Genomic DNA, 57,671 nt, shown 5'->3' with positions numbered 1-57,671 from the left:
TATACACGGAGGCGGTCGTCGACATTAAGGGCATTCCCGAATGCAATGTTTTGGAACAGCAGGGGGAGCAGCTCGTCTTCGGCGGAGCCATCACGTTGGCGCAAATCGAGGAGTCGGGAATGTTTCCTTTGCTGGCCAAGGCCTGCCACCACATCGCCGACCACACGTCGCGCTGCAAAATTACGCTTGGCGGCAACATTTGCGGCAATATCATGTACCGGGAAGCTGTCCTGCCAGCCCTCCTGACGGACAGCGAGGTCGTCATCGCCGGAGAAGACGGCCTGCGGCAGGTTTCGATTCACGAGGTATTTGACCAACAGCTGCAGGTAAAGAAGGGGGAGTTTCTCGTTCAGCTCATCACAGAGAAAAGATTTGCCGATCAGCCTTTTTTCTGCGAAAAGAAGACCAAGCTGGACAAGATCGACTATCCCTTGCTTACGCTGGCCGCACTCAAAGTGGATGACCAGATCAGGGTTGCGCTGAGCGGGGTGTGCGCTTTTCCGTTTCGCCAAGCGGCGATCGAGCGGTACTTGAACCACAGGGAGAGTCCCGCGGCCGAACGGGTCGACAACGCGTTGCGCCAGCTGCCTGCACCTGTTTTGGACGATCTTCTCGGTTCGTCCGGGTATCGCAGGTTCGTGCTGCGTAATACACTATTTGATGCATTGGAAGCGTTGGAAGGAGCGGAGACATGAGCGAAAAAGCTTCGTTTCGGATCCATGTGAACGGGGAAGGACGGGACGTCCTGGTCCGCTCAGCGGATACCCTGCTCTATACTCTGCGCGATCAGCTCGGACTGACCGGGGCAAAACCGGGATGTGAAAACGGCGATTGCGGCGCCTGTACCGTCCTGGTCGACGGCTGGCCGACGAAGTCATGCATGATGCTGGCTGTCGAAGCGGATGGGCGGAGCATAACCACGATCGAGGGATTAACAGACAGCCCGGTTCAGAAGGCGTTCCTGGAGCATTGGGGATTTCAGTGCGGCTACTGCACCTCCGGATTTATTATGAACGGACATGCGCTGACCGAGATCCATCCCGATGCGAGCGACCCGCTGGTAGAAAATTGGCTTCAATCAAATATCTGCCGCTGTACGGGCTACCAGGAAATCAAAGAGGCGATCAAGTCGGTGCTGGCGAAAACCGAATCTTGAAAAATGATCAAACGGGAAATGCCGCAGCATTGGAAAGAGGGGAAGGGGAAACCTCCCCTTTTGCAGAAGTTAAGGGGGAGATGAATGAACTTGGAGGTTGGTTGCTATTTCTACATTGCTCTTGTGGGACATTGACGGGACCTTGATCAGCGGCAGGGGAGCGGGCAGGAGAGCGATGAACAAGGCTTTTCTGCAGCTTTACGGCGTGAGCGAAGCGTTCGACCTGGTCGAGGACATGGCGGGCGGATTGGATTATGCCTTTATCGAAGCGGTATTTGCCCAGCATCAGGCAAAAGAGCCCCGGATCGATACATTCCTGGAGGCATACTTTCAGGCGCTGGAGGATGAAGTGGCAGAAGGGCGAACAGAGCTGCTGCCGGGCGTGCTGGACATTCTCGAAAGAGGCGTCCGGGAGCGGTCGGTTTTCCATGCGCTGGGAACCGGCAACGTCGAGGGTGGCGCGCGGATAAAGCTCCAGGTGTTTGACCTCAACCGGTTTTTCCCGGTTGGCGGGTTTTGCGAGGCGGAGGCGGAGCGTCATCTTGTACTGCAAAAAGGCGTTCGGCTGGCGGAGGAATACTACCGGGTCGCCTTCGCGCCAAGAGATGTCATCGTCATCGGGGATACCACCAGGGATATCGATGCTGCCAGGCGGATGGGCGCCCGCGTGATTGCCGTTGCGACTGGAGGCAGCAGTGCCGAAGAGCTGCTCAAGGCCGAGCCTGATTTGCTGCTGCGCGATTTACGTGATGCGGATGCATTCTTTTCTTTTGTTCAGGGATGATATCAAGGCGAATACAAACAGAAGTCACAAAAACAGCAACAAACCAATATTGAAACAAAAATTCAAATTGAAAATTTTGTCTGAAAATAATAGAATAGAATGGAAAAAGCCGACTTTATTGTGTGATTTGACAGAAAACGGCTGGCTGGGAAACGATAACGCGAGGCGAAGCGTATGGCAAACGATATCAATGCGAGGGTTGAAACCCGATTGGCGTCAGATCGCCACCGGGCCATCATCGATTTGTTGGAAGAACGCGGGACGCTCAGGGTCGCGGACTTAAGCAAGCGATTTCAAGTGACAGAAGAGACGATCCGCAGGGATTTGGAACGATTGGAAGGCGAAGGGGCGCTGCTTCGGGTACATGGCGGTGCCGTGCGCAACCGCAAGGAGGGACTGGAAATCCCTGCTCTGCAGCGGGAGGCTTTGAACAGGGAAGAAAAGCGGGCGATCGGTGTGACCGCAGCTTCCCTGGTCGAGGACGGAGAAATTATCGCACTGGATGCCAGCACGACCTGCCTGCAGCTGGCGAAGCATCTGCCTGATCTGCATCTGACGGTCCTGACCAATTCGATCGCGGTCGTCCTGGAACTGGCCAGCCGGGAGAATGTCAACGTGATCCTGGCCGGGGGGTACTTTCGCCGGGAGTCACTTTCCCTGTTGGGTGTTCCTACGGAGAACATGATCGAGGGGTACCACGTGGACAAGTATTTTTTCTCCTGCCACGGATTTGACTTGAGAAGAGGCGTCAGTGAAGCGGACGAATTGCAGGCACAGGTGAAAAAAAGATTCATCTCGATTTCCGAACAACTGATTTTACTGGCGGACAGCAGCAAGTACAACCGCAAATCCCTGGTTCGCCTGACTGGATTGGAAAAGGTGGACAAACTGGTCACAGATAACAAGCTGCCTGTCAACTGTATAAAAGAAGTGAAACAAAAAGGGGTCAATATCCTGGTGGCGGAGTAATGGCTGACCTCAAAAAAACAAGCCGGAATGCGATTAAATGCATTCCGGCTTGTTTTTTGGCAATCTTTTTGTTTCTTTATTTGGTTTTATTTTTGTTTAAGAAGAATTAATGTTGAAAACAAAATAGATGGAATTTATAATATATTCAGAATAATGATTGAAAGCGTTTTACCCTGGGGTAACGATAAGCGGGGTTGGCATTGATATTGGCACCGAATCAGCCAGAGGAAAGGAGCAAGGAGTGTGACGCTGATAGGACCGTCGCTGATGTGCGCCGATCTCGGCAGACTGAAAGAAACGGTGGAGGCGTTGGAGCAGGCGGGAGTTGACTTTTATCACTTCGACATCATGGATGGAAGCTTCGTCCCGAATTTTACGATGGGGCCGGACATGGTGAAAGCGCTGCGACCGTACACGAACAAGCCGTTCGATGTCCACCTGATGGCAGACGAACCGGAGAGGCACATCGACCTGTTCGCGGCGGCCGGAGCCGATCTGATCAGTGTCCACGCGGAAGCGAAGGGGCATCTGCAGCGAACCCTGCAGCGCATTCGCAGTCACGGACTGAGGGCCGGCGTGGCGCTTAATCCTTCCACACCGCTCTGCGTGCTCGACTACGTCCTGGACGTGACGGATTACGTCTGTGTCATGTCCGTGAATCCGGGCTTTGCCGGACAGACGTTTATTCCCAGTATCTATGGGAAGATCGCGCGGTTGAAACGGATCATCGAAGAGAGCGGAGAAGAGATTCTCATCCAGGTAGACGGAAACGTCAGCTTCGAAACGATCCCCCGAGTGCTTCAAAACGGTGCAGCGATGCTGGTCTGCGGCACGTCCAGCCTGTTTCGGCCGGGGGTGGAGGTGGGGTCCGCCGTAAGTGAGCTGCGTCGTTTCATACGTACGGGGGCAAGCCTGCAGACGTAGGCACACGCTCCTGACTGGAGGTCTTCTATCATGAAAATCGCTGTAGTTGGCAGTATCAATACGGATATCGTCGCATTGGCCGACCAGTACCCGGGGCGCGGGGACAAGATGGTTGGCCGATCCGTGGAGATTTTATCGGGAGGGATGGGAGCCAATCAGGCGACGACATGCGCCAAACTGGGGAAAGAGGCGGTGTTGATCGGCTGCGTCGGGAGTGATGTGTTTGGCGACAGATTGATCGATACCCTGCAGCGAAACGGCGTAGACGTCAGCCGGATCAAGCGGGCTGGCCACATTCACACGGGCGTCGCCCTGATCACGATCGATGAGACGGCGGAAAACACCATCCTGGTCATCAAGGGGGCAAACGATGCGCTGGCGGCAGAGGATATCGCCAAGTGCGCCGCAGAGATTGAACGAAGCCATGTGATGCTGGTCCAGATGGAAGTCCCCGAAGAAGCGGTGATTCAGGCCATGGCCAAGGCCCGCGCGTCCGGAGTTTACGTGATTCTCGATCCTGCCCCGGCAGAAGGGGTGACCGTCAGGACGCTGGATTTGGCTGATGTAGTCATTCCGAACAGGCAGGAAGCCAGACACCTGACCGGGATCGACGCGGTAGATGCCGATTCGGCCCTGGCCGCAGCCAGGTATTTTGCCGGTATGGGCGTCAAGCAATCGATCATCAAAATGGGCGAGCGAGGGTCGCTGGTCTATGTCGACGGAGTCTGGGAACACGTCCAGGCAGTCCCGATCACCCCGGTCGACACCTCGGGAGCAGGCGATGTCTACGCCGGAGCGCTCGCCTGTGCTTTGGCGGACGGCCAGGACCTGTTTGCCGCCGCCCGCTTTGCCACGATTGCCGCGGCGCTGAAGGTGGGGCGGATGGGAGCGCAAGCGGGGATTCCTACGCTGCAGGAAGTGAATGATTTCTGCCGCGAGCGGCGGCTGACGCATTACATGCTGGAGAATCACTCGGCCTAGGGACAGGCAGAAGGGGGTGGTAACATGTCGGAGCATTTGCTCAAGATGCGCCGCATCAGCAAGACATTTCCCGGAGTGAAGGCATTGGATGACGTTCAACTGACGGTAAGCCGGGGCGAGGTCCACGCGCTCATCGGGGAAAACGGGGCGGGAAAATCGACGCTGATGAAAATTCTCGCCGGTGTGGAACAGCCGGATCCGGGGGCCGAATTTACCTTTGACGGGGCCCCTGCCAACATCCGCCGGCCGCTGGATGCCGCCCTGAAAGGGATTTCGATCATCTACCAGGATCTCAGCCTCTTTCCCAATCTGTCGGTGGCCGAGAACATCGTCATGGGGCTTAGCAGTACGGGAAGCTGGTGGCAGAGGATGGATTGGCGAGGTGCCCGGGAGGCGGCGCAGCGAGCCCTGCGGGAGCTGGGCGTAGAACTGGATGTGACGGTTCCCATCGCCCGGTTGAGCATCGCCCGGCAGCAGCTAGTCGCGATTGCCAGGGCGCTCGCCTTCGACTCCAAGCTGATCGTCATGGATGAACCTACTTCCTCACTGTCATCCGCTGAAGTGGAGCTGTTGTTTCGCGTCATCGCCGACCTGAAGCAAAAAGGGATTGCCATCATTTTCATCAGCCACAAGCTGAAGGAGCTATTCGCTGTCGCCGATCGCTTCACTGTGCTGCGGGACGGCAAATACGTAGGCACGTACCCCAAACACCAGATCGACGAGGAACAGCTGATTTCGCTGATGGTAGGGCGCAAATTGGAACAGGTAAAGCGGGACAGACAGGGCTCCGGCGAACCGCTCTTAACCGTAAAAGGGATGAGCAAACAGGGGAATTTCAAGGATGTCTCGTTCACCCTGCACGCCGGTGAGATACTGGGGATCACCGGACTTGTCGGTTCGGGACGCACAGAGCTGGCACAGGCCATCTTCGGGCTGGGCCAGCCGGATCAGGGGGAAGTTTTCATCCGCGGCGCGAGGACGGTCATCCGCACTTCGGAGGATGCGGTGCGGCACGGCATTGCCTATGTCCCGGAAAGCCGACAGCTGCAGGGGCTCGTTCTGCGGCAGTCGGTCGTCAACAACATCTCCCTTGCCATCCTCGACAAACTGACAAACAAGTGGGCGCTCATGGTGCGCAAAAAGGAGATCGGCCTGGCGAATGAGTACATCGACAAACTGGACATCCGTCCGCAGCTGCCGCAGATGCTGGTCGAACAGCTCTCCGGGGGCAATCAGCAGAAAGTGGTGATCGCCAAATGGCTCGCTGCCGACCCGAAAATACTGCTGATCGACGAGCCGACCAACGGCATTGATATCGGCGCGAAGACGGAAATCCACAGACTGCTGCGCCAGCTGGCACAGGCGGGGATGGGCATCGTGATGATCTCGTCTGAACTGCCGGAAATCTTGTCGGTCAGCGACCGCATTGCCGTCATGCGGCACGGCAGGATCGTCGGGGAGCTGTCGGCGGAGTCGGCCACCCAGGAAGCGATCATGAACCTGGCTGTGTTAGGCAGTCATGCGGCGGGGAGCGAATGCCCGGAAAGACCTGCCGCGGCAGGGGAGGAGGTGTAGAAGTGGGCAAGCTTTTCAGGCAAAAAGAGTTTGGGATCGCAGTCGTCCTCCTGCTGCTGTGTGGCGTGATTTCCCTGATCAACCCTGTATTTTTAAGCTTTGACAACGTGATCGATGTCATCAAGGGTAACGCTGTACTGGGCATCCTGGCGATCGGAATGACGCTTGTGATCATCACCGGCGGGATCGACGTGTCGGTCGCGGCCGTGACGAGCGCCGTTGCCGTCATCCTGGGGCACGTGATGCTCGGCCTCCCGGACGGCTTTCTCTCGCTGATGCTGCTGTTTCTTTTGGCCCCGCTGTGCGGAATCGCGCTGGGACTGTTAAACGGTCTGCTCGTCGCCAAGATAAAGATTCCCCCGATTGTCGTGACCCTGGGGACGATGAGCATCATTAACGGTTCCATCCTGTTTTTTACCAATGGGGTGTACCTGAACAGCACCAATTTTCCCAAGGTCTTTATCAGCTTTGCAGACAGCAGACTGTTCGGCGTCTCCATCCTGATCTACATCCTGTTCGCCGTCGCGCTCTTGACGTGGTTCATTTTAAAGCACACCGTCGCGGGCCGCTTCGTCTACGCCATCGGCGGAAACCGTACGGCGGCGGGCAGAGTGGGCATCAACCTCGACCGGATTCAGCTGTTCGTGTACGGGTACATGGGTTTTTTGGCGGGCGTAGCGGCGATTGCCCAGACCGCCTACACCAAAGCTGTCGATCCGAACGGGCTGCTCGGATTTGAACTGACCGTGATTGCCGCCGTCGTCATCGGCGGGGCCAACATCCTGGGCGGCAGCGGCTCGGTCGCAGGCTCGCTGCTCGGGGCGCTGCTGCTTGGCGTGATGCAGAACGGACTGATTCTGCTGCATATCGATACCTATTGGCAGAAAGTCGTCGTCGGCCTGGTGATTCTGGCGGCTGTCTCCTACGACCACCTGCAGCGCAAGCGGGCGGAAGAGAAGCTGATGAAAGTGGAGGTAGAAGGGGAGGGGGTGCAGTGGTGAGAAGCTTTTCCAAGGAAGCCGTGTTGGGGATGATTTTCGCGGTGCTGTTTGCCTTGATGGCGCTGTGCGCGCCAGGCTTTCTCGATGCCTACAACCTGGGCAACATGATGTTCCAACTGCCTGAGCTGGGCATTTTGGCGCTTGCCATGATGGTCGTCATCATCTCGGCGGGCATTGACCTCTCTCTGACCTTTACGGCTGCGCTGTCCGGTGTCGTGATCGCCCTCTTGCTGTCCAAGGGGAGCCCGATACTCGTCGCCGTACTGGCAGGCGTGGCGGCAGCAGCCCTGTGCGGGTTGCTGAACGGTTTTTTTGTGGCGGTAATCGGCGTTTCGCCGATATTGGTGACGCTGGGCTCGATGGTGCTGTTTGAAGGGTTGATCCTCGGCATCACCAAAGGGAATGCCATCTCGGGGTTTCCCGACGCCTTCGCCGTGATCGGGAACGGATCGATCGCTTCCGTCCCGGTTCCGATCTTGAACTTCTTTGCGATCGCGCTTTGCACCTCGATTCTGCTCAACAAGACGAAATGGGGCCGCTGCGTCTTCATGGTCGGCAGCAACCCGCTGGCAACGCTGTTCTCCGGGATCAATACCCGGCGCGTGCTGCTGCGAGTCTATCTGTTTTCTGCCCTGTTGGCATCTGTCGCGTCGATCATCATGATCTCCAGGTACAATTCCGCCAAAGTGGATTTGGGGTCGTCCTACCTGCTGCAAAGCGTCGCCGCTGCCGTGCTGGGCGGCACCGAGATCGCCGGGGGATACGGGAAAGTGATGGGCACCGTCTTTGCCGTCGGCGTCTTTCAGGTGTTGTCCAACGGCCTCAACCTGCTGGGCGTGCCGAGGACCGTCGTCGACATGATGATGGGACTCATCCTCATCCTCGTTCTCGTCCTCAACTTCCTGTCCGCAAAAGCGCGGCAGAAGCGCGTGGCGGAGCGGGGGGTGATCTGACGACAGGGACTTTAGCCGCTCAAGGACAGCAAAAGGGGGAGTGCTTGGGGGAGACAAGGTCGGTGAATCCAACGCTTAGCTGAAAAAGAAAACAGTAAGGGGGAAAAATGCATGAATAAGAAATGGTCCGGATTGCTATCGCTGATCTTATCGATCGGGATGTTGGCCGCCTGCGGCGCCAATGCGCCATCCAGCGCCCCGTCCGGCACTTCTTCCGGCTCTTCGTCCGGCGCTCCCGCTAAGCAGCCGGCAGCCCAGCCGGAAGCGCCCAAGGGGAATGCCAAGCTGAAAATCGCCGTCGTCCCGAAGCTGATCGGCATTCCCTACTTTAACGCGTCGGAGAGGGGAGCGAAAAAAGCGGGTGAAGAGCTCGGCGTGGATGTGATTTATACCGGACCTACCCAAGCGGATGCGGCTCAACAGGTGAAAGTGATCGAAGATTTGATCGCCCAAAAGGTGGATGTGATCGCCGTGGCTCCCAACGACCCGGCATCGTTGACCCCTGTTTTGAAGAAGGCCAAGGAACAGGGAATCCGCGTGATCGATTGGGATACGCCGGCAGACCAGTCGCTCGTCGAGTACTCTGTCCACCAGATTGACGACGAGGTGTACGGACGGCATGTCACCGACCTGCTCGTCGAAAAAATGGGAACCGACTCGGCGCAAATCGCGGTTCTCACCGGCGGGCTGTCGGCAGCCAACCTGAACACCTGGATCGACTGGGCGACAAAGCAGGCACAGGAAAAATACCCGAACTTGAAGTTTGTCGGCGACAAGATCGCTTCCGATGAAAAACAGCAGGTAGCGTACCAGAAGACGCTGGATCTGATCAAAGCCAACCCCGACGTAAAGGGGATCATGGCCTTCTCTACTCCAGCCCCGCTCGGAGCGGCACAGGCGGTGCAGGAAAAAGGCCTGCAGGATAAAATTGCCGTCGTCGGCACGGCCCTGCCGACCGATTCGAAGCCTTTTCTCGATGACGGTTCGCTCGATGTAGCGACGCTGTGGGACCCGGAAAAACTAGGGTATCTGGCCGTTGCAGTGGCAAAGGACCTGGTTGAGGGCAAGAAGCTCACCGATGGGCAGGATGTGCCGGGCGTAGGCAAAATCCAGGTGAAATCCGACGGGAAGACCATTATCATGGGCCCTCCCACCGACTTCACCAAGGAAAACGCCGGAGATTACAAATTTTAGCAAATCTGTCGCCAGGTCATGGTCCGGAAAATTGAAGCAGGGTTCATCCCCTGAGGGGATACCTTGCTTCCTTTTTGCCGCAAGAGGAATCCGTTTTTTGCCAAAAATTTTGACAGGAGGCGCATATGGTGGTCAAAAATCTCTGGGATCCAGCCGAAGCGAAGCGAAGATCCGGCGGTTTGGACGAATTGGTCTACCGTTCCAACCTGCTGGGCGCGGACCGTTCGGTAGCCAATTGGGGCGGCGGCAATACCTCATTGAAAACCGTGGAAACCGACTTTCGCGGCCGTGAAATCGAGGTCATGTGGGTGAAAGGAAGCGGATCGGACTTGGCGACCATGCAGGCACAACAGTTTACCGGTTTGCGCCTGAACGATATTCGCTCGCTGATCGAGCGCGAAGAGATGTCTGACGATGAGATGGTGGAATACTTGCGCCACTGCATGATCGACAGCCGTCATCCGCGCCCGTCCATCGAGACGCTGCTGCACGCCTTCTTGCCGTTTGCCCACGTCGACCATACCCATCCTGACGCGATTATCAGCCTGTGCTGCGCCGACAACGGCCGGCAGGTGGCCGAGAGGATATACGGCCGGCGCTTTGTCTGGGTTCCCTATGTCCGCCCCGGCTTCACCCTGTCCAAGCTGATCGCGAAAGCAGTGGAAAACAGCCCGCTTGCCGAACTGGTGCTGATGGAAAAGCACGGTTTGGTCACCTGGGGCGATACAGCGGAAGCGTGCTACGCCAAGACGATCGCGGTCATCCGGGAGGCGGAGGAGTACCTTGACTCCCGAACGGAAGAGGCGGAAGTGTTTGGCGGCGCTAGCCATCAAGCCCTCCCGCCCGCAGAGCGCAGGGAACTGCTCGCCGAGGTGATGCCGGTGATTCGCGGGATTTTGGGCAAAGAGCGAAACATGCTGCTCACCTGTGACGATTCCGAGGAGGTGCTGGCGTTTGTCAACAGCCGTGATGCGCAGCGGCTCTCACAGATAGGGGCGGCCTGCCCGGATCATCTGGTGCACACCAAACGCGTTCCTTTGTTCGTGGAGTGGGACCCGGCAGGCCGGGACGCCGGTCTGCTCAAGCAAGCCTTGCGAGCGGGGATCGCCCGCTTTGAGCAGGAATACCGGAGCTACTTCGAGCGAAACCGAGACCAGCAGGACAAGATGGGAGACCCGGCACCGCGGGTCATGCTGATTCCCGGGATCGGGATGGTCAATTCGGGGAAATCCCTCCAAATGGCCAAGGTAAGCGGCCAATTGTACCACCGCGCCATCGCCGTCATGCGGGGGGCTTCTGCGATCGGACAATTTGTCTCCCTGAGCGAACAAGAGGCTTACGCCGTAGAATACTGGCCGTTGGAGCTGTACAAGTTGAGCCTGGCTCCGCCGGAGGCCGAGTTTTCCCGCAAGGTCGGCTTCGTTACCGGCGGGGCTGGCGGAATCGGCAGCGCCACCTGCAAACGGCTGGCAGCAGAGGGACTTCATGTGGTCGTCGCGGACCTGAACCTGGAAGGTGCCGAGGAGGTTTCCAGGGAAATCAACCAGGCGTACGGGGAGGGCAGGGCGCTGGCGCTGAAGCTGGATGTCACCCGGGAACAAGAGGTCAAGGAGGCGATTCGCCAGGCGGTCTTGACATACGGCGGCATCGACATTCTGGTCAACAACGCCGGATTGGCGACGTCCAGCCCGTTTGAGGAGACGACGCTGGACGAATGGGAAGTGAACATGAACGTGCTCGGGACGGGGTACTTCCTCGTTGCCCGTGAGGCCTACAAAGTGATGAAACAGCAGGAAACCGGAGGAAGCATGGTCTTTGTCGGCTCAAAAAAATTCGCTTTACGCGGGAAAAAACGCGGCCGCCTACAGCGCCGCCAAGGCGGCCGAGGTTCATCTGGCCCGGTGCATCGCAGCAGAGGGGGGAGCCGCCGGGATTCGCGTCAACGTCGTCCTGCCCGACGCCGTCCTGCAGGGCTCGGCGATCTGGAATTCCGAATGGCGCAACGAACGGGCGGCGGCTTACGGCATTTCGCCGGATCAATTGGAAGAGCACTACCGCAACCGGACGACGCTGGGAGTGAACGTCTATCCGCAGGATATAGCCGAAGCGATCGCGTTTTTGGCTTCGTCCAGGGCAAAGAAGACGACCGGCTGCATGATTACGGTTGACGGCGGGATCCCGGCGGCATTTACCCGGTGAGCCGCCAGCAGGCAGAGGAAGGGAGGAGAATTCATGAGTGACCGCGCCTACCTGCTGTTTGCACAGCAACAGCAGGATCGGGGAATCGATGTTGAACAGGTAAAGGCCAAAATAAAAGCACTCAAGCTGGAGACGCCGTCCTGGGGATACGCTGATTCCGGCACGAGATTCAAGGTGTTTGCGCAGCCGGGCGTCCCCCGGGACCCCTATGAAAAACTGGCCGATGCCGCCGAAGTGCATCGGGTGACAGGCGCCTGCCCGTCAGTGGCGATTCACATCCCTTGGGACAAGGTGGAGGATTACGCCAGGCTGAAACAGCACGCCGAGGATTTGGGTATCGCGATCGGAGCGGTCAACCCCAACCTGTTTCAGGAAGACGATTATATCTTCGGCAGTGTCTGCAGCGTCGACCCCCGCGTTCGCAGAAAAGCGCTTGCGCATCTGCTGGAGTGCGTGGAGATCGCCAAAACGGTTGGCTCCGGGGTCATCAGCATTTGGCTGGCCGATGGAACCAATTACCCCGGACAGGCGGATTTGCGAAAGCGTAAGCACTGGCTGATGCAGGCATTGGCCGAGACCTGCCAAGCGATGCCGCCCGACATGCGCATGATGATCGAGTACAAATTTTACGAACCTGCCTTTTACCACACCGACCTGACCGATTGGGGCATGGCGTTCAACGCGGCCGTAAAGCTGGGGGAACAGGCCCAGGTGCTGGTAGACACAGGCCATCATCCGCAGGGGACGAATGTGGAGCACATCGTCGCTTATCTCCTGGATGAACAAAAACTGGGCGGATTTCACTTTAACAGCCGAAAGTACGGAGATGACGACCTGATCGCCGGGGCGATCAATCCGTACGAGCTGTTTCTGATCTTTCACCAAATCATCGCCGCGTCGGCCGACGAAAACCCCGGCGTTCGGCGCACGGCAGAGCGGATCGCCTACATGATCGATCAGAGCTACGCGATTGAACCGAAGATTCCGGCGATGATCCGCTCCGTTCTGAATGTGCAGACCCAGTATGCCAAGGCGCTGCTGGTCAACCTGGAGGAGCTTGGGCGGGCCCAGGAGGCCCAGGACGTCCTCGCCGCAGAAAATATCGTCCGGGAAGCGTTCGAGTGCGACGTCCGTCCCTTGCTTCGCGTCGTGCGGGAGGAAATGGGGCTGCCCGCCGATCCGATGAAAGCGTATTTGGAGAGCGGCTATGCCGATCAAATTCTTAGCCGCGGCAAAGGTGGGGCGGGCTGGTGAATGTACTCGCGTTTGACTTGGGCGCAAGCAGCGGCAGAGCGGTTGCCGGGCGAGTGGATGGCAACAGGCTGGCGTTTTGGGAGATTCACCGATTTGAAAATAGCCCGGTGCGGGTAGGGGAGCGGCTGTACTGGGATGTCCTGCGATTGTTTCATGAAATGAAACAGGGGTTGCTAAAAGCCCGCCAGACAGGCTTTTCAGAATTGCACAGCGTGGGCATCGACACCTGGGGAGTCGATTTTGGCCTGATCGGCGCACACGGGGAGCTGTTGGGCAATCCCTACCACTACCGCGACAGCCTGATCGACGGCAAACTGGAAGAGGTCTGCGCCATCCTGCCAAAGCGGGAGATTTTTGCGCGGACCGGAATCCAGTTTATGCCGATCAACAGTCTCTATCGGCTGTATGCGCTGAAGCAGTCGGGCTCCCCGCTGCTCGAGCAGGCAGCGAGCTTTTTGATGATGCCCGACCTCTTGCGGTATTTCCTGACGGGAGAAAAGAAGAGCGAATGGACCAATGCTTCCACGACCCAACTGTACAATCCGCTGACCCGTTCATGGGACGAATACATGTTGCAAAGCTTGGGCCTGCCTGCAGAAATGTTCGCTGATGCTGTCGAGCCCGGGCAGGTCGTCGGCGTGCTGCAGCCCTCCCTGTGTACCGAGCTGGAGTGTCCGTCGCTGCCCGTGGTCGCCGTAGGTGAGCACGATACCGCTTCGGCTGTGGCGGCGATCCCCGCGCTCACCCCGGACTTTGCCTATTTGAGCTGCGGCACCTGGTCGCTGCTGGGGACGGAAGTGCCGCAGCCGGTGCTCAACGATCAGGCGTTGGAGTGGAATTTTACCAACGAAGGCGGCGTCAACCGGACGTTTCGGCTGCTTAAAAACATCATGGGGCTGTGGCTGTTCGAAGAGTGCCGGCGCTGCTGGGCGGTCGGCGGGACCCGTCTGCGCTACGACGAGATGGTCGCGTTGGCTCATGGCGCCAAGCCGTTTCAGCGCTTTATCGAACCGGACGATCCGATGTTTTTGCATCCGGCTCATATGCCAAAGCAGATTCAGCAGTACTGCCGGGACACCGGGCAGTCTGTTCCCGAATCGGCGGGCGAGATCCTGCGCTGTGTGCTGGAGAGTCTGGCGATGAAGTACCGCCTCGTCCTGGAGCGCACAGAGATGCTAAGCGGGAAGCGATTCTCCGGCCTGCACCTGGTCGGCGGCGGAGTAAATAACGCCTTGTTGTGCCAATGCACCGCCAATGCCATCGGCCGTCCAGTCTGGGCCGGCCCCGCCGAAGCGACCGCGCTGGGCAACCTCGCCGTCCAACTGATCGCCCACGGCCAAATCCGCGACATCCGCGAGGCCAGAGCGCTCCTGAGCGAATCGCTGGCGATCAAGAGCTATGAACCACAGGAAGCGGCGCTGTGGAACGAAGCATACGGATTGTTTCGGCAGGTGACAGCGTGTCATTAAAAGAAAAGCTTCGAGAAACAGAAAAAAATGGAGCGAGCAGAGGCCTTGGCGACGCCCACCCAGTCGGAACGGAAAAAACGGCACACGCTTGTCGACCAAATTCTACGTTGATTTGCTTCCAGTCATTTTTGGTCGACGTGCCGTTTTTTGCAGTGGAGACGGACAGTTCAGCTTCCCAGTAGGCGTGCCGCGAACGGAGCGAGCCCATTTTTTTTCGGTTTCCATGACCAATGTTCCCCAAAGAAAAAGCAGGGGGCTTTTCCCCCTGCGTATTACCCGCTGCTCGTTTCCAATAATAAACAACGGCTATCCTCGCCAAGCCTGGGGATGATCTTCCTCCACGTACGCAGCCGCCTTCGCGTTTGCTTCCACCTGCGCCGGATTTTTGCAACCCGGGATGACCGTCGTCACTGCCGGATGCCGCAAGCACCAGGCCAATGCCCACTGCGCCATGTCTATCCCCGGCGGCACTTCGTTTTGCTTGATCTGCTCCACTTCCTTCAGCATCTGTTCCACCTGCTCCCGGTCGTGGTTATGCCGTACATCATTTGCCGCAAAGACGGAGCCTGGCTTGTATTTGCCGCTCAGATAGCCGCTCGCCAAAGGCACGCGGGCCAATACGCCCAAATCCTGCTCTTGGCAGGAGGGGAATACCTCCGCTTCCGGTTTTCGATCCAGGCGGTTGTACACCACTTGAATCGTACTGGCCTTCACCTTTGACGCCGACCCGGTCTGATGCATGCTGGCTTGCTTGTTCAAAGAGAGGCCCAGGTAGCGAATTTTGCCTGCCTGCACCTGCTTGTCGAGATAGGTCCAGAGGTCGTCGTTGTCAAATGCCTGATCCGGGCCGGAATGGAATTGATACAGGTCGATGTAATCCGTTTGCAGCGCGCGCAGCGAGTCTTCCAGCTGCTTTTGCACGTCCTGTGCCCCGTACTTGTCAGTCCGTTTAAATTTGTCGTGAAACTGGTGGCCGAATTTGGTGGCGACGACCCAGTCTTCCCGGCGGTCTTTTTTGAGGAAGTTCCCGATCAACTGCTCCGACAGGTGATCCCCGTAGCATTCCGCCGTATCGATCAGGTTGATTCCCAGTTCCTTTGCCCGGTGCAAGACCCGGTCTGCCTCCTCCTGGGAAAAATCCATGCCCCATTCGCCGCCAAATTGCCAGGTGCCCAGTCCGATCACCGAAACTTTCATTTCCGTTTTGCCTAATCTGCGATATTTCATGCAAGATTCCTCCGTTCTTTTTTTGGGTTACTCTATTCACGACCATCTTGATTTATGGTCGCCGACCACGGATTTGGTCAAGGTGATAAAGGCGGAAACGGCAGGAGAAACCTGCTTATGTGCCGGAAGAGCCAATCCTACCGTGCGAAAACACTCTTCCTTTAACCGCGCTCTGCTTAGACCATCGTGATGTCCATGCGCCACTAATTCCGGAATGATGCTGATGCCCAGGTTTTTTTGCACCATTGCGATTATCGCCTGATTGTCTGCAATTTCACAATAAACCTTTGGCTTCAGATGATGTCTTGCAAACAGCTGCTTGATCAAATCGTCACATCCGCCTTTTGGCATAATGAACGGGTAGGATGCGATGTCCCGAACACTAATCTGTTTTTTCGTTCGCAAGGGGTGGTTTCCCGGCAGGATCACTTGCAAATAATCCTCAAACAACGGGATGAAGTCGAGGTTCCCGGCATCGTCTGAAGTCAGAAAACCAATGTCGATGATATTTGATGATACCATTTGCTTGAGTTCCATGTAACCACCTTCATGGAATTCAACATGGATCCCAGGGTACGCAGCGTGAAACTTTTCCAAGACGGAAGGCAGCAAGTACGCTGAAACACTGGGAAATGTCCCAATTCGCAGTGTACCGACTTCCAAACCATTCAAACGGCCGGCCTCTTGTTTCATTTCTTCTGCCAGATTCAGTATTTGCCTTGCATAATCAATCATGACTTCACCTTCGGAAGTGAGTGAAATGCCAGAACGCCCCCTATGTAAAAGCGTCAGGTTCAGTTCGGCTTCCAGACCTTTGATGGCATGGCTGACAGCAGATTGGGACAGGCCTAGCTTGTCTCCGGCTTTCGTAAAGCTTCCCGAATCGACAACCGCCCGAAAAATCTCATATTGCAGCAATGTGATAGCCACCAACTCCAATTATGAATTATTTTCATGGTAATAATTATGAACATTCATTTGATTAATGTAAAGAACCGGAATATGATGAAAGAAAAAAGCAGGGAGGATCTGTATGAAAACCTTGCATTACACGTTGGTCGACGTATTTACCGCCGCGCCCTTTGGCGGCAATCAACTGGCCGTTTTTCAAGAAGATGCAGCTTTGGAAACAGAGACCATGCAAAAAATAGCCAGGGAACTAAACCTTTCGGAAACAGTCTTTATCCGACCGGCAATTGATCCGAAAAAGACAAAGCGTTTTCGAATCTTCACGCCAAAGGTTGAACTGCCGATGGCCGGACATCCCACCATCGGGGCAGCATACGTTTTGGCCGAAAAAGGCTTTTTGGGAACGAAAGAAGGTGCGAACGAATGGATCATAGAGGAGGGGGTAGGGGATATCCCTGTAACCGTTTATAAGGAACATGCTCAAATCTCCAAAGTGGAAATGAAACAGCCGCTTCCTGTTTTCGGCGAGAAGTACAGGGAGACTGAGCTCGCAGCGAACTTGCTGTCTCTATCCGCCGAAGACCTGGATCCTGCCCTTCCGATTCAGACAGTGTCCTCTGGAGTGCCGTTTTTGTTTATCCCAGTCCGCTCACTTGCGGCCATTCAAAACATACAATTCCGTATGGATATTTGGGAGAAGTATTTTAGCGGCAATCCAGATACAAAACATATTTTTACGTTTACGAGGGAAACCGAAGAGGCCCAATCTACCGTTCACAGCAGGATGTTTGCGCCTGCAATGGGGATTCCGGAAGATCCGGCAACCGGGGCAGCAAGCGGTCCGTTAGGGGCATATTTAGTCGAGCATGCTGTTATACAGCCGATTGATAACGGGGTGCATCTCATGAGAAGCGAACAGGGAATTGAAATGGGAAGACCCAGTTATATTGATATCACGATCGTCAAGGAAGGGGACGCATACAAGGAAGTAAAGATCGGGGGGAGTTGCGTCATCATCGGTTCCGGGGAACTTTATCTGGATGAACCGCATCAAGCTTTCCCGGCTTGAAACGTCTTGATTCCGCTGCAGAACCGGGAAATTTGTTCGGATCAAAAGTTCTCACCAGGCTTGCTGCTTTTCATAATCAACGTAGCAGGAACGAGCTTTGCTTTCTCCGCAAAATACCATGCGTTTGCCTAGTTTTCACTCGAATCACCGGAGAGAGAGACTTCTTCGATCACTTTTTCTATCTGAAAGCCCGCACCTATCAGCTCATTTACGTATGTACTCAGTTTGTACTGATGCATAACGGCCGGTGCGGGCCATTTTTCGTTCGTGAAGCCATGTACTGCAGCGAATGGCCGCTGCCGCAGCCGATGTCCAAGACTTTCTTGTTCTCTACATCACCCAGCAGCCGAAGTTCTTCTTCACCAGGTGCAAACGGACCGTAATCAGGGAGCGGCGTTCTGCCGAAGAAACGATGTGCCTCTTGATTCCAGGTCTGTTTATTTACCTGCAGAAATTGATGTTCCTGTGCGGGATTCATCCTGCTCACCCTTTCATTTGATCAGACAAGAACTTATATTTGCTGCCGACAGGTTTCATTCCTGCTGAACCATAAAGTCTGGCCTTAGTATTTTCGGAATTTTTTCTCATTGACAGAGAAAAATAACCTGACTATAATTCATACTAAACATATAGGAATTATTGTTTATAACCATCCCGCAGGCGTCTCAATCTGTGAACTGAGGTACGAAATTTTCGTTACAAAGGAGCGTGTTTACCCATGGCCGAGCAAAAAAAATGGAAGTGGGCAGATGATCCCAATCTGAACAAAATGGAGTTGACCAAGCTGGAAAAAGACGGGTTGGACGTGATCGAGACGATTGTCAATACCTACTCGAAAGAAGGGTATGCCTCGATTGAGCCATCCGATTTCGACCGGTTTAAATGGGCGGGCATCTACCAGCAGCGCCCGAAAGACGGCCACTTCATGATGCGCGTCCGCATTCCCGGCGGCATCCTGACCAGCCGGCAGGCGCGGACGCTGGCGGGGATCGCTAAAGACTACGGCCGCGATCTGGTGGATGTGACGACGCGGCAAGCGGTGCAGTTTCACTGGCTGACGGTAGAATCATTGGCCGACATCTTTTCGCGGCTGTCGGAAGTGGGGCTGTCCTCGTTTGAGGCTTGCGGGGACTGTCCGCGGACCATCGTGGGCAATCCGCTGGCCGGGATTGACCCGCATGAAGTGCTGGATACGCGCCCGATCATAAAGGAATTGGAGCAGTTTTTCCTGCTGAACCGGGACTTTTCCAATCTGCCGCGCAAGTACAAGATGTCGATCTCAGCCAATGTCTACAATGCGGCCCATGCCCAGATCAACGACCTGGCCTTTACTCCGGCCAAGAAGACGATCGGCGGAGAAGAAGTGGTCGGCTTTCACGTCTGGGTCGGCGGAGGCCTGTCAGCCAAACCGTATCTGGCACAGCAGCTGGACGTCTTCTGCCGCCCGGAAGAGGTGGTAAAGGTAGCGGCTGGCGTAACCACGTTGTTCCGCGATTTTGGCTACCGGCAAAAACGGACACACGCCCGCCTGAAGTTCCTCGTCGCCGATTGGGGCGCGGAGAAGTTTCGCGAGGAGCTGGTGAAGCTGACCGGCCCGCTGGAGACGCGGGGGGAAGACTTGCTTAAGGGGTGGAATGCCGGATATTTTTACGGCCTTCACGAACAGCGGCAAAAAGGCTTCTACTACGCCGGCCTGTCCGTTCCCGTAGGGCGGATGGATGCGGACGAACTGTCCGAATTGGCCCGGTTGGCGGACGAGTACGGAGACGGGACAATCGGCACCTGCAACTCGCAAAACGTGTTGATCCGCCATATTCCCGAGGAAAAGCTGGAGGCCTTCCGCGCCGAACCGCTCATCGCAACCCGCTTCAAACTCGCTCCCCAGACGTTTGTCGGCTACGCCGTCTCCTGCACAGGGATCGAGTACTGCAATCTGGCTGTCGTCGAGACAAAGGAGCGGATGCGCTCGTTGGCGGAGTACCTCGACCAGACGGTGGCGCTCGACACGCCGCTGCGGATTCACATGGTAGGCTGCCCCAATTCGTGCGGACAGCGGCAGATTGCCGATATTGGCTTGCAGGGGGCTTTAGTCAAAACGCCAAACGGCATGGTTGACGCCTTTGACATTTACGTCGGGGGCACGCTGGAAGAGGCGCGGTTCAATCAAAAGCTGAAAGCGCGGATCACCGCTGACGAACTGGGACCGTTCCTGGCGCAGCTGATCGCGATCTACAAAGAAGAGCGGCAGGCCGGCGAACCGTACTGGCGCTACGTGGAGCGCGTCGGCCTGGAGGCTATACAGCGGCAGGTGGATTCGATCCTGCAAACAGCTTGAGGAACGCATACAGAGGGAGGAAAACATGGGGGAACAACAAACAGAGACGTACCTGTACAAGCTGGAGGCTGTGTTGGAACAGGAGCGGCTGCTGACGGTCGTGGTCGTGGCGTCATCCGACGAAAGAGCATTCAGTTCGGCGGAAAACAACATCCTGCGCCACACGGTCGCTCCGGCGGCGATCAAACAGCTCAGTCTGGTGGAAAAGAAACCGCTGGGCCGGCAAGGAGTCGGATATGTGATTGAAACTTCCCAATTTTAACAGCCGAGGAGGGGGAACATGAGTATCCGTTATGAATCGGCAACGGACGAACACCTCGCTGCTGTCAACGCAGAGTTGTCGGCCAAAGACACGCTGGGCGTGATCAAGTGGGCATACGCCGCATTTGGCGATGAGCTGGTCTACGCCTGCAGCTTTGGAGCAGAAGGGATCGTGTTATTGGACCACATCAGTCAGGTGAAATCGGATGCGCGAGTGTTTTTTCTGGACACGCATCTCCACTTTGCCGAAACCTACGAACTGATCAAGCGTGTACGCGAACGGTACCCCGCCCTGCGCATCACCATGATTCAGCCAGAGCTGACGCTGGCCGATCAAGCAGCCGCGTACGGGGAGCAGCTGTGGCAGCGCCAGCCCGACCTTTGCTGCCAGCTGCGCAAAGTGAACCCTTTGGCCGGCGTGCTGGAAGGCGCTCGGGCCTGGATGTCCGGTCTGCGGCGGGAGCAGTCGCCGACGCGTGCCGATGTACAGTTCGTCAACCGGGACGAGAAGTTCCGCTCGTTGAAAATCTGTCCGCTGATCCACTGGACGTGGCAGGAGATCTGGGATTACCTGCACGCTTTCGGGCTGCCCTACAATCCCCTGCACGACCGTGGCTATCCCAGCATCGGTTGCCAGCCCTGCACCCGAGCGGTTCAGACAGGAGAGGACGCGAGGGCCGGACGGTGGGCGTTCAGCGGCAAAACGGAATGCGGCCTGCATCTGCCGCCCGCGTCAACGAAATAGTAGAAAGGACGAATCTCGATGAGCACAAGCCAACCACACGGCGGTACATTGATCAACCGCTTCGATCCATCTGCCGATCTGTCACGGGCATCGCGGCAAGTGGAGCTGGATGCGTTCGCGCTCTCTGACTTGGAGTTGATCGCCATCGGAGCGTACAGCCCGATCAGCGGTTTTATGGACCGGGCCGATTACGACTCGGTCGTGGAGCAGATGCGGCTTGCCGGCGGGCAGGTGTGGAGCCTTCCGATTACCCTGCCGGTGTCGGAAGAAGCTGCCGCCGAACTAGCCATAGGGGATCAGGTCAGGCTGTCGCATCAAGGGAAGGTGTACGGTCTGCTGCAGATCACCGATATCTATCGGCCGGACAAGTCGCGTGAAGCCCGGCAGGTATATGGTACGGACGACATCAATCACCCGGGAGTAAAAAAGCTGCTGGAACGCCCCGGTGTATACCTTGGCGGACCGGTTACCCTGCTGAAGCGGCCGGACAAGGGAGCGTTTGCTTCGCACTATTTCGATCCGGCCGAGACCAGGCGGCTGTTTTCCGAGCGGGGCTGGAAGACGGTGGTCGGCTTTCAGACGCGCAATCCGGTACACCGCGCCCACGAGTACATTCAAAAGGCGGCATTGGAAATCGTCGACGGACTCTTTCTCAATCCGCTCGTCGGTGAGACCAAAGCGGACGATATCCCGGCCGCCGTCCGCATGGAGAGCTATCAGGTTCTGCTGCGCCACTACTACCCGGCCAGCCGCGTACAGCTTGCCGTTTTTCCCGCCGCCATGCGCTACGCCGGTCCCCGGGAAGCGATCTTCCACGCCTTGGTGCGAAAAAACTACGGCTGCACCCACTTTATCGTCGGCCGCGACCACGCCGGTGTGGGCAGCTACTACGGCACGTACGATGCTCAGCACATCTTCCGCCGCTTCAGTCCTGACGAACTGGGAATTACGCCGCTGTTCTTTGAGAACAGTTTCTACTGCCGGAGCTGTGGAAACATGGCCTCGAGCAAGACCTGTCCGCATGACACAGCGCACCACGTCGCCCTGTCCGGGACAAAAGTAAGGGAGATGCTGTCAAGAGGGGAAGCGCCCCCGCCGGAATTCAGCCGACCGGAGGTAGCCCAGGTACTGATTGCCGGGCTGCAAGCCTTGCCCCGATGACAGCGGAGAGGAGAGAATCAGATGACCAGTAAAACCGTACCTCATCTCGTCTGGCATCCCGCCGCCGTCACCAAGCATGACCGGCAGCGGCTTTACGGCCACAAGAGCTGCGTCTTGTGGTTTACCGGGCTCTCGGGTGCGGGAAAATCCACCCTGGCCAACGCCGTCGAACAGCAGCTGCACGAACGCGGCCTGCACAGCTATGTGCTGGACGGCGACAACATCCGGCAGGGGTTAAACCGCGGGCTTGGCTTTACCCCGGAAGACCGCAAAGAAAACATCAGGCGGATCGCCGAGGTGGCCAAACTGTTTGTCGACGCCGGCGTCATTACGCTGACGGCATTCATTTCGCCTTATCGCGAAGACCGCGAGCTTGCCCGCGGCTTGCTCGAACCAGGCGAGTTTGTAGAGATTTACGTCCGCTGCCCGCTAGAGGAGTGCGAGCGGCGCGATCCCAAAGGGCTGTACAAGAAGGCGAGGAGCGGGGAGATCGGCGAATTCACCGGCATCACCTCACCGTACGAGGAGCCGGCAGCCCCAGAGCTGGTAATCGAAAGCGGAGCGATGTCCGTTGAAGAGTCGGTTCGCCTTATCCTGGCGTATTTGACACAGCGAGGCGTGATTCCCGAACAGGACTAGCGCAGAGAAAACAGTCCAAAACCCGCAGGCTGGGTTTTGGACTGAAATTTTGTAATTTACTGCTAGTCTTTCCATTTTTGACCGATGGGAGTCACGATTCCGTCCATGCTGATCCGGTTTTTCTTGTAATGATAGGCTTCAAGACCTTGCTCGCCCATGGCGTCGGCCCACTTGTGCAGGGCGTCCCGCTCCACCGTATAAGAAAAGAACGGCACGCTCATTTCGCATGAAGTCTTGACTTCATGGATGTCCGCCAAGATTCTGCCGCGCGACCGAAAGCGGATCGAAGTGTTTGATCCATTCGTCCCGTTCAGGCGGCGCCGGCAGTATGACCCGGCCCCTGCCGTACAGGCGGAGCATCTGACCGCGCAGATGCTCTCTTCAATCTACTGTCCGAATGAGGCATTCACGGTTGTTTGCTCCATTTCAGCAAATGATTTGCGGCCAATGAAATGAGATTCGATTCAAAAAGACGAGGCTGACTGTGGCTGACTATCTGAAGGAAGTGATCACAAAATTGATCAAACCGATTAATATGAACAGGCCAAGAAAAATGACCAAGCCATAGCCTAAGTATAACAGCCTGTTAGGAGCGTTTTTCATTGTTTTCCCCCTTGTCATGGACATTCACAGCTTCCCGATCAAATCGGGCCGATTTGCCAACAGGTAATCAACCCCCAGCCGGGTCAGTTTGATCCCGGTGCGGCCCCTGCTGGTGGCAATATACCCGCTCTCCTCAAGAAGAGCCAAGCGCTTGCGAATCTGCTGCTCGCTGAGAGGCCTTCGCCAATGTGCACTTTTCTCTGCCAGCTTTTTTCTGCCGATGGGCTGCCCTGCATCGTTTGCGTGAAAAGCAGCCTCCAGGATAAACAGTGCTTCCTCGCGATCGGCGGGAAGCTCCTCGGCAATTGGCTGCACTTCCCTGTTTTCCCGCGATTTGCGCTGAAAGAAGCTCTCGTTGGGGATATCGTCGATGGTGATGACGTTGCCGTCGCAGACTGCAAGCATGTAGTCGATGGTGTTTTTCAATTCCCGCACATTGCCGTACCACTGATAGCACATGAGCTGTTCCAGGACATCCGGCTTGATCTCGATCTGGCTGCGGCCGCTCTGAAACATAAAGTGGCGAATGAGCGGATGGATGTCCTCTTTGCGGGTTCTCAGCTCCGGCAGGCGGATGTAGAGGATTTTCAGGCGATGGTACAGGTCTTCGCGAAAAGTGCCCGCCTCGATCATTTTCAGCAGATCCTTGTTGGTGGCTGCGATCACCCGTACGTCTACGGGGATGATCTTGTTGCCGCCGACCCGCATGATCTCTTTTTCCTGCAGCACCCGCAGCAGCCTGGCCTGCAGCTTCAAGCTGATATCGCCGATTTCGTCAAGAAAGATCGTCCCGCCGCTGGCCTGTTCAAATAGCCCGATTTTTCCGCCTTTTTTCGCCCCGGTAAAAGCCCCTTCTTCGTATCCGAACAGTTCGCTCTCGACCAGATCTTCCGGCAGAGCGCTGAAGTTTACGGCGAGAAACGGCCCTTCCTGCCGCAGGGAAGCGTTGTGAATCGCGCTCGCGTACAATTCCTTTCCCGTTCCGCTTTCCCCTTCGATCAGCACGGTCAGATTGGTTTTGGCGATCTTCCTGGCGATTTCCTTGGTTTTTTCGATGCTGCTGCTGACGCCCTTGATATCCTGAAAGGTAAATTTGGCGATGTATCCCTTTTTCAACAGCTCGCGGCGATAGGATTTTTCCAACTCGATCGTTTCATGCGCATTCTGAAAGGTAGCGACGATGGTATCCTCTGTCTTGAGGTGGAAGCGATGGACGAGCACATCTCCGGAGTGAAGCGAAAACCACCCGGTCTCTTCCTCCGAGTCGGTCAAAATGAACGATGCCAACTCGGCATTCCGCAAAACGTCCTGCAGGTTTCGGCCGACGGTTTTTCCCGAGGAGAGGCCCAGCATGTTCGTCAGGTTCTCGTTGCATACCGTGATCATCGCCTTGCTGTTGACGGCCAGAATCCCGTCGTTCACCCCGTCAAGCACGTGCTTCAAATGCCTGTTTAGCTGGTCGGATTGGCGGCTGGTGATCGACAATTTCTTGCTCAGGTCGATGATCTTGCGGATGTACTTGTCCGAGACGATATCCCCCTTTTGTTTCAGCAGGTCAAGCTCCTGCAGGATCGTCATGACCGTCGTGATATCGATCAATCGCGGGCCGATGTTCACCACTTCTTTGACAAAGGGAGGAACCAAATCCACCTCTCCCGGCGTTATCGCGAACTCCACCTCGGGGATGTTTTTCTTCCCCGGGTAACAGGGGATGTACTCGATGTGATTAATGCCCAGCTGCAGCAGCGTTTCGACCGATTCGTAGACGGTGTCAGGACCGTCGTTGACGTAGAGTGCTTTGGTTTTGGACGCAAGAAACAGCAGCTTGTCGATATGTTCAAAATTCACGGTGCGCTTGGCTACCAGCACTTTGCAGCCCACGCCGATGTAGGGAGCAGTCTCCTCCGTGATCTCGGGTGAGGACAGGATGATCAATTTGTTTGAAAAGACACCGGAAATGTTCTCCTCAAGCGATTCGTGATGAATGCGGACAAAATCTCCGATCACTTCTTCCAGCTGTTTGACCAGGGTTTTTCTCGTTTCCTTCGTCCCGGTGAGGAGGATAATCTCTTTTACAGGCATGTGGGAAAATGTCCTTTCTTTTTATGGTTTTTAATGGTTGTTTTTGCGTGGTCTTTTTTACACGATTATAACCATTAAACCGTCATTTTAATAGGAAAATTCGGAATAAATAGACTTGTTTTGGGTCATTTCTGCCCGGCCTGGCCCGCTGCCCCATTGGCACAAGGATTGCTACTGCTTAATCGTGCAAGCTCGTTTACAAAAAAAATCATCAGGGGGTCGATGCAATTTGTTGGCAAAGTGGAAGAGACTGCGGTTAGGACTTGGTATCATGCTGGCGGCCGGACTGTTCGCCGGGTGTTCGCCGGCACCGACTGAAACCAAAACGGAGCCGGCCAATACCGGCGCGGCACCGGCGGCGGAGGGCAGCCAGACAAAGCAAAGCGCGGAGCCGAAAACGATCACCGTCGCAGTGGAAGCGGAACCGGTCTCGCTGGACCCGCAAAACGTGACGGACGGCAACTCGCTCACGGTACAGCGGCCGATGTTCGAAGGGCTGATGACGTTCAATGATCAGATGAAGCCGGTCCCGCTGCTCGCGACCGAGTACAAGTTTAACGACAATGCGACAGAAGTGACGTTTACCCTGCGCGAAGGGGTCACGTTTCACGACGGTTCGCCGTTTAACGCAGATGTGGTAAAAGCGAATCTGGACTTCGTCCGCGACGAGAAGAACGGGCTGGCCCGCAATAATTATTTCTCCTTTATCAAAGAGGTTATCGTCAAAGACCCGACCCATGTCACGATCGTCTCTGCCGAACCCAACTCGGCGATGGTATCGTACCTGGCTCATCCATCCGCCGCATTCAAATCTCTCGAGTCGTTGAACAAAAAGAAGGCCGATCCCGGCTTCAACCTGGACCGCAATCCTGTCGGCACCGGGCCGTTCAAGTTTGCCGAATGGAAGGACAACCAGTACGTCAAAGTCGTCCCGTATGAGAACTACTGGGATCAGGCGCATAAAGCCAAGGTGGAGAGCATCGTCTACAAGCCGGTGATTGAAGCGGGCACGCGAATTAACATGCTGAAGGCCGGGGAAGCGGACGTCATCTCCAAACTGCCGACACAGAGCGCCAAAGAGATCAGCCAGGACAGCAGCTTCAACCTCTTTACAGCGCCGTCGCTGAATGTGTACTACGTCGGCATGAATCTGAAGCTGAAAAAGTACCAGGACAAGCGGGTCAGGCAGGCGATGAATTACGCCATCAACAAGGACGACTTGATCGCTGGAGTGGTAGACGGCTACGCCCAGGTGGCCGACTCCGCGATTGCACCCCATACCTTCGGCTACAGCCAGCAAAAAGTCTACGAGTACAACCCGGAGCAAGCCAAACAGCTGCTGGCGGAAGCGGGCTACAAAGACGGCTTTGACGCGGTGCTCTGGACGAGAAACTCAAGCGAATTCATCGCGATTGCGGAAAATGTGACAATCCAGCTTGAAAAAATTGGTATAAAAGCGAAGGTGCAGCCGTATGAGAGCGGCACGCTGTTCGACATGCTGGACCATGAAAAAGGGACAGATCTCTGGATTGGCCGCTGGTCACCGGGTACAGGGGAAGCGGACTATGGGCTGCGTCCCAACTTCCACACCGCCAGCTTCGCGCCGAGCTTCAACAACTCCGGGTTCTACAGCAACAAAGAAGTAGATAAGCTGCTGGACGACGCACTGGTCACGCCCAACCAGGAAGAGGCACTGAAAAAATACGCGCAGGCCCAACAGATCATCTATGAGGATGCACCATGGGTATTCCTGCACGTCCCGGACAACGTCGTGGCCAAATCCAAGGACGTTACGGGCGTAACCGTGCTGCCAAGCGACACTGTGCTCGTCAACGATGCGGAAAAGAACTAACGGATAAAAGAGCCGGCAGGGGTTGCTCCCCAGAGCAGCCCCGTTGGCTCACGTTTACACGAGAAGAGGTGGACGGGTTGTTCAGCTTCATTGTCAGACGGGTCGCCGGAATGATTCCGCTCTTGATTGTCGTTTCGATCATCTCCTTTCTATTTGTTCACCTGACGCCGGGAGATCCGATCCGCGTGCTGTACGGGACGGAGATCAGTCCGGCTGCATACGAAATGCTGAAGCAAAAAGAGGGGTTGAATGATCCCCTGTACGTGCAGTATGGCCGTTACATCAAAAAGATCGTGACACAGGGCGACTTTGGCATCTCCTATCGGACGAAGTCAAACGTATCAGAGGAGATCGTGAGGCGGCTTTGCTATACCCTCGTTCTCACGCTGGCCAGCATGCTGTGGGCCGTGGTGATCGGACTTGCCGTAGGCATCATCTCGGCGACGAAGCGCAATACCATTTGGGACAGGCTGGGCATGGTCACGACGATCACGGCGCTGAGTATCCCCGAGTTCTGGTTTGGCCTGATGCTGATGCAGATCTTTGCCGTACAGCTCGGATGGCTGCCGACCAGCGGCAGCGGAGGGCTGGAGCATCTCATCCTGCCTTCCTTGACTTTGGGGCTGGGAGTGGCTGCGATTGTCGCGCGATTTACCAGGTCGAGCGTCCTTGATGTGCTTCGCGAGGACTACGTGCGGACGGCCCGGGCCAAAGGGCAGAGGGGCTGGGTCATCGTGATGACACACGTCCTGCGCAGCGCGCTCATCCCGGTGGTGACGATGACCGGACTGCAATTCGGCATTTTGCTGGGCGGTGCGGTTGTGGTCGAGCAGGTGTTTGCCTGGCCGGGGTTGGGGTCGTACCTGATCGACTCGATCCTGACCCGCGATTACCCGGTCATCCAGGCGCTCATCCTGCTGTTTTCCGTCCAGTTTTTGGTCGTGAATCTGCTGGTCGATGTCAGCTACGGCCTGTTGAATCCGCAAATTCGCTACGAGTAAGAAGGAGAACCATTATGATGAATCAGCAAAAATCGCCATCTCCTTTTCGGGTCTTTTTACAGAAGTTTTTAAGGCAGCGGTTTGCCGTCATCTCCTTGGGTCTCATCCTCTGCATCATCGCTGTGGCACTGCTCGCTCCCTGGCTTGCTCCCTATGATCCCTATCGGCCGGTGACGGACCAATACGCGGCCAAAGGAATTGAAGCAGGGCGGCTGACCAGTGCGAGCGTGAAGGTGGAAGCGGTGATGAGCGACGGGACGATAAAACGCGCAAAGGAGCTCGGCCATCTTACCCTTGACAGCGCTGACAGACAGATCGCTTCCGCGAGAAAAGCGGGGGAGAATGTCATTGTCAACGCGAATGGAGACGGTTCGACTGCGATCCTCCTCTCAGCTGGCGAGGCAGCGTCCCGCTTTAAGGTGATCGTCTCGGGGGAGGACAACGGTCAGGCGTACGTCTCCCAACTGATTGCCGACGTTCAGCAGCATTCGCTGGAGCTTGGCGCCGAACAAACAGCAAAGGTGAAAGCTGTTTTAACTGACGGCACCGAACTGGCCGGCATGAACGAAATCGCCGCCTATGTCGAGAAGAACGCAGCCATGCCGGCGATAAAACCGGCGGCCAATGACGGTTTTGGAAATACAAGAGTGACAGATGACAGCCATGGTTTGACCTTTACTTCCTTAGAGCCAGATGTGGTGCAGGTGGGCAGTGATGGCGCAATCAAAGCCGTCGGAGCAGGAGAAACGGCAGTAAAGGTGTCTTTGGACGGCGTTTCCACGCTCATCCCGCTTGCGGTCAACCAGCCGCTGTCCAAGCCGATCGTGACCAGATTGGTGCCGGAGGAGCTGGCGATAGACCTGATCAATAGGTACAAGCACCAACCGCCTTCCGGCATGCACCTGTTTGGTACGGATCATCAGAACCGGGATATCTTCAGCCGCGTCCTGGTCGGAACGAGGGAGACGCTGTTGATCGGATTTGTCTCCGTGTCGATCGGGGCTGCCATCGGAACGTTTCTCGGCTTGCTGGCCGGTTACTATGGCCGTTGGCTGGATGCGCTGATTATGAGATGCACGGATGTGCTGCTGGCGTTTCCCGGGATTTTGCTGGCGATCGCCGTCATCGCTCTACTCGGGCCGGGCATCGTCAACATCATTTTTGCCGTCGCGGTGTTTACTGTTCCCATCTTCATCCGGATCGTCCGGGGAAGCACGCTCTCTGTAAAACAAATGACCTATGTGGAGGCAGCCAAGTCGATTGGCGTAAAGGATCGGGTGATCCTCATGCGCCACATCTTTCCCGGAACGTTATCGATCGTCATGGTATACCTGACCATGCGGATCGGCACAGCGATCCTGATCGGGGCTTCGCTCAGCTTCCTGGGACTCGGCGGCGACATTACCGCACCGGAGTGGGGAGCCATGCTGAGCGCAGCCAAGGACAACAGCCGCAATTTGTTTCATCCCACCTTTTTTCCCGGCCTTGCCATCGTCGTGACCGTGCTCAGTTTCAATCTGCTGGGCGACGGACTGCGGGATGCGCTGGACCCCAAATTAAAGGATTAGGTGGTGTGAATCGTGGCGGAAATCGTATTGGATGTAAAAAATCTCAAAGTGAATTTTCGCAATGAAGGCAAGGAATATACGGTCGTCAATAACATTTCCTTCCATATCCGTAAAGGAGAGACGCTCGGGCTGGTCGGCGAATCGGGCTGCGGAAAAAGCATCACGTCCCTGTCCATCATGGGACTCGTTCCGTCGCCGCCGGGCAGGATCGTCGAAGGGGAAATTCGCTACAACGGCGCCAATCTGCTGGCACTAAAAGAGAAAGATTGGAATAAAATCCGCGGCAACGAGATTTCGATGATTTTTCAGGAGCCGATGACCTCCCTCACGCCTGTCTTTACGATCGGGAGGCAGTTGGACGAAGTGATTCGCCTGCACACCAACCTGTCAAAAAAACAGGCGAAAGCGAGATCGATTGAAATGCTGAAGCGGGTCGGGATCTCCAGAGCCGAACAGATATATGCCAGCTATCCGCACGAATTGTCGGGAGGGATGCGGCAGCGGGTGATGATCGCCATCGGTCTGGCCTGCGATCCCGGGCTGCTCATCGCCGACGAGCCGACGACAGCGCTCGATGTGACGATTCAGGCGCAGATCCTGGATCTAATGAAAAGCTTGAAAGCGAAGACGCAGACAGCCATCCTGTTTATCACTCACGACCTGGGTGTGGTAGCGGAGATGTGCGACCGGGTGATGGTCATGTACGCGGGGGAGATCGTCGAGGAAGCGGACGTCGACGCGCTGTTCCACAATCCAAAGCATCCCTATACACGCGGATTGCTGCAATCCATCCCCAAGATCGAAGAAAAAAGACGCCGGCTGTACTCGATATCCGGCCAGGTGCCTGCGCCGGGATCGATTGCTCGAGGCTGCCGGTTTCGGGATAGATGCCCTTCTGTCATGGAGCGCTGCGCCAAAGAAGCACCAGAGCTCTTTTCCATCGAAGAAAAACACGCCTGCCGCTGCTGGCTGCACGCAGAGTAATGGGAGGAGAGTCATGGCAAAACCACTGTTGGAAGTACATAATCTGAAGGTGCATTTTCCGGTGAAAAGCAGCCTGTTTCGCCGCAGCAGGTCATTCGTCAAAGCAGTGGACGATGTTTCCTTTGAGATCTTTCGCGGGGAAACGCTGGGGCTGGTCGGCGAATCGGGCTGCGGAAAGTCTACGACGGGAAGAGCCATTCTGCACCTGCTTAAACCGACTTCCGGCCAGGTCATCTTCGCCGGAGCAGACTTGGCGGCGCTGTCTGGAGAAGAACTGCGGAAAAAGCGCAAAGATTTGCAAATGGTCTTTCAGGATCCCTTCGCCTCGCTAAACCCCCGCCTGACCGTTGAGCAGATTCTGTCCGAGCCGTTGCAGGCGCATCACGTGGGGGACCCGGACGAACGGCGGCAGAGGATCGCCGAGATCATGGAAGTCTGCGGCCTCAGCAGCAGCTGCCTGAAGCGGTATGCCCATGAATTTTCCGGCGGGCAGAGGCAGCGCATCTGCATTGCCAGGGCGTTGATTCTCAAGCCGCAGCTCATCGTGGCCGACGAACCTGTATCGGCCCTGGACGTCTCCATTCAATCGCAAATCCTCAATTTGCTCCAGGACCTGCAAGAGGAGTTTGGGCTTACCTACTTATTCATCTCTCATGATTTGGGAGTGGTTAAACATCTGTGCAGCCGGGTAGGGGTGATGTACCTCGGCCGGCTGGCGGAAATCGGTTCGGCGGAGAAGATTTACGCGAGGCCTCTCCATCCCTATACAGAGACCCTGCTCTCGGCGATCCCGGTCTGTGATCCGCGGGTCAAAAAGGAAAGAATCATCCTGCGCGGGGATGTTCCCTCTCCCGTTGATCCGCCGCAGGGCTGCGCTTTTGTCACGCGCTGCCCGAAAGCGCTCGACATCTGCAGAACCGAGAGGCCAGCGCTGCAAAAAGCGGCAGAAGACCATTACGCAGCATGTCATCTCTTGCGATAAGGAGTAGATATCCATGGCCGAAACCATCGTAGTAGCAAAGCGCGGAGAGCATATTGAGAGCAGACACACGGGCAGCATTGCCGTCGTGGACGAGAAAGGAAACCTGTTGTACGGGGTCGGCGACGTCCAAAGATTGACGTTTAGCCGCTCGTCGCTAAAACCGGTTCAGGCGATCCCTTTGATCCAATCCGGCGCGGCGGAACGTTACCTGTTCAACGAGAAAGAGATCGCGGTGTGCTGTGCTTCCCACAACGGCGAAGAGCAGCATACGCAAGTGGTGGAGTCGATCCTGTTCCGGCTTGGACTCGGGGCAGAGCATCTGCAGTGCGGCACACATCCGCCGTACAGCCATGAGAGCTACGCCGCCCTGTTGAAAAGGGGAGGGGAACCGACGCCGCTGCACAACAACTGTTCCGGAAAGCACGCGGGAATGCTGGCGCTGGCCCTTCATCTGCAAAGCGATGCAGCTCTGTACCATCACGCGGACCATCCGGTACAGCGGAAGGTAGCAGAGGCTGTGAGCGAACTGTCTGGAGTGGCTGCAGAAGAGCTGGAGACGGCGATCGACGGCTGCGGGGTACCCACATTTGCCCTGCCTTTGGACAAGCTGGCCTACCTGTACGCCCGGCTCTCCAATCCTGCAAGCCTGGGGCACTCGACGAGACAGGCGGTCAAAAGAATCACCCAAGCAATGGTGCGGTACCCGGAAATGGTCAGCGGTACCAATGAGTTTTGCACAGATGTCATGCGAACGTGCGGGGGGAAGGTCCTGGCCAAAGGCGGAGCAGAAGGCGTCTATTGTCTGGGATTGCTTGATAGAGGCATCGGGATCGCGATCAAGGTAGAGGACGGGGCACCGCGTGCTTCCTATCCTGCTGCCGCTGAGGCGCTCAGACAACTGGGAGTGCTGACCCCACAGGAGGAAGAGATGCTGAGTGCATATCGCCTTCCTAAGATTACAAACAGAAGGGGAGAGACCGTCGGCAGGCTCGAGCCGGTCTTTCAATTGAAAGGAGTGAAGTGTCCGGAGATGTAAGGGAACGCGAAAAAACAACGACAAGATGAGAGGGGGAATCTATCAAATGAAAAACAAGCTGCGATCGATTTTTTCTTCCTGTTTGACCGCTTTGCTGCTCGTTTCGATGTTGACTGCCGACATGTCGTCCGCTGCCGCGGAAGATGAGATAGCCGATGCATCTGTCAAGGGGAGCCTCGTCATCATCGGCGGGGGGTTGGAGACTGGCAACGCCGAGATTTACAATAAAATGATCGAATTGGCCGGCGGCAAGGAGGATGCGGTCATCGGCATTTTTCCGACAGCGAGCGCATCCATGTCTTCATCGCGGAGCATGAAGCAGGATTTTGAGGATTACGGCGTGCCGGCAGAGAATGTCCGGATCATCGAAATTACCGAGAAAAACTACAAGGATCAAGTGAATAACGACGAGATCGTCAAGGCCATATCCGAATGTACGGCACTTTACTTCGTAGGCGGCGACCAGTCGCGGGTTACCAAAGCGTTCTACAATGCGGACGGCTCCAACTCCAAAGCGCTTGACGCCGTCTGGGACGTGTACAGGGAGGGCGGGCTGATTGCAGGCTCTTCCGCGGGCGCCGCGATCATGTCTGATCCGATGATCCTGAATGCCACCTCGCTGGAAGCGCTGCAAAAAGGCGTCACATATGACGAGCAAAAGCCCGGTCTCTGGGTGACGAAGGGACTCGGTTTCTTTGAGGCGGGGATTACCGACCAGCACTTCAGCAAGCGGGGGAGGCTCGGCCGTCTGGTCGTCGCATTGGTCCACGAAAAAATCAATTACGGGTTCGGGATTGACGAAAACTCGGCAATGGTCGTCAGCGGCAATGAGATTGAGGTCATCGGAGCCAGCGGGATGTTTTTGGTCGACGCGTCAAAGGCTGAATACACCAAGAAAGGAGCCTATCTCGGTATAGACGTATCCTACCTGGAAAAAGGCGACAAGTACAATTTTGCCACGAAGGAGTTTACGGTCCACTCCTCGAAGACGCTGATCCGGCCTGGACAGGAATACTACGAGGGCAATGAGCTGAATACCAACATCTTTGGAAGTGACGCTGCCAAGACCGCTCTTTTGGACGATCTGATGGACAATACGGCCAGGGAGGCACGGGGCCTGACTTTTGCCCTTGACCAGAAGAACGGCAAAGGCAGCGGCTTCACCGTCGTGTTCAGCAAGACCGCACAGACGAAAGGGTACTACGACAGCGATGAGTACGCTTCGACCGCGTTGCATGTCAACATGGATATCATCCCGATCGAAGTGCAGGTAAAAGAACTGGAGCACTTGCCCAAAAAATAATCCGCCGGCAATCATCAAAAAAGCTCCCGCGTCATGATGGGGTACAGCGTGACGCGGGAGCTTTTTCTCTCTACGGTATGGGAATGGAATCCATCCACGGCGCGGCGCACAGCGTAATCAGCGCGGCGAGGATCATCGAGATGCTGGAGATGGTCCCTGCGACTTGACTGATCTCAAATGCTTTCGACGTCCCGGCCCCGTGTGCGCTCGTGCCGAGAAGCACACCGCGGGCAACTTCGCTGTGAATGCCAAGCAGGCGGATGAGCCAGGGGCCGATAAATGCGCCAGCCAGCCCGGTGATGATCACAAACACGGCGGTAAGCGTGGGAACTCCGCCGATTCGCTCCGATACCCCCATCGCGATTGGTGTCGTTACCGAGTGGGGGATCAGGCTGTGGATCATCTGCGGATTTACGTGCAGCCAGCCGCCCAGCAGCGCGGTCGAGAACACCGCGGCGACAGAGCCGGACAGCACCCCGGCGGCGATTTCGACAGCGTGCCTTTTTAAGACAGCGGAGTACTTGTACAGCGGGATGGCAAACGCCACCGTCGCCGGCTGGAGCAGATAACTCAGTAGTTCGGTGCCCGCATGGTACTCTTGATAGGAAAGATGAGTCCAGCTCAAAATCGCGACCAACAGGATCGGTGTGACCAAGAGGGGCGACAGGTACACTTTCGGTCTGCGGGCGTAACACCACTTCGCGCCGTAGTAAATGATGATCGTCAGAAAAAAACTGATGAGGCCGGTTATCATGTCCGTCCCTTCTCCTTTCGCTTGGCGATATACTGTACACTCAGGCCGGCGCAGGCCATGACGACAGCCGTACTCAGAATGACAGCCAACAAGAGGTGCTCCCCATCCGCCTTGAGTACATGGGTAAATTGGATGACGCCGACGGCTGGGGGAATAAAAAACAGCAGCAGTTCCGACAACAGCCAACTGCCGCCCGTCTCGAGCCACTCCAGCTTGATCATTTTTGCCTGCAGCAGCAGGTAGACGGCGATCATACCCAGGATGCTGCCGGGTATAGGAAGGTGAAAAATGCGGACCAGCCCGTTCATCGCCATCGTGATGACAATCAACAGGCTGATCTGCCAGATTCTTTTTATCACAGTGGACACAGTTTTCTCTCCTCTCTAGGTAAAGTGTACGCCAACTGTGATCATAGGTAAAATACATATATGGAATCATCTCGATTCATTTTATCTATCGGTTTGGAGGCTGAAGCGTCATGGATATACGTCATCTGCAGTATTTTCTCGAGGTTGCCCGCAGCAAGAGCTTTACCAAGGCGGCACAGGCTTTGCACATCACGCAGCCGACGATCAGCAAAATGATCAAAAGCATCGAAGCGGAGCTGGGGGTTGTCCTGTTTGACCGGTCGGGCAAACAAGTGGAGCTGACGGATGCCGGTCAGGTGATTTTTTCCCAGGCCCAGCCCATCGTCTCGGCGTTTGAGCATTTGTCAGCGGAGCTGGGCGACCTGATGAACCTGAAGCGGGGCCACCTGCGCATCGGACTGCCGCCGATGGTAGGTGCCAGCTTTTTTCCCCGGGTGATTGGAAGCTTTCACGAGAAGTACCCGGACGTGACGATTCAACTCGTCGAGGACGGGGCGAAAAAGGTAGAGGCTGACGTGGAAAACGGGACGCTCGATTTGGGCGTCGTCGTTCTGCCGACAAAGAGCGAGATCTTCCACCATTTCTCCTTTGTCAACGAAAAGCTGAGACTGCTTGTCCACCCGTCCCACCCGCTGGCCGGCCGGTCGCAGGTTGCTCTGCCGGAGCTGTCGGGGGAGTCGTTTATCTTGTTCCGGGAGGACTTCGCCCTGCACGACCGGATCCTCGCCGAATGCATTCGCGCCGGCTTCGGGCCCCGTGTCGTCTACGAGAGCTCGCAGTGGGACTTCATCAGCGAGATGGTGGCGGCCAATCTGGGCATTGCGCTCTTGCCGGAGACGATCTGCCGGGAGTTGGACGAGGCCCGCGTCTGCACGCTTCGCCTGGTCGACCCGGAAATCCCCTGGCATCTGGCGGTGATCTGGCACAAAGACCGCTACTTGTCCTTTGCGGCACGGGAATGGCTCCGCTTCACCCGGGACTTGCTCTCGCGAAAAAGGGGGGCAAGGGCTAAGGAGTAACGGTCGGCTCCAGCACCGTCAGGGTATTGGTGAACGTGTTCAGGTTTACCCTGGCGCCGATCGGGATCGCCGCCTTGTACAGCCCGTGTGCAGTGGCCACGTTCGTCATCAGCGGCTTGCCCAGCGGGACGAGTACTTCATTGATCAAATCATCGTAAGACGTTCGGTAGGATACTTCGCAGTTGGTGCATTCCCCCATGACAATGCCCAGGCAATCGTCCAATTTTCCCGCCAGCCACAGGTGCTCCAGCATGCGGTAGACGTGATTGGAAGGCTCGTGGGTCTCTTCGAGCAGCAGAATGGTTCCTCTGGTGTCGATCTCATACGGTGTTCCCAAGGTGTCGACAAAGGAGGTAAGGTTGCCGCCGACGATGGGGCCGGTGACGTTTCCCGGCACTTTGCTGATCTGCGGCATTCCCGGCGGGTTCTGAATGGGCCGGGGGGCGGTAACCGTAGAGGTGGCGGCAAAGAACTGGTCGAAGTTGTAGGCGGGAGTGGTTGGCCGAAAGTCGATCAGCATCAGGCTTTGAAAGGTGATCAGCCCGCTGAACTGGGCCAGTACGTTCAACAGCACCGTAATGTCGCTGTAGCCGGTTACGATCTTGGGGTTTTCCCGAATCACGCGATAGTCCAGGTAGGGCAGGATATCGGCTACTCCGACTCCGCCGCGGGAGGGGAGAATCATCTTCACGTCCTTGTTTGCAAACATGTTCATCAGGTCGTAGGCCCGTTGTTCTTTCGTGGCGGAGACAAGCCCGAGGTTGCCAAAGACGTATTGACCGAATACGACCTCAAATCCCATGTCCCGCAGCGTGTTGACCCGCGCCGCGATCGTATCGGCTGAAAGCGGGCTGCCGAGTGTGACGATGCCGATGGTATCTCCCTGCCGCAGGATAGGTGGCGCGATCGCCATGACATTTTCCTCCTGACATTGGCATTTCGTTAGACTATGTATATGGCACGAGCGGAAACCGGGTACGCGTTTGCCCCGCCCATCTATGTTAAAATGGCGGATGTACACACAATACAGTCAGGGGGATCAACATGCGCAGCTATCAAGTGATTCTATTCGACCTGGACGGCACGCTGTCGGACCCGAAGATCGGCATTACCAAATCAGTGCAGTACGCCTTGAAAAAGCTGGGGATTGACGAGCCTGATCTGGACAAGCTGGAGCCGTTTATTGGGCCGCCGCTGCAGGATTCCTTTCCCGAGTGGTACGGGCTTGACGCGGAGGAGACGGACCGGGCCGTCCGGTACTACAGAGAGTACTTCAAGGAGAAGGGGATGTACGAAAACGTCCTGTTTCCGGAGATTCCCGGGCTGCTGCAGGAGTTGAAGCGATCCGGTCGGCAGCTGGTGGTGGCCACCTCAAAGCCGACGCCGTTTGCCGAGGAGATTTTACGCTATTTTCAGATTGACGGGTACTTTGATCTGGTGGCCGGCAGCAATCTGGACGGCACCCGGCTCGCGAAGACAGAGGTGATCGAGTACGCACTGGATCAGTATTCCGATAGGGAAAAACGCGACTTCGTCATGATCGGCGACAGAAAGTACGACGTGATCGGGGCAAACAAAACGGGGATCGACTCGATCGCCGTCACGTATGGATATGGTTCGAGGGAAGAACTGCTCCGGGAAAATCCGACGTATCTTGTGTCAGACATCCAAGGCATCAGGGAAATCATACTGGCCTGAGTTGGCGAGGCTCGCCCATCCTGGGCAAAGGCAGTTAGGAGATTTGTCCAGTCTTTTTGTATAATAAAAGTAATACAGAAAAAGCGAGGTCTCGCATATGCTCCATGAAGCAGAGAAAGCATTGCAGCGGTACTACGGCTATCAGACCTTTCGGGAAGGGCAGAAACCTGTGATCACCAGCATCCTGCGCGGAAAAGACACGCTTGCCGTCATGCCGACGGGCGGCGGCAAGTCGATTTGCTACCAGATCCCCGCCCTGCTGCTGCCAGGCGTTACCCTGGTCATCTCTCCGCTGATTTCGCTGATGAAAGATCAAGTAGATGCCCTGCACAGCGTCGGCATCCCGGCAACCTACATCAACAGTTCGCTGGACTCTCGGGAGGCGGCCGAGCGGATTTCCCGGGCAAGAAAAGGGGCGTTCAAGCTGATCTACGTGGCTCCGGAGCGCCTGGAGACGGACAGCTTTTGCTCACTCGCGGATCATCTGCCGATTTCCCTGGTCGCCGTAGACGAAGCCCACTGCGTCTCCCAGTGGGGTCATGATTTTCGCCCCAGCTATCTGGCAATCGCCGCTTTTATGGAAAAACTTCTGGCCCGACCGATCATGGCGGCATTTACGGCGACGGCGACTCCCGAGGTGCAGGCCGACATTCTGGAGCGGCTGGCGCTATCAGCCCCGGAAGTGTTTGTCACGGGGTTTTATCGGGAAAATCTCGCGTTTTCAGTGGTGAAAAGCGGGAATAAGTCTGGGTTTGTCTTGAAGTACCTCAGCGCCCATCCGGAGCAGGCGGGCATCATTTACGCCGCGACCCGGAAGGAAGTGGACAACCTGTATGCGTTTCTGCGCAAGAATGGGTACGCTGCCGGCAAATACCATGCCGGCATGAGCGACGCGGAGCGGACTGCCAGCCAGGAGGCGTTCCTCTTTGACGAAATCCGGCTGATCGTTGCGACCAACGCATTTGGCATGGGAATCGACAAATCCAATGTGCGCTTCGTCATCCACTACAATCTGCCGAAAAATATGGAAGCGTATTTTCAGGAGGCGGGCCGCGCCGGCCGGGACGGCGAACCGAGCGAGTGCATCCTGCTCTTCGCGCCGCAGGACGTGCAGATCCAGAAGTACCTGATCGAGCAATCGGTGGAGGCGGCAGACCGCAAGCCGCTGGAATACGAAAAACTGCAGAGCATGGTGGGCTACTGCCATACGACCCGCTGTCTGCAGCAGTACATGCTGCAGTATTTTGGCGAACAGGACTTGCTGGAGTGCGGCGTTTGCAGCAATTGCAGTAGCGAGGCGGTGCTGACGGACATGACGACGATTGCCCAGAAGATCTTCTCCTGCATCCGGCGGATGAACGAGCGCTTTGGCGTGAAGCTGGTGGCCCAGGTGCTGAAAGGAGCCAACACCCAGAAGGTGCGCCAGTTCAAGTTTGAGCAGTTGTCGACATACGGGATTATGGCAGAGTACACGGAGGACCAGATCAGCGGGTTCATCCATCTGCTGATCGCCGAAGAGTACATTCGGATGACGGACAGTCAGTATCCGGTGCTCTCCCTGCTGCCGAAGGCTTTTCCAGTGCTTAGCGGCGAGGAGCGGGTCTACCAGCGCGTGTGGATGAGGCAGCTCCGGCAAAGCGGTGACGACGCGCTGTTTGAACAGCTTCGCCAGCTTCGCCGCGAGCTTGCCCAGCGTGACAAGGTTCCGCCTTACATCATCTTCGCAGACAGCGCCTTGCGGGAGATGAGCCAAAGCTGCCCAATGAGCGAAGCGGAATTTTTGCAGGTAAAAGGGGTAGGCGAACAAAAGGCGAAAAAATACGGCCCCCCGTTTTTGGCGGCGATCCGTCAATATGTGGCAGAGCACGGATCGTCCCGCGCTGCCGGCGAGCCGGAGCAGACAGAGGCTGCAGGCGAAGCGAAAAAGGTTCCCAGTCATCTGCTGACGCTGCAAATGTATCAAGCGGGAAAAACGCTGAAAGAGATCGCCGCCGAAAGAAAGCTGGGGCTTGTGACGATTCAGGATCATCTCCTCCGCTGCGGCCGGGAAGGGCATGACGTGGACTGGGGTGCGTTTATCCCCGCAGCCCACGAAGCGGCGATTCTGGCCGCCGTTCGTGAACTTGGTTCTGAAAAGCTCAGGCCGATCAAGGAGCAGCTGCCGGAGGAAGTCGATTACATGGCGATCAAAGCGGTGATTGCCAAGTACGCGGGTGCGCCGGAGCGGACTTAGAGCTTGCAGGTAGTCCTGGGCCAGGACGGCAGGGTGACCGAAGCCGGAAAATTGGTCGTTCCCCTGCAAAAACCGTGAGTTGAACCTCCTACCCGGCTGTGGCAGGGAGGCTTTTCCTCACGTCTTTCTCTTTGTGAGAGTTTCAGCAGGGGGAGAAGGCCGTCAAACTCTCCCCGCCAGCAGGATGTGATACGGAATCGCCTCCCGAACCCGGCCTTTCTGTCCCACCGTGGTAGATGCCATGCACAGGGAATTCCAGATCGCTTCTTCCACGGCTTCCGCCGTCATCTCGAACAGGCGGGACATCCATTCCCCGTCCTCTCTGAGGAAGGCGTAGGGGAGGGTGTCTTGATGCGGCTCGGGGCGGTGGGGAATGCGGTGCGCCGTAGAGAAGGCGATGACGATGTCGCCGCTGCCGTGGGCCGCGTAAGACCCGGTACGGGACAGACCGAAGGCGGCCCGTTTGGCGATTCGCCCGAGCTGTCTCTCGCTCAGCGGAGCGTCTGTCGCGAGAATGATCATGATCGACCCATCCGGGGTTTTTTCCTTATCGGGATCAGGCGATGAAACAGGCAGCACTCCGCCGCCGGGCAGGCGCAAATCCGCCTTCTTGCCAAAATTGCTCAGCACCAGCGCCCCGATGGTGTACTGCCGCTGTCCGAAGGCGGCGATTCTCGAGCTGGTTCCAATCCCGCCCTTATACCCCAAACAGGACATCCCGGTACCCGCCCCGACGCAGCCCTCTTCCACCACGCCGGACTTCGCGGATTGAATCGCTTGGCGGGCGTGTCCCGGTCTTACATGCAGCCCGCGTATATCGTTGAGGTATCCGTCGTTGCATTCTCCCACGATGACATTCACGGTTCCCGTCGTGTCGCCAATTTCAAGATTTTGGTCGAGGAGGTAGCGAATCGTGCCTTCCAGAACGGCAGGGACGGATAGGGTATTGGTCAAGAGGATCGGACTTTCGATCGTGCCCAGCTCTTGCAGCTGGATGGTTCCAACCGTTTTGCCAAATCCGTTGATCACATGGCAGCTTCCCAGCACCTTTTCCCGGAAGAGGTTGTCCGGATGCGGGAGGATGGCTGTCACGCCGGTGCGAATGGCGCGATCTTCTGCGATTTGTTCGGACAGGGTGACATGTCCGACCATGACGCCGGGAATGTCCGTGATCGCATTGTATTTGCCTGTTTCATACCTTCCAATTGAAAGGCCAAGGTCGCGAAGCCGTACTCTGTTCATTGTCAACATCACCAGATCCTTTTCAATGTACGCCATTTTTCAACTGCAGCTTTTGCAAAAACACTTCGCCTTTTCTTGATATGGTGGTTCCCGAACGACCCTGACGGACGTTTAACAGCGCTAGTTCATTGAGGACTTCCAACCGCAGCCTGAGCTGCTGTTCCGATAAAATCACTTTTTTTTCTTTCAGCAGCTTCCTCACCATGTTGCGGCCATAAGACTCGTGCTGCTTTTTGCCCTGGACAAAAACCTCGAGAATCGCCAAGCTTTCTTCCAAAAAACCGTGTTCTTCAATTCGCTTGATCAGCTCGTTTTGTTCGTGCTCGTCCATCTCTTGCTGCAACGGGAGATCAGTAGTGTTCTGCAGTCTTCCTTTAATATAGAACGGCAAAAAGTCAGCATTAATTACTTTTTCTTCTAAACAAGCCATGTAGGAGACGGCGTTAAACAATTCCCTTACATTTCCCGGCCAGGGGTAGCGCTTCAAAAGCTGAATCACCTCTGAGGGTATGACCAGATCAGCCCGCTGCAAAGAGGATTGCAGATACGTATTGATCAGAGGCTCAAAATCCTCCATCCGCTTTGACAAGGAGGGGACTTCACAGGTTAATGCGGCCAGATAGTAGAATAAATCCTTACGAAATTTGCTTTCGTCCATCTGCGCGGAGAGATCGATATTGCTGGTGGTGATGATTCGCACATGTACCGGGACCGGTGTATGCCCGCCTGTCCTGATGATTTGTCCTTCCACAAGAGCCTGCAGCAGGCGGCCCTGCAAGGAAACGGGCAGTTCGTCAATTTCCTCAATACACAGCGTACCGCCATTCGCCAGTTCAAACAGGCCGGGGGAGATTCGCCCCTCCTGTTCGATCCCGAACAATTCCCTCTCCAGCACGTCCACAGGTCTTGCTGCACAGTTGATGTTGAGGTACGGGCCCGCTTTGACAGGAGAGTCGTTGTGGATCGCCTGGGCCAGCATGCGTTTGCCCGTTCCGGTTTCACCAAAGATATGGACGGGTTTATGTGTTTTTGCCAGCTTTTTGGCAATCCGCAGTACATCTTTCATGGCCTGGCTGTGTGCTATCACGTCTTCAAAATAGTATTTTGCGGTTTTCCCGTCCGTATGCTCTGCCCGCTTGCCGAACGTCGAGTCAATCTTGAAGGTTGTACTCTCATTGGACAAGGCAACAAGCGATTTCATATAGCGATTGACCATCACAAATAATTCGTAACCCAAACCCAAAGCCTCTAAAATTTCGCAAATCGTTTCAAATGAAAGGATGCGGTAGCCGATGTCGATCACTTTCATCGGTCCCTCGGGCACAAGCTGCCGTTCTCCCGGGGTAACCACAAAGTCGATCTGCTCCGGAATCGGCGAGCCTGGATCATACGCGTAATAGTTATGCTCAAATACGATCTCCCGCAGCGCCGCAACGGTTTCATCGGTGTGCAGTTTGGTGTCGTTTACGACCAAAATATTCTTTCCTTTCCCGCTGGCCAACAGTTCCCGCATGTTTACGAAGTTGAGCCCGCGCTTGGCAACGATACACGCAACTCCTTGCGGCAGGAAAGGACGGATCAGCGGCAGCAGAAAAGAGGAGGGCACAAGGACGGTTTCTCCTTCAGCAATCGTTTCTTTCGCCAGATGTTTGACCGAAATCGGACGGATCCTGACTTGATCTCCGGCTATCTCTGCCAGTTGCTTTGAGATGATTGACAAGAATTCGTCTTGTATGGAAATGATTGTTAAGATCTTTTCACTCAAAGTTTTTTCACTCCTATGCAAACCGACCATGAATCATCCATACAAATGACAGGCTGTGAAATGACCAGGCTCGCTCTCCTTCAACTCGGGAACCGTAGTTTTGCAAATGTCCATGCACGACTTGCACCGGGGATGAAACGAACATCCTTGCGGGGGATTGGACGGGCTGGGAATATCGCCTTCCAGGATAATCCGCTCTTTGCGTATCCGCGGATCGGCTACGGGAACGGCGGACAATAATGCCTGCGTATACGGGTGCAGCGGTTTGTCATACAAATCGTCTTTTTCCGCGATTTCGACGATTCGGCCCAGGTACATTACGCCTACGCGATCACTGATATGCTCGACGACGCTCAAATCATGGGAAATGAAGAGATACGCCAACCCCAATTCTTTTTGCAAATCCTGCATCAGGTTGAGCACCTGCGACTGAATCGAAACATCCAATGCGGAAACGGGTTCATCAGCGACAATCAATTTCGGATGCAACGCGAGAGCTCTGGCAATCCCGATGCGCTGCCGCTGGCCGCCGCTGAATTCATGGGCATAGCGGTTCGCATGGTAGGAAGACAGGCCGACCAGTTCCAAAAGTTCCTGAACGCGTTTGTCCCGCTCTTTTCCCGTTGCCGTGCGATGGACCACCAACGGCTCCGCGATGATTTCGCCTACTGTCATCCGCGGATTGAGCGAGGCGTAAGGGTCTTGAAAAACCATCTGCAGTTCTTTTCTGAGTTCGCGCAATTGATGATCGGGTAATCTGCTGATGTCCTTCCCATTAAATCTAATTTCCCCTTCAGTGGGAGCCAATAACCTCATAATTATACGTCCGGTAGTCGATTTTCCACAACCACTCTCTCCCACCAAACCCAGTGTTTCCCCCTTAAAAATAGAGAAGGAGACTCCGTCGACAGCGCGGACATACGATTTTTTCCGACCAAACAATCCTTTGTTTACGGGAAAGTACTTCTTCAGATTCTTTGCTTCTATCAGCTGTTCTGCCATGCTTCAGGCCTCCTTTGCCAAGTCGTTCTGATACAGGAAACAGCGGCAGCGATGACCGCTGGCGATTTGCAGCAAATCAGGCTCTTGTTCCCGGCATACATCCATCGCATGCGAGCACCGCGGAGCGAATTTGCAGCCGCTCGGCATATTGCCAGGGGTGGGCACATTGCCGGGAATCGACTGCAGCCGCTCTGTTTTCCGGCGCAGCTTTGGAATGGAGTGAAGCAGTCCTTGCGTATAGGGATGTTTGGGATTTTCAAAGATATCAAAAACATCGGCTTCCTCTACCACTTTCCCTGCATACATGACCACGACGCGATCGCACATTTCGGCGACAACTCCCAAATCGTGGGTGATCAGCATGATGGCTGTCCCTCTTTCTTCCTTGAGCTTTCGCATCAAATCGAGAATCTGCGCTTGAATCGTCACGTCAAGCGCGGTTGTCGGCTCATCGGCGATCAGCAGCTTGGGCTCGCAAGACATGGCCATCGCAATCATAATCCGCTGTCTCATGCCGCCGGACAGCTGGTGCGGATACTCGTCCACGATCTCTTCGGCACGCGGGATACCTACCAGCTTCAGCATCTGAATCACGCGTTCGCGGGCTTTTTTCTTGTCGTATTTCAGGTGAAGCCGCACTGCTTCTCCGATCTGGTCGCCGATTTTGTACACCGGGTTCAGGGAGGTCATCGGCTCCTGAAAAATCATGGCGATTTCGTTCCCGCGAATCTCCCGCATCTTGCTTTCCGGAAGCGAGAGCAGATCCATTCCCGCGAAGCGAATCGATCCGTCGACCACTCTGCCGGGGGTATGGGCAAGCAGGCGCATAACGGAAAGCGAAGTGACGCTTTTACCGCAGCCGGATTCGCCTACGATCCCCAGTGTCTCTCCTTCGCGTATAAACAGATCGACGCCGTTTACGGCAGGGACCCGGCCGCTGTCGGTGAAGAAGTACGTTTTCAGATTTTCGATTTCCAATAGCTTGTTGTCCATAACACCGCTCCTTTGGCTATTCGTCTTTCATTTTGGGATCGAGGGCGTCCCGCAAACCGTCACCCAGCAGATTGAAAGCGAGCACGGTCAAGAAAATGGCAAATCCAGGAAAGAAGGTGACATGCGGGGCTGTGTTTAAAAAGTCCCTCCCTGAACTGAGCATCGCCCCCCATTCCGGCGACGGCGGCTGTGCGCCCAAACCGAGAAAGCTAAGGCTGGCGGCTGTCAAAATCGAAGTGCCGATCCGCATGGTAAAATAGACGATAATGCTCGACAGCGTTCCCGGGAAGATGTGTTTGAAAATGATCCGCCGAGGGGAGGCGCCGATCGAGCGGGCGGCCTCTACATACATCGTCGCCTTGAGGGAGAGGGTGCTGCTGCGGACAATCCTGGCAAAAATCGGAATGCTGAAAATGGCCACGGCAATGATCACATTTTCCAATCCCGGCCCTAAAATCGCAATAATCCCGATGGCGAGCAGGATTCCCGGGAACGCAAACAAGACGTCGCAGAATCTCATGATGACACTGTCCACCCACTTGCCATAGAACCCGCTGATTAATCCGAGGAACGTCCCCCCGATCGCTCCCACGAGAACAGAGGTTAACCCGACAAACAAGGAGATCCGCGTTCCTTCGATAATCCGGCTGAAAATATCCCGTCCGTATGCGTCAGTTCCCGCCAGATGTTTCAAAGTGGGGGGACTCAATATATTGTCGTAGTCCGGCTCAATGGCGGAATAGGGGGTAATGTAAGGTCCGATCAGACTGATAATGAACAGCAAAATGATAAAGCAGCCGGCAACCACGGCCAATCGCTGTTTTTTAAATTTCCGCCAAAACTCTGAAAACGGGGTGCGTGCTTTTTCCGCATCTTGCGGAACGACGCGTCCATCAGGTTGTACAACTACACTGTTGTTTGCCAACGCCTTTTCCCCCTTGCGTTATTCGTATCGAATTTGTGGATTCATCACCGCGTACAAGATGTCCACAATCAAGTTGATCAAAATGAATTCCAGCGCAAAAAGCAGCAGCTCTGCCTGGATCACCGGATAGTCGCGGAACGACACAGAATCGATCAATAACCGTCCCAATCCCGGCCAACTGAACACGGTCTCTACGACGATGGAACCGCCCAATAAGAATCCGAACTGCAAACCCGTCATGGTGATGACGGGAATCATCGCGTTTTTCAGGGCGTGCTTCCAGACGACGATATTTTCTTTCAGTCCTTTTGCCCTGCCTGTACGGATATAGTCTTCCTTTAAAATATCCATCAGGGAGGAGCGGGCAAACCGGGCGATCACAGCAGCCACTCCCGCGCCCAAGGTCAGCGAGGGCAGCACATATCCTTTCCACGTGTCATTGCCCCCGGTGGGGAAGAGCCCCAGCTTGACCGAAAATAATTGGATCAGCATCAAGCCGAGCCAGAAGGAAGGCAGCGAGATGCCCGATACCGCTCCAAACATTCCGGCATAATCCTGCCACTTGTTTCGCTTTGTCGCTGAGATCACGCCGATCAGCAGTCCAAAAATGATTGCCCAGGCCATGCTCCACACCGTCAACCAAAAGGTAGGCATAAATCTTGCCGCAATTTCATCAAATACAGGCCGATTGGTTTTCATCGAAGTTCCCAAGTCGCCTTGTAACAGTTTCCCGACGAAGGCGATGTACTGTACTGCGAGCGGTTTGTCCAAACCGAGCTGTTCGCGCACCAGCTCCACATCCTGTTGGCTGGCATCAGGACCGGCCACCAGACGCGCGGGGTCTCCGGGGATTAAATGAACGAACAAAAAGACAAAGATGGAAACGATCAGTAAAATCGGGACAACACCTAGCAATCGTCTCATCAAATACGTAAACATAACCCGCCTCCTGTCTGCCAAGATGAGCAGAGCGCTAATCGTCATTAGCGCTCTGTCTCCATTTTTTACCTTTTGATTTCTGCGTTCGTTACATTCAGCGCACCATCCGGCTGCAGGTAAACGCCCTCCAGATAGTTCTTTTTACCCGAGATCGTATCTTCGACGACGAGGCCCACCCATGGCGCGTCGTCCCAAATGCGCTTCTGAATGTCAGCATAAGCCTGCTTGCGCTTTTCCGGATCTACCGTTTGCAGAGCTGCCTGAATCAGTTTATCCACCTCGGGATTCTGATAGTAGGCCGTGTTGTAGGACTTCGGTGGAATCGATTCTCCGGCCAATAATGGGCGAATGCCCCAGTCTGCATCTCCGGTGGAAGAGGACCAGCCGCCATAGTAGAGCTCTACTCCGGCATCCTGCGGATTTTGCACGGACCAGATCTTATCGCTTAGCGTGCCGGCTTCCATCGGCAGCACATTCACCTTAATCCCTACTTGTCCCAATTGCTGCTGCAGGAATTCCATCGCTTTCATCGCATCGGAGTTGTTGGCTCCCCAGATGTTTGTTTCAAAGCCATTTTCATAACCTGCTTCTTTTAACAGCTGCTTCGCCTTCTCCGGATTGTACTCGTACGGAGTTTGCTGGGAGTAGAACGCCAGCTTCGGCGGGATGATCGAATCCAGCACGCTGCCGTAACCGCGGTAGACGACCTTTAAGAAAGCTTCTTTGTTAATCGCGTAGTTAATCGCCTGACGAACACGGACATCGTCAAACGGTTTCTTCATGGTGTTCATCGACATGTAGCGGATCACGATGGAAGGGTTGTTCTCCACAACGATGCCGTTTTTTCCGTTGATCGACTCCGCCTGTTCGGTCGGAAGCGGATAGATGAAATCGGCTTCGCCGGTCTGCAGCATCGCTACGCGGGCTCCGTTTTCCGGCACCGGCTTGAACGTGATGCCATCCACCTTTGGCAGGCCCGGCTGCCAGTAGTCCGGATTCTTCTCGACCGTCAGGTGATCGCTCGGGTCCCACTCGACAAATTTGAACGGACCCGTTCCGTCGGGATGTTTGGACACTTCTTTCCCGTATTTCTGCAAAGCTTGCGGACTGATGATCCTCGCTGCCGGGTGGGCGAAGTTGTTCAGCATGGCGCCAAATGGTTCCTTCAACGTCACCCTGAAGGTGTATTCGTCTACCGCCTCTGTCTTGTCGACGAGGGCAAACAGGCTGTGCCGTTTCAATTTGTTGTCCGGATTGGCCAATCTGTCGATGTTTACCTTGACGGCTTCCGCATTAAACGGGGTTCCGTCGTGAAACTTGACGCCCTTGCGCAGTTTGAAGGTGAATACTTTCGCGTCAGGACTTGCTTCATAGCTCTCGGCGAGAACAGGGATCATCTTCATATCCTTGTCAAAGCCAAGCAGCCCTTCGTACATGGTAGCTTGCACGGAACCGGACAAAGTATCGTTGGTGTCGTGCGGGTCCATGCTGATAAAGTTATCCTTCACCGCGATCGTCAGCTTGTTCCCTTCCTTTTTCGCCAGCGGCTGAGCTTCCTGCGAGGTTCCTTCGACCGGCTTCTGGCTTGCATCAGATGAACTGGATTGGCCTGAACAGCCTGCAAGGGCCAGGCTTGCAGCCATCAGGCAGATGAGAACGGAAGACAGGCACTTTCGTTTAAACATCTTTTTTTCCCCCTTCATTTTTATCTACATAAAGTGTTTTAACACTTATGCAACGTAAAAGATGGTACCAGTTCGCCGACATTTTCCTGCCGGGCGTTCTTTACAATCGGCCGATAGTGATGTGCCAGTTCGTCGAGCTGTGACTTATCCAGCAACCCCAATTGTCTAAGGGTCTCAAGGGCGGTCGGATACGCGGCCCGTCCGTTTCCATCCTCTACTTTGATGGCGATGCCGACTCCTGTTTGCCTGTCGCCGATCAAGTAGACGGATTCGGCCCCTGCTTTGCCGAATAAGCGCCCTCTGGCAGCTTTCATAAAATCGGTGCAGAAGCGGCCTGTTCCGCCAACCATTTCCGGATGCTTCATCATGGCAGCGGTAATCCGGTTTGCAGTATTGGCCCGTTTTTCCCCCAGATCATCCGGGTGGGCCATCCTGGCAAAGGCGTATGCCAGCCGTTCCAGGGGAAGGGCATGGACAGGCACGCCGCAGCCATCCGTCCCCATTTCAATCTGTTCAATCGGATAATCCGCCATCTCAGCGATCACCTGAAGAATGCGCTGCTGCACCGGATGATCCGGTTTGTAGTAATCTTCCAGCGATTCCCCCATATGCTTGGCGGTGATCAGCATTCCCGTATGCTTTCCGGAACAATTGCTGTACAGGGGAGTAAGCTTTTTTCCCGCCGCAATCAGCTTCTGATAGGCATCCTGGGAATGTGGAATATGCGTCCCGCACTGCAGTGCGTCTTCCCCGATTCCCGCCCGGCCTAGAATGGCCAAAACCCTTTCCGTGTGCTGGGCTTCGCCGCTGTGGGAAGCGCAGCATAGCGATAAATCGGCGTCGCTTAATTCGTAGCGGTCCGCTGCTCCGGTTTCTACTACCGGAATCGCTTGAAGCGGCTTTACTGATGAACGGGCATAGGTTTTCCGATAGGGGTCGCCCAGCGAAAACAGCAATTTTCCATCGGAAGCGACGACAGCTATGTGGCCATAGTGAGAACTTTCTACCCTGCCTCCGCGGCAGACATCGACAAGTTTTTCCATTTGCACAAAATTTCAGCCCTTTTCCGTGATTTCTATTTTTCGAATTATAGGGATTATATTATCTCATGATACAACCTATTTCAACCTGTTTTTTAGAAGAAGGTGAATAAATGAAAGATGTGGAATATTGTTTTAAGGGTGAAAATAGGTTTTATTGGGAGGTAATGAGTTTGAGAGTATTTATATCCGCCGATATCGAAGGAGTAGCAGGGGTCGTCCATCGGGAGCATACTGCGCGGGAAGGGAGGGAACACGATCGTGCCAGAATGCTGATGACGGGTGAAGTGAACGCTTGCATCGAGGGTGCGCTGATGGCAGGGGCCACAGAAGTGGTGGTCAATGATTCGCACGGAACGATGCGCAATCTGATACCGGAAGCGATGCACCCGGAGGCAGAGTACATCACCGGTTCCCCGAAGATGCTCGCCATGATGGAAGGGATTGCTGCCGGCTTTGATGCGGCGATTTTTTTGGGCTACCACGCAAGAATGGGGAATGACGGCATTTTGAATCATACCTTCCACGGCGGCGTAATCCAAAATATCAAAATCAATCACAGGGATATGGGGGAGATCGGATTGAACGCATGTATCGCGGGAGTGTTCGGGGTGCCGGTCGTCCTCGTCACGGGCTGCCAGCATGCCGCCAACGAGGCGCTGGAGTTCATGCCGATGATCGAAACAGCCGTCGTCAAACAGACCATCAATCGGCAAACAGCAAAACATGCCAGCCCGCAAAAGGCAAAAAACCTGATCAAACAAAAAACGGTCGAAGCGCTTTCACGTCTCCGCGAGATGTCGCCTGTCGTGGTGCAAGGCCCTTTTCGCGTAGAGGTAACCTACCTTCATTCGGGGCTGGCTGACGCAGCGGGAATTCTTCCTATCGTAGAACGGGTAAATCCGACTACCCATCGTTTTGAAACGGATGATTTTGTCGCGGCGTACCGGTATATTCGCAGCCTGATCACAATAGCCGGAGCGCTGAGCTGACGGGAAAACCGCTTTGCCGCATGGCTGCAAGGCAAATGGTCAGCGGCTTTGCACCCTGGCAGTATCTGCAGCGAATCAAGTCCCGGCCCTGCTTGGGATTGACCAGCCCCCCGCTAGGAGGGGCTGGCCGTCGTTCTACTGGAGTTCGCCATCTGTACCGAAGAGGTGTTGCAACGTGACTCGCCGAAAACGGGATACTTTTTCGAAGACGAATGCCACTCCCTCGCCGTGAGGCTGGAGATAGTAGCGGGTAATCCCGCGCCGAAGCAGTTCACTGTTGAGCCGTACAGCATCTTTCAGGCTGACAAAAAAGTACAGATGCTTATCCATCACTCTCACCTCCTTCCGTTCGTTAGAGTATCAGAAGGGGGGAGGAGCAGGTAAAAATACAATTGACAAAATATTCTAACGAAAATACCCTCATACTATAACGCACAGGAGGAGTGTGATGAGTGTGAAGCACTACAGGAACTGGCTGCAAGCGCTGATGGCGGTGCTGCTGCTCTCGTTGCTTGCTGTCGGATGCGGCACGGCCGATCAGACGGCAGGCAAGGAAGCGGCGCAGGAGCCGGGCAAGGGGGCAGGGACACAGCAGGAAGCCGTACCGGAGAAAAAATACGTCGTCGCCATGGAGGTGACTTTTCCGCCGTTTGAGATGATGGACGGAAACAAGGTGACGGGCTTCGATGTGGATGTGATTACCGCGATCGCGGAAGCGGCCGGCTTTCAGATCGAGATCATGCCTACCGGCTGGGACCCGCTGTTTGACGGAATTGAGAAAGGCTCGATCGACGCCGGTATTGACGCCATTACGATCACGGAAGAGCGGAAAAAGAAATTTGACTTCTCCGACCCGTATTTTGAAGCGACCCAGCTGATCATGGTACCGGAGGATTCGCCTGCTTCCGGGCTGGCTGATTTAAAGGGGAAGCAAATCGCCGTACAGTCGGCCACCACAGGGGAGGTCGTTCTGCAGAAGGCGTTTGGCAAGACATACGAGGGTCTGCGGGGCTACGATGACTTTTTGGGAGCAATCGATGACTTTTTTAACGGCCGGGTGGACGCGGTGATCGCGGACAACGGATTTCTGCAGTACTTTTTGCCGAAAATGAAAGAGAAGAAGTATAAACTATTGCGGGATGATTCGTTTGACAAAGAGTATTACGGGATAATGGTGCGGAAGGGAAATACCGAGTTTCTGGGCAAGATCAATCAAGGACTCAAAACGATCAAGGAAAACGGCAAGCTGCAGGAGATTTATGGCAAGTACTTTCAGCAAAAACCGGAGTGAGGCCCCGAAAAAAGGACTTGGAGCTCGCGATCGGGACATATTTCCCAAAGCGGATGCAAATTCGGTTCAAAATGGCCTTATAATGTTGTTGGACAGGGACAGCCGTCCTATTGATCCAACGTTGAAACCTGTATGATAGGGGGTGAACAGATGGATGTAAGCGCTGTTATCAGATTAATCGAAGAAGACCCGAAGATTTATCAATTGCTGAAGCATTGTCCCTACGACATCCTGCGGCAGTGGAAGCTCGCCGAGTATCCCCGCGGTTCGACCGTCTTCCGGCAGGGAGACGTGCAGGACTGCCTGTACATCATCGTGGAAGGTTCGGCTGATATCCATATTTTGGCTGAGAACGGCCGGGAGTACTCGCTGACGGTTTACCAGAAGGGAGATCTCATCGGCGAGCTGGAAATCTTCGAGCGGAAACCGTTTGTCTGCAACGTGAAGGCGCTTACCGATCTGAAGCTGATTGGTTTGGAAAGGGGGCAGTTCTTTCGGTGGCTGGAATTAGACATGAACCTGAATCGGCTGATGATCCAGTACTTGTCTAAAGCGTTTTATAATTTGTCCCAAAAAGTAGGGGACGACACGCTTTATTCTTTATACCATCGCGTATGCAGTTTTTTGGTCGAATCGCTGGAACATGGCGGCAAAGCGGAAAAAGAGCCGCGGATAAACGTCAACAAAACGCAGCTCAGCAGCCAGTTTGCCGTAACCCAGCGGAGTGTCAACCGGATTTTGCAAAGCTTAAAGGAAAAAGGAATTATCGATATTCATAGTCAGGGTATTATCGTAAGAGATGTTGAAAAATTAAAGGAAGAGAAAATAGCCAGCAAATTTCAGTAAATGGGCTTGCACAGCTTGAAGGAAGGTGTCATCATTCGTGGCAGACTCGGTCCAACCCCACATTCGCATCGGCACAGCTGACAGCGCAAAATACGCCATACTGCCTGGAGATCCGCAAAGGGTCGACGTGGTCGCCCGTTTTTTAGAGCAACCGAAAGAGTTGATGTACAACCGGGAGTTTCGAACCGTATCCGGTCTGTACAAAGGGGTGAAGGTACTCGTTACCTCGACCGGGATCGGCGGCCCCTCCATGGGAATCGCCGTGGAAGAATTGAGAAATATCGGCGTCGAGACGATGATCCGCATCGGCAGCTGCGGCGCCTTGCAAAGAGGGCTCCTGCCGGGGGATCTGGTCATCGCCTCCGGGGCGGTACGGGATGACGGAACCTCGACAACCTATGTGGAAAAATCGTATCCCGCCATTCCCGATCACCGCTTGCTGATGTACCTCTATCAGACGGCAAAGCGACTGAATATTCGCCACCAATGCGGAAGAGTGCGCAGCCACGACAGTTTTTATACGGACAGGGAGGAACAAATCGACCGCTATTGGTCTGACAAGGGGATTTTGGCGGCTGATATGGAGACCGCGGCTCTGTTTGTCATCGGCGGCATAAAAGGGTTGAAGGTCGCCTCCGTCCTGAATGTCGTGGTTGAGGCGGACGGCGATCTGGAAACGGGCATCAACGAGTATGTAGACGCCAGTGCCGCCTGCAAACAGGGCGAGGAGAGAGAAATTCTGGTGGCACTGGAGACGATTCTGAGCGTCCATAACGACGAAACAACTTGTGAGGAGGTTATGTGAAATGAGCGCGAACCAAAGCATCTGGTCTTTCCGCTTCTCCGTCGCCGCGATTGTTTTGATTCCGGTCGCGGTCGGCATTAACTATATCGGCAAATTGTTTGCAGGTGCACTAAAGCTGCCGCTATGGCTCGACGCCATCGGCACCGTCCTGTCCAGCATGCTGGCAGGGCCGATCATCGGGGCGTTGTCCGGCTTGATAAACAACATCATCTACGGCCTGACCGTTGACCCGATTTCGTTTATTTACGCGCTGACCAGCGTCTTTATGGGGCTGGTCGCCGGTTACATGGCGTTTAAGGGCTGGATTTCCAGTTGGGGAAAAGCGGTCGTTGTCGGTTTGGCGGTCGGGATCACGGCTGTCGTGATCTCCACGCCGCTCAATGTCTGGTTTTGGGGCGGCCAGACGGGCAATTTCTGGGGGGATGCCCTGTTTACCTACGTCATGTCGCAGACCGGCTCCACCTGGCTGGCTTCGTTCCTGGATGAACTGGTCGTCGATTTGCCGGACAAAGTGATTACCGTGCTGGCGGCTTACGGGATTTATCGCATTTTGCCGCAGAGCTTGACTATGCTTTACAAAAACAACAACAAAACGGAATCGATTTAAATCATCGCGAGCGGAAAGAAAGACGGTGAAGTTCTTTGAAGTCCATGAGTTTATACGTTAACCGTCATTCGCTGGTACACAGCGTAGACCCGATTACCAAGCTGTACTACATTGGTGCAGCCATTGTCGTTCCCTTTATCGCGCCCTCGTTCCACGCAGCCTGGGTCTGCCTGCTGCTTAGCGTGAGCCTGCTTCTGATCGCCAGGGTATTTCACAGGGCAATGCCAATCCTCGGCTTCGTCGCCTTCGTGCTCGCCACGGTGATCGTCATCCAATCGCTGTTTCACCCCGGCAATGCCACGGCCTGGTTCCATATCGGCTCAATCGGGGTATACCAGGAAGGATTTTGGTATGCGTTGGGAATTTGCTTCCGTGCCACGAACATCGTCTGCGCTTTTTCCATTCTCGTATTGACGACGAAGCCGTCCGATCTGGTGGAAGCGCTTGTCCGTAAGGGACTGTCTCCGCGCATCGGATACGTGCTCAGCTCCGTGTTTCAAATTATTCCGCAAATGGTCGCGACGATGGGCACCATTACCGATGCGCAGCGCTCGCGGGGAATGGAAACAGAGGGGAATTTGCTGGTGCGCATCAGGGCCTTTTTTCCACTGCTGGGTCCTGTCGTGCTCAGCTCTTTGCTCAATACCAAAGAACGTGCTTTGGCGCTGCAAGTGAGGGGATTTAACGCGACCGGCGAAAAAACCTTCTTGCACGAACAACAAACGTATCAATACAGCGCCGTGCTGCAGTGGGGTCTGATCGGAGTTGTGATTATCGTGGTCATTTGGAGGATTTTGTCATGAAAACCATTGTCGTAGAACAGCTGAAGTACCGCTACCCGCTGACACAAACCCTGGCGCTTAACGAGCTGTCCTTTGAAGTGGAGGAAGGGGAATTTATCGGGATCGTCGGCAAAAATCTGGCGGGGAAATCCACGCTCTGCCAGGCGCTGATCGGCCTGGTTCCCCATTTTTACCATGGGGGGTACGGCGGAAGAGTCATCGTCGACGGCTTGGAAGTAGGCAAGAGCCAGGTCGACGAGATCAGCAAGAAAGTGGGCATCGTCTTCCAGAACCCGTTTACCCAGGTGACGGGTTCCAAGCTGACGGTTTACGAGGAGATTGCGTTCGGCCTGGAAAATCTCGGAGTTCCGCGGGCGGAGATGATCGATCGGATCGATCATGCGCTCGACCTCTTGCAAATGCTCCCGTTTAAAGACCGCGCCCCGTTCGACCTGTCCGGGGGGCAGATGCAGCGCATGGCCATCGCCAGTATCATCGCGATGCGGCCGAAGATCATCGTGCTCGATGAACCGACGTCCCAGCTTGATCCGCAGGGCTCGGAAGAGGTTTTCCGCGCCATTCAGAGCTTAAGCCGCGAAGGGATGACGGTGATCATGGCTGAACACAAGATGGAGAAGGTCGCCCAATACGCGGACCGCGTCCTGCTGCTGCACGAAGGCCGGCTCATCGATTTTGACCGCCCCGAAAAGGTGTTTTCCAGAGACGATCTGGACCAGTACGGCATTGCCGCCCCCGTCTATACAGAGGTGTGCAAGGCGCTGGATGCGAAAATAGCGGGCGAGCCGTACTATCCGGCGACGTTGGATGAAGCCTGCAAAGCATTGGTGATGCGACGTGAGTAACATTCGGATCGAGAACGTGTCGTTTGCCTATGAAGCAGGCCGCGATATCCTCAAGCAGCTCAGCCTGGAATTTGACCACCGCTCCACCGCGCTGATCGGCCAAAACGGCGCAGGCAAAACAACGCTGGTGAAATTGCTGAAAGGACTGCTCAGACCAAGCACAGGTGACATCTTCATTCGCGGCATCAACACGAAGGAGGTCACGGTCGCGCAGCTGTCCCGGCATGTCGGACTCGTGTTTCAAAATCCGAATGATCAGATATTCAAGCGCACCGTCCTGGATGAGGTGATGTTCGGGCCGCTCAACCTGAAACAAGACAGACATGCGGCACGTGAGAGCGCTGTCTTAGCCCTGCAGCGAGTCGGCCTCGCTGACAAGCTGGAGGCCAACCCGCACGATCTGGGATTGTCCGAGAAAAAACTGGTCAGCATCGCATCGATTCTCGCGATGAATACCGACATTCTCATTTTGGATGAACCGACCATCGCCCAGGATTTTGCCGGTAAGGAGCGGATCAAAGAGATCATCCAGTCGTTGAAGGCGGAAGGAAAGCTTGTGCTGACCATCATTCACGACATGGATTTTGTCGCGGAAAATTTCGAGCGGACGGTCGTGCTGAACCAAGGGCGGGTACTGCTTGATGGATCGACCCGGGAAGTGTTTTCGCACAAGGAACTGCTGCGGCAGGCTTGTCTGGATACGCCATACATCACGCAGCTTGCGGAGCGGCTGGGCATTCCGCAAACGATCCTGACGGCCCGGGAGTTTATCGAATGGCAGCAAAAAAACAGCGAACGGAGGGAGACAAATGCGCAACACATGTAAAAAATGGCTCGCATCACTGGCTGCGGGCCTGCTGATGATCGGAGCGATTGCAGGCCAGGCGGCGGCCCACCCGACTGCCGCTGCGGTGGGTGAGTTGAATTTTGTCGGCGAGAACTACGAGATGAGCAGGCATCCCCTGTCCGACACGACCGTAACGATCATTCACGATACCCACTTCCACGGCAATTTTTACACAGAGGCTGACCCCAAAAACATCGCCAACTACTTTGGCCTCATCCAGCAAATCCGCGTGAAGCATCCCCATTCGCTGACGATCGCCAATGGCGACGACACGGCGACATCGCTCTTGTCCACTGTATTCAAGGGACAGCATATGATCGACGTGTTCAATGCGATGAAAATCGATGTCGAGACCTTTGGCAACCACGATTTCGACATGGGGCCGGAGCAGCTGAAAAAACTGGTGGCGGCAAGCACCTTCCCCTGGGTCACGGCCAATGTCACGGACAAGAACGGGAAGACGTTCGCGGAAGCGGAAGGGGCCAAACCGTTTATCATCAAAGAGGTGAACGGCGTCAAGATCGGGCTTACCGGTTTGACTGCGGAGGAGACGCCGGCCATTTCCGATGTCGGGGACAACATCGTCGGCGATCCGGTAGAGGCGATGAAAAAAATCGTGCCGCAAATGAAACAGGCCGGGGCCCGAGATCATCATCGTCTCCTCCCATCTGGCCAGTCCGCTGGAGACAAAGTAACCTGTGGCAAACTTGTGACAAATGGTGACAAAGAACGGTCGATTTTTCGGCCGTTCTCTTTCTT

54 protein-coding genes and 1 pseudogene (1 of these 55 cut by a window edge) are annotated in these 57,671 nt (G+C 55.4%); 38 read left to right on the top strand and 17 right to left on the bottom strand.

Annotated elements, in window-relative coordinates:
• The 13 genes and pseudogenes from HGBM_RS04370 to HGBM_RS04305 all read left to right on the top strand — a co-directional run.
• On the top strand, positions 1 to 695 hold the 3' portion of the coding sequence (locus HGBM_RS04370) for an FAD binding domain-containing protein (RefSeq protein ID WP_019119876.1). Its footprint begins 145 nt before the window's first position; only the last 695 of its 840 coding nucleotides appear in the window; the start codon falls outside the window, past its left edge; the stop codon is at positions 693 to 695.
• Positions 692 to 1,156: a (2Fe-2S)-binding protein gene (locus HGBM_RS04365; protein ID WP_019119875.1), complete on the top strand. Its 465-nt coding sequence runs from the start codon at positions 692 to 694 to the stop codon at positions 1,154 to 1,156. Before HGBM_RS04370 ends, HGBM_RS04365 begins: the two co-directional genes overlap by 4 nt.
• A gap of 97 nt (positions 1,157 to 1,253) precedes the next feature.
• Positions 1,254 to 1,940: an HAD family hydrolase gene (locus HGBM_RS04360; RefSeq protein ID WP_147512801.1), complete on the top strand. Its 687-nt coding sequence runs from the start codon at positions 1,254 to 1,256 to the stop codon at positions 1,938 to 1,940.
• A 174-nt stretch (positions 1,941 to 2,114) separates the two neighbouring features.
• On the top strand, positions 2,115 to 2,909 hold the full coding sequence (locus HGBM_RS04355; RefSeq protein ID WP_019119873.1) for a DeoR/GlpR family DNA-binding transcription regulator: 795 nt from the start codon (positions 2,115 to 2,117) through the stop codon (positions 2,907 to 2,909).
• Between the two features lie 243 nt (positions 2,910 to 3,152).
• The gene (rpe, locus tag HGBM_RS04345) at positions 3,153 to 3,833 is read left to right on the top strand and encodes a ribulose-phosphate 3-epimerase (protein ID WP_019119871.1); all 681 of its coding nucleotides are present in this window, start codon (positions 3,153 to 3,155) and stop codon (positions 3,831 to 3,833) included.
• 30 nt (positions 3,834 to 3,863) lie between these two features.
• Positions 3,864 to 4,814 (top strand): ribokinase, encoded by a 951-nt coding sequence (gene rbsK / locus HGBM_RS04340; RefSeq protein WP_019119870.1) that lies wholly within the window; start codon positions 3,864 to 3,866, stop codon positions 4,812 to 4,814.
• A gap of 24 nt (positions 4,815 to 4,838) precedes the next feature.
• Positions 4,839 to 6,389, top strand: coding sequence for a sugar ABC transporter ATP-binding protein (locus tag HGBM_RS04335; RefSeq protein ID WP_019119869.1), 1,551 nt, complete (start codon positions 4,839 to 4,841; stop codon positions 6,387 to 6,389).
• A gap of 2 nt (positions 6,390 to 6,391) precedes the next feature.
• Positions 6,392 to 7,390 carry an ABC transporter permease gene (locus HGBM_RS04330; protein ID WP_019119868.1) on the top strand — a complete coding sequence of 333 codons (999 nt, stop codon included), beginning with the start codon at positions 6,392 to 6,394 and terminating at the stop codon, positions 7,388 to 7,390.
• Positions 7,387 to 8,343, top strand: coding sequence for an ABC transporter permease (locus HGBM_RS04325; protein WP_019119867.1), 957 nt, complete (start codon positions 7,387 to 7,389; stop codon positions 8,341 to 8,343). Before HGBM_RS04330 ends, HGBM_RS04325 begins: the two co-directional genes overlap by 4 nt.
• Positions 8,344 to 8,454: 111 nt before the next feature.
• Positions 8,455 to 9,537 carry an autoinducer 2 ABC transporter substrate-binding protein gene (locus HGBM_RS04320; RefSeq protein ID WP_019119866.1) on the top strand — a complete coding sequence of 361 codons (1,083 nt, stop codon included), beginning with the start codon at positions 8,455 to 8,457 and terminating at the stop codon, positions 9,535 to 9,537.
• Positions 9,538 to 9,665: 128 nt separating this feature from the next.
• Positions 9,666 to 11,736, top strand: a pseudogene (locus HGBM_RS26580) (bifunctional aldolase/short-chain dehydrogenase).
• 33 nt (positions 11,737 to 11,769) lie between these two features.
• Positions 11,770 to 12,990, top strand: coding sequence for an L-rhamnose isomerase (gene rhaI, locus HGBM_RS04310; protein ID WP_019119865.1), 1,221 nt, complete (start codon positions 11,770 to 11,772; stop codon positions 12,988 to 12,990).
• Positions 12,987 to 14,459 carry a rhamnulokinase gene (locus HGBM_RS04305; protein ID WP_019119864.1) on the top strand — a complete coding sequence of 491 codons (1,473 nt, stop codon included), beginning with the start codon at positions 12,987 to 12,989 and terminating at the stop codon, positions 14,457 to 14,459. Before rhaI ends, HGBM_RS04305 begins: the two co-directional genes overlap by 4 nt.
• 306 nt (positions 14,460 to 14,765) lie before the next feature.
• Here the strand turns inward: HGBM_RS04305 and HGBM_RS04300 are convergent, their stop codons facing one another.
• Positions 14,766 to 15,686, bottom strand: a complete 921-nt coding sequence (locus HGBM_RS04300; RefSeq protein ID WP_019119863.1) for an aldo/keto reductase — start codon at positions 15,684 to 15,686, stop codon at positions 14,766 to 14,768.
• A 36-nt stretch (positions 15,687 to 15,722) separates the two neighbouring features.
• Positions 15,723 to 16,604 carry a LysR family transcriptional regulator gene (locus HGBM_RS04295; protein WP_019119862.1) on the bottom strand — a complete coding sequence of 294 codons (882 nt, stop codon included), beginning with the start codon at positions 16,602 to 16,604 and terminating at the stop codon, positions 15,723 to 15,725.
• A 115-nt stretch (positions 16,605 to 16,719) separates the two neighbouring features.
• Between HGBM_RS04295 and HGBM_RS04290 the strand changes: the two genes are divergently transcribed.
• Positions 16,720 to 17,664, top strand: coding sequence for a PhzF family phenazine biosynthesis protein (locus HGBM_RS04290; RefSeq protein ID WP_019119861.1), 945 nt, complete (start codon positions 16,720 to 16,722; stop codon positions 17,662 to 17,664).
• Positions 17,665 to 17,884: 220 nt separating this feature from the next.
• On the opposite strand, the gene HGBM_RS32215 is transcribed toward HGBM_RS04290, so the two are convergent.
• A complete protein-coding gene (locus HGBM_RS32215; protein WP_019119860.1) occupies positions 17,885 to 18,142 on the bottom strand; it encodes a class I SAM-dependent methyltransferase in 258 nt (85 codons plus the stop codon).
• A 240-nt stretch (positions 18,143 to 18,382) separates the two neighbouring features.
• Here HGBM_RS32215 and HGBM_RS04280 point away from each other — a divergent pair, with 240 nt between their 5' ends.
• Genes HGBM_RS04280 through cysC form a run of 5 tightly spaced genes read left to right on the top strand, consistent with a single transcriptional unit; the run spans position 18,383 to position 22,805 of the window.
• Positions 18,383 to 19,999, top strand: a complete 1,617-nt coding sequence (locus tag HGBM_RS04280) for a nitrite/sulfite reductase (RefSeq protein WP_019119859.1) — start codon at positions 18,383 to 18,385, stop codon at positions 19,997 to 19,999.
• A 25-nt stretch (positions 20,000 to 20,024) separates the two neighbouring features.
• A complete protein-coding gene (locus HGBM_RS04275) occupies positions 20,025 to 20,261 on the top strand; it encodes a DUF3906 family protein (protein ID WP_019119858.1) in 237 nt (78 codons plus the stop codon).
• Between the two features lie 18 nt (positions 20,262 to 20,279).
• Positions 20,280 to 21,005 (top strand): phosphoadenylyl-sulfate reductase, encoded by a 726-nt coding sequence (locus tag HGBM_RS04270; protein ID WP_019119857.1) that lies wholly within the window; start codon positions 20,280 to 20,282, stop codon positions 21,003 to 21,005.
• A gap of 18 nt (positions 21,006 to 21,023) precedes the next feature.
• Positions 21,024 to 22,166, top strand: a complete 1,143-nt coding sequence (gene sat / locus HGBM_RS04265) for a sulfate adenylyltransferase (RefSeq protein ID WP_019119856.1) — start codon at positions 21,024 to 21,026, stop codon at positions 22,164 to 22,166.
• A 21-nt stretch (positions 22,167 to 22,187) separates the two neighbouring features.
• Positions 22,188 to 22,805, top strand: coding sequence for an adenylyl-sulfate kinase (gene cysC / locus HGBM_RS04260; protein WP_019119855.1), 618 nt, complete (start codon positions 22,188 to 22,190; stop codon positions 22,803 to 22,805).
• Positions 22,806 to 22,867: 62 nt separating this feature from the next.
• On the opposite strand, the gene HGBM_RS30210 is transcribed toward cysC, so the two are convergent.
• Together HGBM_RS30210 and HGBM_RS04240 are read right to left on the bottom strand one after the other, a co-directional pair.
• On the bottom strand, positions 22,868 to 23,062 hold the full coding sequence (locus HGBM_RS30210; protein WP_147512800.1) for a hypothetical protein: 195 nt from the start codon (positions 23,060 to 23,062) through the stop codon (positions 22,868 to 22,870).
• Positions 23,063 to 23,432: 370 nt separating this feature from the next.
• On the bottom strand, positions 23,433 to 25,490 hold the full coding sequence (locus HGBM_RS04240) for a sigma-54 interaction domain-containing protein (protein ID WP_019119851.1): 2,058 nt from the start codon (positions 25,488 to 25,490) through the stop codon (positions 23,433 to 23,435).
• Positions 25,491 to 25,722: 232 nt separating this feature from the next.
• On the opposite strand from HGBM_RS04240, the gene HGBM_RS04235 reads away from it, so the two are divergent.
• The 7 genes from HGBM_RS04235 to HGBM_RS04205 all read left to right on the top strand — a co-directional run bounded on the left by HGBM_RS04235 (position 25,723) and on the right by HGBM_RS04205 (position 34,216).
• Positions 25,723 to 27,342, top strand: coding sequence for a glutathione ABC transporter substrate-binding protein (locus tag HGBM_RS04235; RefSeq protein WP_245552880.1), 1,620 nt, complete (start codon positions 25,723 to 25,725; stop codon positions 27,340 to 27,342).
• 77 nt (positions 27,343 to 27,419) lie between these two features.
• The gene (gene nikB / locus HGBM_RS04230) at positions 27,420 to 28,343 is read left to right on the top strand and encodes a nickel ABC transporter permease (RefSeq protein ID WP_019119849.1); all 924 of its coding nucleotides are present in this window, start codon (positions 27,420 to 27,422) and stop codon (positions 28,341 to 28,343) included.
• A gap of 17 nt (positions 28,344 to 28,360) precedes the next feature.
• Positions 28,361 to 29,911: an ABC transporter permease subunit gene (locus HGBM_RS04225; RefSeq protein WP_245552878.1), complete on the top strand. Its 1,551-nt coding sequence runs from the start codon at positions 28,361 to 28,363 to the stop codon at positions 29,909 to 29,911.
• 12 nt (positions 29,912 to 29,923) lie between these two features.
• A complete protein-coding gene (locus HGBM_RS04220; protein ID WP_019119847.1) occupies positions 29,924 to 30,895 on the top strand; it encodes an ABC transporter ATP-binding protein in 972 nt (323 codons plus the stop codon).
• A 13-nt stretch (positions 30,896 to 30,908) separates the two neighbouring features.
• Complete coding sequence (locus tag HGBM_RS04215; RefSeq protein ID WP_019119846.1) at positions 30,909 to 31,877, top strand: ABC transporter ATP-binding protein; 969 nt, start codon at positions 30,909 to 30,911, stop codon at positions 31,875 to 31,877.
• 13 nt (positions 31,878 to 31,890) lie between these two features.
• A complete protein-coding gene (locus tag HGBM_RS04210; protein WP_019119845.1) occupies positions 31,891 to 32,913 on the top strand; it encodes an asparaginase in 1,023 nt (340 codons plus the stop codon).
• A gap of 46 nt (positions 32,914 to 32,959) precedes the next feature.
• Entirely contained in the window at positions 32,960 to 34,216 is a 1,257-nt protein-coding gene (locus tag HGBM_RS04205) for a cyanophycinase (RefSeq protein WP_019119844.1), read from the top strand.
• A 70-nt stretch (positions 34,217 to 34,286) separates the two neighbouring features.
• On the opposite strand, the gene HGBM_RS04200 is transcribed toward HGBM_RS04205, so the two are convergent.
• Both HGBM_RS04200 and HGBM_RS04195 read right to left on the bottom strand, forming a co-directional pair.
• Entirely contained in the window at positions 34,287 to 34,970 is a 684-nt protein-coding gene (locus HGBM_RS04200) for a CidB/LrgB family autolysis modulator (protein ID WP_019119843.1), read from the bottom strand.
• The gene (locus HGBM_RS04195) at positions 34,967 to 35,338 is read right to left on the bottom strand and encodes a CidA/LrgA family protein (RefSeq protein ID WP_019119842.1); all 372 of its coding nucleotides are present in this window, start codon (positions 35,336 to 35,338) and stop codon (positions 34,967 to 34,969) included. The genes HGBM_RS04200 and HGBM_RS04195 overlap by 4 nt, the downstream gene beginning before the upstream one ends.
• Before the next feature lie 110 nt (positions 35,339 to 35,448).
• On the opposite strand from HGBM_RS04195, the gene cidR reads away from it, so the two are divergent.
• Positions 35,449 to 36,357 (top strand): cidABC operon transcriptional activator CidR, encoded by a 909-nt coding sequence (gene cidR / locus HGBM_RS04190; RefSeq protein ID WP_019119841.1) that lies wholly within the window; start codon positions 35,449 to 35,451, stop codon positions 36,355 to 36,357.
• On the opposite strand, the gene HGBM_RS04185 is transcribed toward cidR, so the two are convergent.
• Positions 36,347 to 37,270, bottom strand: coding sequence for a S66 peptidase family protein (locus HGBM_RS04185; protein ID WP_019119840.1), 924 nt, complete (start codon positions 37,268 to 37,270; stop codon positions 36,347 to 36,349). The genes cidR and HGBM_RS04185 overlap by 11 nt on opposite strands.
• Positions 37,271 to 37,401: 131 nt before the next feature.
• Here HGBM_RS04185 and HGBM_RS04180 point away from each other — a divergent pair, with 131 nt between their 5' ends.
• Both HGBM_RS04180 and recQ read left to right on the top strand, forming a co-directional pair.
• The gene (locus HGBM_RS04180) at positions 37,402 to 38,055 is read left to right on the top strand and encodes an HAD family hydrolase (protein WP_019119839.1); all 654 of its coding nucleotides are present in this window, start codon (positions 37,402 to 37,404) and stop codon (positions 38,053 to 38,055) included.
• 97 nt (positions 38,056 to 38,152) lie between these two features.
• On the top strand, positions 38,153 to 40,288 hold the full coding sequence (recQ, locus tag HGBM_RS04175; RefSeq protein ID WP_019119838.1) for a DNA helicase RecQ: 2,136 nt from the start codon (positions 38,153 to 38,155) through the stop codon (positions 40,286 to 40,288).
• Between the two features lie 162 nt (positions 40,289 to 40,450).
• Here the strand turns inward: recQ and HGBM_RS04170 are convergent, their stop codons facing one another.
• From HGBM_RS04170 to HGBM_RS04135, 8 genes are all read right to left on the bottom strand, one after another.
• Entirely contained in the window at positions 40,451 to 41,530 is a 1,080-nt protein-coding gene (locus tag HGBM_RS04170; protein WP_026074198.1) for a DmpA family aminopeptidase, read from the bottom strand.
• Between the two features lie 22 nt (positions 41,531 to 41,552).
• Positions 41,553 to 43,295: a sigma 54-interacting transcriptional regulator gene (locus HGBM_RS04165; RefSeq protein ID WP_019119836.1), complete on the bottom strand. Its 1,743-nt coding sequence runs from the start codon at positions 43,293 to 43,295 to the stop codon at positions 41,553 to 41,555.
• 33 nt (positions 43,296 to 43,328) lie between these two features.
• Positions 43,329 to 44,297, bottom strand: a complete 969-nt coding sequence (locus tag HGBM_RS04160) for an ABC transporter ATP-binding protein (RefSeq protein WP_019119835.1) — start codon at positions 44,295 to 44,297, stop codon at positions 43,329 to 43,331.
• A 3-nt stretch (positions 44,298 to 44,300) separates the two neighbouring features.
• Entirely contained in the window at positions 44,301 to 45,290 is a 990-nt protein-coding gene (locus HGBM_RS04155) for an ABC transporter ATP-binding protein (protein ID WP_019119834.1), read from the bottom strand.
• Positions 45,291 to 45,306: 16 nt separating this feature from the next.
• Positions 45,307 to 46,215 (bottom strand): ABC transporter permease subunit, encoded by a 909-nt coding sequence (locus HGBM_RS04150; protein ID WP_019119833.1) that lies wholly within the window; start codon positions 46,213 to 46,215, stop codon positions 45,307 to 45,309.
• Between the two features lie 18 nt (positions 46,216 to 46,233).
• Positions 46,234 to 47,154, bottom strand: coding sequence for a glutathione ABC transporter permease GsiC (gsiC, locus tag HGBM_RS04145; protein ID WP_019119832.1), 921 nt, complete (start codon positions 47,152 to 47,154; stop codon positions 46,234 to 46,236).
• Between the two features lie 65 nt (positions 47,155 to 47,219).
• Positions 47,220 to 48,839 carry a glutathione ABC transporter substrate-binding protein GsiB gene (gene gsiB, locus HGBM_RS04140; RefSeq protein ID WP_019119831.1) on the bottom strand — a complete coding sequence of 540 codons (1,620 nt, stop codon included), beginning with the start codon at positions 48,837 to 48,839 and terminating at the stop codon, positions 47,220 to 47,222.
• Positions 48,840 to 48,877: 38 nt separating this feature from the next.
• Positions 48,878 to 49,882, bottom strand: a complete 1,005-nt coding sequence (locus HGBM_RS04135) for an asparaginase (protein WP_026074197.1) — start codon at positions 49,880 to 49,882, stop codon at positions 48,878 to 48,880.
• Positions 49,883 to 50,052: 170 nt separating this feature from the next.
• Between HGBM_RS04135 and HGBM_RS04130 the strand changes: the two genes are divergently transcribed.
• Positions 50,053 to 50,871, top strand: a complete 819-nt coding sequence (locus HGBM_RS04130; protein ID WP_019119829.1) for a M55 family metallopeptidase — start codon at positions 50,053 to 50,055, stop codon at positions 50,869 to 50,871.
• Positions 50,872 to 51,006: 135 nt separating this feature from the next.
• On the opposite strand, the gene HGBM_RS04125 is transcribed toward HGBM_RS04130, so the two are convergent.
• Positions 51,007 to 51,201, bottom strand: coding sequence for a hypothetical protein (locus tag HGBM_RS04125; protein ID WP_019119828.1), 195 nt, complete (start codon positions 51,199 to 51,201; stop codon positions 51,007 to 51,009).
• A gap of 118 nt (positions 51,202 to 51,319) precedes the next feature.
• On the opposite strand from HGBM_RS04125, the gene HGBM_RS04120 reads away from it, so the two are divergent.
• From HGBM_RS04120 to HGBM_RS30670, 8 genes are all read left to right on the top strand, one after another.
• On the top strand, positions 51,320 to 52,162 hold the full coding sequence (locus HGBM_RS04120; RefSeq protein WP_019119827.1) for a basic amino acid ABC transporter substrate-binding protein: 843 nt from the start codon (positions 51,320 to 51,322) through the stop codon (positions 52,160 to 52,162).
• A gap of 150 nt (positions 52,163 to 52,312) precedes the next feature.
• Positions 52,313 to 53,008, top strand: coding sequence for a Crp/Fnr family transcriptional regulator (locus HGBM_RS04115; protein WP_019119826.1), 696 nt, complete (start codon positions 52,313 to 52,315; stop codon positions 53,006 to 53,008).
• Positions 53,009 to 53,045: 37 nt separating this feature from the next.
• Entirely contained in the window at positions 53,046 to 53,813 is a 768-nt protein-coding gene (locus HGBM_RS04110) for a nucleoside phosphorylase (RefSeq protein WP_019119825.1), read from the top strand.
• Between the two features lies 1 nt (position 53,814).
• On the top strand, positions 53,815 to 54,420 hold the full coding sequence (locus HGBM_RS04105; protein ID WP_019119824.1) for an ECF transporter S component: 606 nt from the start codon (positions 53,815 to 53,817) through the stop codon (positions 54,418 to 54,420).
• A 35-nt stretch (positions 54,421 to 54,455) separates the two neighbouring features.
• Complete coding sequence (locus HGBM_RS04100; RefSeq protein WP_026074195.1) at positions 54,456 to 55,223, top strand: energy-coupling factor transporter transmembrane component T family protein; 768 nt, start codon at positions 54,456 to 54,458, stop codon at positions 55,221 to 55,223.
• The gene (locus tag HGBM_RS04095) at positions 55,220 to 56,065 is read left to right on the top strand and encodes an energy-coupling factor ABC transporter ATP-binding protein (RefSeq protein ID WP_019119822.1); all 846 of its coding nucleotides are present in this window, start codon (positions 55,220 to 55,222) and stop codon (positions 56,063 to 56,065) included. Before HGBM_RS04100 ends, HGBM_RS04095 begins: the two co-directional genes overlap by 4 nt.
• A complete protein-coding gene (locus tag HGBM_RS04090) occupies positions 56,058 to 56,891 on the top strand; it encodes an energy-coupling factor ABC transporter ATP-binding protein (RefSeq protein ID WP_019119821.1) in 834 nt (277 codons plus the stop codon). The genes HGBM_RS04095 and HGBM_RS04090 overlap by 8 nt, the downstream gene beginning before the upstream one ends.
• On the top strand, positions 56,875 to 57,671 hold a 797-nt coding region (locus HGBM_RS30670), incomplete at its 3' end, for a hypothetical protein (protein WP_019119820.1). The genes HGBM_RS04090 and HGBM_RS30670, both read left to right, overlap by 17 nt.

Source organism: Brevibacillus massiliensis (genome assembly GCF_000311785.1).
GTDB lineage: Bacteria > Bacillota > Bacilli > Brevibacillales > Brevibacillaceae > Brevibacillus_C > Brevibacillus_C massiliensis.
The sequence above is the reverse complement of the archived record's forward strand: the minus strand, read 5'-3'. Positions and strand labels throughout refer to the sequence as shown.

What these genes read in the sequence shown, in the direction of transcription:
- HGBM_RS04160 (WP_019119835.1), bottom strand. Translation starts at nt 44,297, where the DNA reads ATGGCAGAACAGCTGATAGAAGCAAAGAATCTGAAGAAGTACTTTCCC.
- sat (WP_019119856.1), top strand. Translation starts at nt 21,024, where the DNA reads ATGAGCACAAGCCAACCACACGGCGGTACATTGATCAACCGCTTCGAT.
- HGBM_RS04115 (WP_019119826.1), top strand. Translation starts at nt 52,313, where the DNA reads ATGGATGTAAGCGCTGTTATCAGATTAATCGAAGAAGACCCGAAGATT.
- HGBM_RS04170 (WP_026074198.1), bottom strand. Translation starts at nt 41,530, where the DNA reads ATGAACAGAGTACGGCTTCGCGACCTTGGCCTTTCAATTGGAAGGTAT.
- HGBM_RS04355 (WP_019119873.1), top strand. Translation starts at nt 2,115, where the DNA reads ATGGCAAACGATATCAATGCGAGGGTTGAAACCCGATTGGCGTCAGAT.
- HGBM_RS04335 (WP_019119869.1), top strand. Translation starts at nt 4,839, where the DNA reads ATGTCGGAGCATTTGCTCAAGATGCGCCGCATCAGCAAGACATTTCCC.
- cysC (WP_019119855.1), top strand. Translation starts at nt 22,188, where the DNA reads ATGACCAGTAAAACCGTACCTCATCTCGTCTGGCATCCCGCCGCCGTC.
- rbsK (WP_019119870.1), top strand. Translation starts at nt 3,864, where the DNA reads ATGAAAATCGCTGTAGTTGGCAGTATCAATACGGATATCGTCGCATTG.
- HGBM_RS04135 (WP_026074197.1), bottom strand. Translation starts at nt 49,882, where the DNA reads ATGGAAAAACTTGTCGATGTCTGCCGCGGAGGCAGGGTAGAAAGTTCT.
- HGBM_RS04225 (WP_245552878.1), top strand. Translation starts at nt 28,361, where the DNA reads ATGAATCAGCAAAAATCGCCATCTCCTTTTCGGGTCTTTTTACAGAAG.
- HGBM_RS04290 (WP_019119861.1), top strand. Translation starts at nt 16,720, where the DNA reads ATGAAAACCTTGCATTACACGTTGGTCGACGTATTTACCGCCGCGCCC.
- HGBM_RS04215 (WP_019119846.1), top strand. Translation starts at nt 30,909, where the DNA reads ATGGCAAAACCACTGTTGGAAGTACATAATCTGAAGGTGCATTTTCCG.
- HGBM_RS04125 (WP_019119828.1), bottom strand. Translation starts at nt 51,201, where the DNA reads ATGGATAAGCATCTGTACTTTTTTGTCAGCCTGAAAGATGCTGTACGG.
- HGBM_RS04300 (WP_019119863.1), bottom strand. Translation starts at nt 15,686, where the DNA reads ATGAAATATCGCAGATTAGGCAAAACGGAAATGAAAGTTTCGGTGATC.
- recQ (WP_019119838.1), top strand. Translation starts at nt 38,153, where the DNA reads ATGCTCCATGAAGCAGAGAAAGCATTGCAGCGGTACTACGGCTATCAG.
- rhaI (WP_019119865.1), top strand. Translation starts at nt 11,770, where the DNA reads ATGAGTGACCGCGCCTACCTGCTGTTTGCACAGCAACAGCAGGATCGG.
- gsiC (WP_019119832.1), bottom strand. Translation starts at nt 47,154, where the DNA reads ATGTTTACGTATTTGATGAGACGATTGCTAGGTGTTGTCCCGATTTTA.
- HGBM_RS04095 (WP_019119822.1), top strand. Translation starts at nt 55,220, where the DNA reads ATGAAAACCATTGTCGTAGAACAGCTGAAGTACCGCTACCCGCTGACA.
- HGBM_RS04200 (WP_019119843.1), bottom strand. Translation starts at nt 34,970, where the DNA reads ATGATAACCGGCCTCATCAGTTTTTTTCTGACGATCATCATTTACTAC.
- HGBM_RS04120 (WP_019119827.1), top strand. Translation starts at nt 51,320, where the DNA reads ATGAGTGTGAAGCACTACAGGAACTGGCTGCAAGCGCTGATGGCGGTG.
- gsiB (WP_019119831.1), bottom strand. Translation starts at nt 48,839, where the DNA reads ATGTTTAAACGAAAGTGCCTGTCTTCCGTTCTCATCTGCCTGATGGCT.
- HGBM_RS04155 (WP_019119834.1), bottom strand. Translation starts at nt 45,290, where the DNA reads ATGGACAACAAGCTATTGGAAATCGAAAATCTGAAAACGTACTTCTTC.
- HGBM_RS04320 (WP_019119866.1), top strand. Translation starts at nt 8,455, where the DNA reads ATGAATAAGAAATGGTCCGGATTGCTATCGCTGATCTTATCGATCGGG.
- HGBM_RS04210 (WP_019119845.1), top strand. Translation starts at nt 31,891, where the DNA reads ATGGCCGAAACCATCGTAGTAGCAAAGCGCGGAGAGCATATTGAGAGC.
- HGBM_RS04105 (WP_019119824.1), top strand. Translation starts at nt 53,815, where the DNA reads ATGAGCGCGAACCAAAGCATCTGGTCTTTCCGCTTCTCCGTCGCCGCG.
- HGBM_RS04185 (WP_019119840.1), bottom strand. Translation starts at nt 37,270, where the DNA reads ATGGCGATCGCGCCACCTATCCTGCGGCAGGGAGATACCATCGGCATC.
- cidR (WP_019119841.1), top strand. Translation starts at nt 35,449, where the DNA reads ATGGATATACGTCATCTGCAGTATTTTCTCGAGGTTGCCCGCAGCAAG.
- HGBM_RS04205 (WP_019119844.1), top strand. Translation starts at nt 32,960, where the DNA reads ATGAAAAACAAGCTGCGATCGATTTTTTCTTCCTGTTTGACCGCTTTG.
- HGBM_RS04240 (WP_019119851.1), bottom strand. Translation starts at nt 25,490, where the DNA reads ATGCCTGTAAAAGAGATTATCCTCCTCACCGGGACGAAGGAAACGAGA.
- HGBM_RS04270 (WP_019119857.1), top strand. Translation starts at nt 20,280, where the DNA reads ATGAGTATCCGTTATGAATCGGCAACGGACGAACACCTCGCTGCTGTC.
- HGBM_RS04180 (WP_019119839.1), top strand. Translation starts at nt 37,402, where the DNA reads ATGCGCAGCTATCAAGTGATTCTATTCGACCTGGACGGCACGCTGTCG.
- HGBM_RS32215 (WP_019119860.1), bottom strand. Translation starts at nt 18,142, where the DNA reads ATGAATCCCGCACAGGAACATCAATTTCTGCAGGTAAATAAACAGACC.
- HGBM_RS04275 (WP_019119858.1), top strand. Translation starts at nt 20,025, where the DNA reads ATGGGGGAACAACAAACAGAGACGTACCTGTACAAGCTGGAGGCTGTG.
- HGBM_RS04365 (WP_019119875.1), top strand. Translation starts at nt 692, where the DNA reads ATGAGCGAAAAAGCTTCGTTTCGGATCCATGTGAACGGGGAAGGACGG.
- HGBM_RS04280 (WP_019119859.1), top strand. Translation starts at nt 18,383, where the DNA reads ATGGCCGAGCAAAAAAAATGGAAGTGGGCAGATGATCCCAATCTGAAC.